The organism is Bacteroidota bacterium (assembly GCA_016722375.1).
Taxonomy (GTDB): domain Bacteria; phylum Bacteroidota; class Bacteroidia; order Chitinophagales; family LD1; genus Bog-950.
The window spans coordinates 1-57671 of sequence record JADKJG010000005.1 but is presented as its reverse complement, the minus strand read 5'-3'; the positions used below and the strand labels follow the sequence as shown (position 1 = coordinate 57671).

The following is a 57671-nucleotide window of genomic DNA, read 5'->3' as shown; positions in this document are numbered from 1 at the left end:
TTAAAATCCAAACTTCACTACTTGCATTTACCAATATAGCTTCCTTTTCATTGTAATTTTCAAAGAAGAATTTATCAATATTTGCCATAGAGCCTGCCCTAAGTATTACTCTATATCTTGTAGGATAATACCCAATTTTTTCGTAAGATTTTATTTCGGAAAATGGTAACATATCTGTACAATGTGCTGAGTCATACCCTATAATTTAATCATGTTTACCTCGTCCACATAATCTTTTCTAAGCGGCCACCCTTCCCAATCATCGGAAAGTAACAATCTTCGTAAATCGGGATGATGTAGAAATTTGATGCCGAACAAATCGTAGGCTTCGCGCTCATGAAACTCTGCTGTTCGCCAGATTTGTGAAACGGTTTCTATTTCCGGATGGTTGCGGTCTACGATTTTCGTTTTCACCACGATGATGTGTTCTAGTTTAGTAGAACGCAAATGATATACCATACTGAGATAGGATTTCCAATCTACCGCCGTGACACAAAACAAATAGTCAAAATGCAATGGATGGTGCGAGCGCAACTGCCAGGCCAGCGGAAGCCATTCTCTGGAGTCAATCAAAACATTCAGCCATTCCCCCGCTTCATCAAAGGTAGCGGTTGGGAGGATTTCAGTAATTGTTGCTTTAAGTTCTTCTTTTGTCACGCCGACTTTTTCTTATTGAAATCTTCAATCGTTATTTTTTCACGCTTTCCTCCCGCTTTGATTTTTTCTTGTAGGGTAATCAGCGCGTGAATCAATGCTTCCGGGCGCGGGGGACAGCCAGCTATGTACACATCCACCGGAATAACGTGGTCAGCACCTTTCACTACACTGTAAGTATTATAAAAGAAGGGGCCACCCGACGTGGCACAAGCACCCATTGCTACTACATAGCGCGGTTCAGGCATTTGGTCATAAAGTCTTTTAAGCACCGGTGCCATTTTATTCACAATTGTTCCTGCAATGATAATCACATCGGCTTGCCGGGGGGTGGCTCTAGCTACTTCAAATCCAAACCGGCTCCAGTCATATTTGGCGGAAGCCGCACTCATCATTTCAATGGCACAACAACTGGTTCCAAAAACCAATGGCCATAAAGAATTGGAACGAGCCCAATTGAGTACATCTTCAATAGAAGAAACCAAAACCCCTCCACCGGGTGATTCTACCACGTTTCCGGGGAAAGGTTGTTGCGGATATGCTTTTACATCCATTTGAGCGCTCCTTTTTTATGAGCATAGAGAAAACCAACAAAAAGAATAAAGAGGAAAATGACAATTTCAAAAAGTGCCACTAATCCTACTTGCTTCACTACCACGGCCCAAGGATATAAAAATACCAACTCTACATCGAATATTAGAAAGAGCAAGGCAAAGAGATAATAGCCCACATTCATTTGATTCCACGTGCGCCCCTGTGTAGGCACCCCACATTCATACGCCTCTCCCTTCTGAGGATTATGCGATGTTTTTGCAAGCAACTTTGAAACCAGAAGTCCGCCACCGGCAAAAGCAATTCCACAAATAATTAAAAGGATGAGAGAAGCCGAGCCCATTTTATATTTTTGACCTTTGGATAATTAAAACAATAATCGTGAATAGCAGTGATGAATTATAGCAAATGGTCATTTTTTATTAGCAAATTTGCAATTATCATTTGAACTATTCAATGTAAAGTACTTATTTCGATACCGGTATTATAAATTCAAAAAACAAAACAAAAACAAATTATTATGGCAATCAAAATCACAGATGTATGTATTAACTGCGGCGCTTGCGAACCAGAGTGTCCGAACGGAGCTATTTATGCGAATGGCGATAGTTGGAAGATTTCGGATAAAACGAGTGTGAGTAGCACTTATACATTATTGGATGGAAGCACTACAGAACCGGGTGCTGTTCATACACCCATCTCGGATGATTATTTCTATATCGTCACTGATAAGTGTACCGAGTGCAAGGGATTCCATGATGAACCTCAATGTGCTTCGGTTTGCCCGGTTGATTGTTGTCTGCCCGATTTAGATCATCAGGAAACCGAAGATGTATTGCTGGCGAGAAAGTCAAGACTACATACCGCTTAAGAGCCTTCTAATTATTGATAACAGATTAAAACTAATGGATACAACTTTGGAACCTAAACCATCACGCAGCACAGAAGTCAAGGTGATGGAAAGTATTGTCATTCGCTTTTCAGGCGATTCGGGCGATGGAATGCAATTGACTGGAATGCAGTTTACAGATACTGCAGCCTTGCTTGGACAAGACCTCTCAACCTTTCCCGAATTTCCTGCAGAAATTCGTGCACCGGCTGGAACGCTGGCTGGTGTATCCGGCTTTCAGGTTCATTTTGGAAGTAAAGAAATTTTTACGCCCGGCGACCAGTATGATGTTTTAGTCGCTATGAATTCGGCAGCCTTAAAGAATGATTTGCCTCGGTTGAAGACCGGTGGTATTATTATTGTAAACACCGCCGGTTTCGATTCTAAGAATTTGAAACTAGCGGGTTATCCCGAAGGTGCACCAAGCCCATTAGAGGATGGCACGTTGGAGAATTATGACCTGTATAAAATTGATGTTACGAAGCATACCAAAGAAGCGCTGAAAGATTCGCCACTGGGTGTGAAGGAAATAGAGCGTAGCAAAAATATGTTTGTGTTGGGTGTGCTGTTTTGGATGTTCGATAAGAGCATGGAATACACCATCAAAAACCTACAGGAAAAATTTGCCAAGAAGCCGGAAATTCTGGAGGCAAACCTAACCGCTTTGAATAGTGGCTGGAACTTTGGAGACAATACAGAAATTTTTAGAACTCGCTATCGCACCACTGCTGCCAAACTTCCGGTAGGTACCTACCGGAACATTTCAGGTAATCAGGCTTTGGCCATCGGTATTATTGCCGCGGGAGAGAAATCAGGCTTGGAGATTTTTCTAGGCTCCTATCCTATTACTCCGGCGTCTGACATTTTGCATGAGTTGGCAAAGTATAAAGCCAACGGTGTAAAAACTTTTCAGGCAGAAGATGAAATTGCAGCGATATGTTCTGCTATTGGTGCGGCTTACGCCGGTTCACTAGGAGTAACTACTACTTCCGGTCCCGGCGTGGCTCTGAAGTCAGAGGCTATAAGTCTGGCGATGATTTTGGAAATACCCTTATTGATTTGTGATGTTCAACGCGGAGGGCCTTCCACCGGTCTGCCCACAAAAACCGAACAGGCCGATTTATTGATGGCGATGTATGGGCGACATGGCGAAGCTCCTCTTCCGGTGATTGCGGCGGCTACACCGTCTGATTGCTTTGATGCGGCGTATGAAGCAGTGAGAATTTCGGTGGAACACATGGTTCCGGTTATTTTACTGAGTGATGGCTATATCGCTAATGGTTCGGAGCCTTGGAGGTTTCCAACAGAAGATAAATTAAAACCCATTCACGTAAAATTCTTGACTGAGAACAATAATCCGAATGGAAAGTTTCTTCCTTATAAGAGAGATAATCGCGGCGTTCGTCCTTGGGTGAAGCCCGGAACCAAAGGATTAGAACATCGCATCGGCGGACTGGAAAAACAAAATGAAACCGGTAATGTTTCTTACGATTCAAAGAACCACGAGTTGATGGTAAAACTACGTGCGGAAAAGGTGGAGAAGATTGCCGACGACATTCCACTCCAAAAAACAGATAGCGGACCGGAAAAAGGAAAGTTGTGTGTATTAGGTTGGGGATCCACCTATGGCACCATCAAAACCGTGATGAATGAGCTGCATGCCGAAGGCTATAAGGACTTGTCCCATATCCAACTTCGACATCTGAATCCCTTTCCAAAAAATCTGGGCGAGTTACTCCACGGCTTTGATAAAGTATTAATTCCGGAAATAAATACGGGGCAACTACTTCAACTCATTCGTGCCAAATATCTCCTTCCGGCCATTGGGTTCAACAAGGTGCAAGGCTTGCCCTTTGATACGGAGGAAGTGAAGGCGAAAGTTTTAGAAATCTATAATCAGAAATAAGTGATGGAAACAGTAACAGAAAATACTCCACCGGTTAAACAGACCGCAAAAGATTTTATTTCCGATCAGGAAGTGAAATGGTGTCCCGGCTGCGGCGATTATTCTATTTTGAAACAAGTGCAAACGGTTCTTCCAACCTTTGATATTGGCTTGGAAAAATATGTTTTTGTATCCGGCATCGGTTGTTCGTCGCGCTTTCCATATTATATGGCTACCTATGGAATGCATAGTATTCACGGCAGGGCAACCGCGATTGCCAGTGGGGTGAAAGTGGCCAATCCTGAATTGAATGTTTGGGTAGTGGGTGGCGATGGGGATATGCTTTCTATCGGAGGCAATCACTTCATCCACATTCTGCGACGCAATCCGAATATCAAACTGATGTTGTTCAACAATGAAATTTATGGTTTGACCAAAGGACAATACTCGCCTACCTCGCCCAAAGGAACTACTGCCAAAAGTACACCTTATGGTTCAGTAGATGAGCCTTTTAATCCGGCTGAACTGGCACTGGGAGCCAAGTCCACTTTTTTTGCCCGCACCTTAGACCGCGACCCTAAACACATGCAGACGATGATTCAGCGTGCCAATGGCCACCACGGAACAGCTATGGTCGAAATATATCAGAATTGCCCGGTGTTTAACGTCGGAGCTTTTTTCATGTTCACCGATAAGGAAACCAAAAAGGAAGAGGCTTTTTTCCTAGAGCAAGGGAAGCCGCTGGTGTTTGGAGAGAACGAAAGCAAGGGAATTAAATTAGATGGATTGAAGCCGGTTATTGTAGAACTGGGCAATGGGGTGTCTAAAGATGACCTTTGGATTCATGACGAAAAAGACAAGAGCAAAGCCTTTATTCTTGCTGGCTTTGCCGATAACCGGGAAACTCATTTCCCGCGCGCTTTTGGTGTTTATTATCAAGAGAACCGCTCTTGTATAGAAGATGATATTGCTAATCAAATCACCGTTGCTAAGGAAAAGAAGGGCAAGACTCCTTTGAACAAAATACTGAGTGGCGATAAGACTTGGATTATCTCATAATCGCCAATCGAAGTACACTTTTGCTGGCTACCTGTCTGAAAAGAAAAGTCTTTTTGGGCAAAACTGTTCTATGGTGAAGGCTCCTTCAGCTAAGCCGGTAGCGAAATATATAGATACATCTGGAACAATAACCTGCGCAACAGCAAGGGCAAATTCGTCATGGGATCAAGCCATGAACACGAAGAGCTTTATACGAATGGGCAAGAAGCTGTAGGTCTTTGGGTCCCTCTGTTTAGCCGTTTCGTTGCAAACGCCTTCGATTCGCTCTAAAACCGCAAGTGCTCGCATTCAAATTCTCTCGATTCGACCCAAAACACATCCTATTTGTGCCAAAACATGAATTATTCGATCCAAAACGCCATCTGTTTTGACCAAAATAGATGGCGTTTTGGTGTGATCATCCCGCGTTCGCATCAAAACAGCTCGCGTTTTGTGCAAAACGCGAAGCGTTTGCAACGAAACGGGGGAAAGGAGGTGCCTATAGATATAAAAGGCTGCCTAATAGCTCTTTAGATAAGATTAGACCTTGTTTGGAGGAAGGGAAATACGTCAAAAAGCAAGCCCGAAAGCTCGTTTCTGACCCTATGGAAGAATACAGATACTTCTGAAAGTTTACCTTGAGGGTAAGAGAAGAGATGATTTGAAATTAGGTAATTCAAGACGCAACAGAGCATTACAAATACCCAACCGTAAACATCCTCGATGCTTCGCATTGACTTCCCTTCAGAGAAAGACGAGTTGAGAATCTAAGCTGAAAGAGTTACAGAGCGGAACAATTCATTATCTCTTTACAAATTTAGCTCTCTGAACACTCGAGTTGTTTTGCAATTCTATAATATACATACCCGATGGAAGGTCTTCGACTGAAAGTGAAATGCTGCTTGCCAATATCGTCTGCTTCTTGACTAGTACACCTTGCGCATTGAATAAGTGCAGTACAGAGAAAGGCGAGACATTCTTGATAGTAATTGCGTCCGTAGTTGGGTTTGGATAAATCAGGAAGGACAATGAATTATTATCCTGCGGGATACCCGTTGGGAAACAAAAGTTATCCGATACGTTTCCGCTAAAAGTGGATTATTGGCATTCAGCAAATCTGATCCATAGGTAACTCCATCAAAAGCTGAGTTTCCTGAGCATTTTTATAGTCGCCATTAAATTTGTAATAAGCAAGCAAACCCGGTTGTGATGTTGGGTTAGGAAGGTCATACATGTTATTAGAAATATCAGCTTGTGAACGAGCGGTTCCCCAAATGCGCACTTCATCAATATATCCGGTGAATTGCTCGTTAAAGCCCAAGGTGTAAGTTAAATTACCGATACCGACTACATAATTATTCTGAAATAAGGTTCCGGTCCAATGTTGCGCAGCAACCTGTTTTCCGTTAACAAAAAACTTTATACTATCTCCATCATAGGTACCGGCAACATGATAGGTTGAATCCATACAAAGTGGTAATGGATTGGCGATTCCGACAAACCCATCCGTTATAGTCTTAATGGCAAAATTGTCCGGACGGAATAGATAGCTACAATCATAAGCATTAGAGTGTTTAGAAACAATATCATAAGCATCCGGTATGTAGGTAGTGCTTTGCATGGTGACGAGTGCTTCAACCGTAATTGAATCACCGATAACAGACAGGTCACCAATATCAATTCTGTTATTGGTTGTTCCCGAAGGAAAATTAAGCCACTTTTGACTGAATGCAGCGAAGTTTAGCGCAAGCACAATAGTTGTAAGGAGTAATTGTTTTTTCATTTGATTTGGGGTTTAGATTTGATTTAATATTGTTAAGTGGACTTATTAAAAATAATGGCGCAGGACATTCATTTTCTCTATGTTTCGTGTAGCTTTTTAAGTGGTCATTTGAGTGATTGATAACTCCCTATGCGAGATTAGCTCATCAATTTTGATATGGCAATATTCTTTTTTGAATTTGAAACCTTTATAAATGAGGCGTTATATATGGCGAAGCTAATTGGTATTCTAAGCTGAAAGAGTTACAGAGCGGAACAATTCATTATCTCTTTACAAATTTAGCTCTCTGAACACTCGAGTTGTTTTGCAATTCTATAATATACATACCCGATGGAAGGTCTTCGACTGAAAGTGAAATGCTGCTTGCCAATATCGTCTGCTTCTTGACTAGTACACCTTGCGCATTGAATAAGTGCAGTACAGAGAAAGGCGAGACATTCTCGATAGTAATTGCGTCCGTAGTTGGGTTTGGATAAATCAGGAAGGACAATGAATTATTATCCTGCGGGATACCCGTTGGGAAACAAAAGTTATCCGATACGTTTCCGCTAAAAAGTGGATTATTGGCATTCAGCAAATCTGATCCATAGGTAACTCCATCAAAAGCTGAGTTTCCCTGAGCATTTTTATAGTCGCCATTAAATTTGTAATAAGCAAGCAAACCCGGTTGTGATGTTGGGTTAGGAAGGTCATACATGTTATTAGAAATATCAGCTTGTGAACGAGCGGTTCCCCAAATGCGAACTTCATCAATGTATCCGGTGAATTGCTCGTTAGCGGTCAAGTTAGGAGTTAAATTGCCAATACCGACTACAAAACTATTCTGAAATAAGGTTCCGGTCCAATGTTGCGCAGCAACCTGTTTCCCGTTAACAAAAAACTTTATGCTATCTCCATCATAGGTTCCGGCAACATGATAGGTTGAATCCATACAAAGTGGAATAGGGCTGGCAAGTCCTACAAACCCATCCGTTATAGTTTTAATGGCAAAATTGTCCGGACGGAATAGATAACTGCAATCATAAGGACTCAAGTGTTTAGAAACAATATCATAAGCATCCGGTATGTAGGTAGTGCTTTGCATGGTGACGAGTGCTTCAACCGTAATTGAATCACCGATAACAGACAGGTCACCAATATCAATTCTGTTATTGGTTGTTCCCGAAGGAAAATTAAGCCACTTTTGACTGAATGCAGCGAAGTTTAGCGCAAGCACAATAGTTGTAAGGAGTAATTGTTTTTTCATTTGATTTGGGGTTTAGATTTGATTAAAGAATGTTTGATGGTTTGTAAAAAGTACAGGAGTGAAATTAGTTATCCAACTTCGCTTTGTTAATAATACCTTGAATTTGAAATCTTGTTAGCATACAGGATTTGTCTTGTTTGGCAAAGCTATTAGATATTTTGATAGAACATGCTTCAGTCTTTATTTAAGTAAAGCAATTTTTGCCCTTTCCCGTTCCTCTGGTTCCTCACTTTCGTGGAGGATAATATCAAGAGTATCTTCCAGTTCTCCCAAAAATTTGTGGCTGGATTTCAATTATTTCAGTCGTTCCAAATCAATCACCAGAGCGGTCTTTTTGCCCACTTCATCGGTTATATATCTGCCTCCGCATACCGTCTCATCTTCTGAATCATAGCACTCAAGCCATTGGCGCGTTGGGATGATAAGTGAGAACGAAGGTTGATGCGGTCAATAAATACAAGTGGGTTGGTAGCAATGTCCTCGGCTTTTTGACCGGAAAGCACGCGAACCAACAGAGCAATCAACCCTTTGGTGATAGCCGAGTTGGAATCTGCTTCAAAAAAGATTCGGTCGTCTTTGGTAAAAGCATGAAGCCATACCTTGCTTTGGCAGCCTTTCACGATGAAATCATCGGTCATGTACTTAGCATCCAAGGGGGCTAACTTATTTCCGATGTCAATCAGGTGTTCATATTTGTCCATTGGGTCATCGAACAAATCAAACTCCTCTACTACTTCCTCTTCAATATTCTGAATGGATTGTTCCATGTGGCAAAGTTAAATAAGTGCAATGGTTTCGCCAGAGATGCTAAAGAAAAAGCGAGAAAAGAAATCAGGAGAGCATTTTCACCGCCTTCTTCAGCGCTTCCGTAAATCGGTCAATTTCTTCAAAGGTATTATAGAAGGCAAATGAAGCGCGGCAGGTTCCCTCTATACCAAACTGATCCATCAGCGGTTGACAGCAGTGGTGGCCCGTTCGGATGGCGATGCCCTGTTCGTTGAGCAACACACCTAGATCGTAAGGATGAATGTCTTTGACCAGAAAGGAAAGGACAGAAGATTTTTGTTTGGCAGTGCCGATAATGCGCAGCCCGTTTATCTCCTGAAGTTTGCCGGTGCCGTATTCTAATAAGTCATTTTCGTAGGCAGCAATTTTATCCAGTCCTATTTGGTTCAAATAATTCAATGCCGCACCAAGCGATATTCCACCCTCAATGTTTGGCGTACCAGCTTCAAACTTATAAGGCAGTTCGTTGTAAGTCGTTTTGGTAAAACTCACGCTCTTAATCATTTCGCCACCGCCCATGTAGGGAGGCATGGCATTGAGCAGTTTTTCTTTGCCGTAAAGAACACCGATGCCGGTAGCAGCAAAAACTTTATGACCACTAAAAGCCAAGAAATCGCAATCTAGGTCTTGCACATCTACTTTCATGTGAGGCAGCGCTTGCGCTGCATCAACGAAAACGATGGCTCCTACCTGATGTGCTTGCTCGATAATTTTTTTTACCGGATGAATAGTACCCAGTGCATTGGAGATATATTGAATCGAAACGATTTTGGTTTTGGGCCCGAGGAGCTTTTCATACTCTTCAAAAATTATTTCCCCGGAATCGCTAATAGGAATCACTTTCAGAACAGCACCCTTCTCTTCACACAACATCTGCCAGGGAACGATGTTAGAATGATGTTCGATGCCACTGATAATGATTTCGTCGCCCGCTTTCAAAAATTTCCTGCCATAAGTGGAAGCCACCAGATTTATCGCCTCGGTGGTGCCGCGCACAAAATTGATTTCCTTTTCTGAAGCGTTCAGATGATGAGCAACTGTCTTGCGCGAATTTTCATAGGCTTCCGTAGCCAAATGTGCCAAATGATGAGCCCCTCGGTGAATGTTGCTATTATATTTTTCGTAATAGTCGCGAATGGCATCAATAACTGCCTGGGGTTTTTGTGACGTGGCGGCATTGTCAAAATAGATGAGAGGCCGACCATTTATGTGTTGGTGAAGAATAGGGAAGTCTTTCCTGATTTGCTCCACCGTTGCGGCTTGAAGTTTCATGGTTTCGGCGGCCATCATCTTATAATTCCAGTTTCAGTCTGGCTTTGAGTACCCTATCTAGATATTCACGCAGTTCTTTAATCGTAATTCGCTGGATAATCTGGTTGGCGAATGCATAAGTCAAAATAGCTTTAGCATCATTTTCTTCAATGCCTCTGGCTTTGAGATAGAAAATTTCGTTTCCGTCCAACTGGCCGATGGCTGCGCCATGTGAACACTTCACATCATCAGCGAAAATTTCTAACTGAGGTTTGGAATTCATCGTTGCTTCCTTGGAGAGCAAAACGGTTTTTGACGATTGGAAGGCATTGGTTTTCTGCGCATCCTGCTTCACAAAAATCTTTCCATTGAACACTCCGGTTCCTTCCTCATCTATAATTCCTTTATAGAGTTGATTGCTCTGGCAGTTGGGCACTATATGGTCAATGCAAAGATGGTTATCTATTAAAGAAGTTCCGGTTGCATAATACAAGCCATTCAAATGCACTTCGGCGTTCTCACCTATCAAACTGACATTGGTGTTGTTGCGAATCAGTTTTCCTTCAAACGAAATAGTGTTGCAGGTGAACTTGCCATCGCGTTTCACTTCTGCTTCGATGGTATGAACCGCGGTGGTGTTTGCCGTGGTTGTTTGAAACTTAGAAACGTTCAAGGCTGCATTTTTACCAACAAAAACTTCAGATACGTGATTATAGAAAGAGGTGTTTCCGATGTTTTGAAAATCCACTACGATTTGCGCGCTGCTGCTTTCCTCCGCTATGATGAGATTCCGGCTTTGAATAAAATTTTCAACAGCATCGTAGACATGAATAATGAAAATGGGAAGATTCAGCCTTGCTCCTTTGGCGATATGTATAAAGGCGCCATCGGTGACAAAGGCGGTATTGAGCGCCGCGAAGTGCTCTTCTTTATTTCTAATCAGCCGCCCAAAATGATTTTCAACCAAATCCTTGCTGGTAACAAAATGTTCTTTCAGGCTTCCGATTGTCAGCCCCTTTTCATCTTGAATGGAAGAAAGATTTTGTTGAAAAATTCCATTGACAAATACTAGTCTGTTAGCCCGAATGTTTTCAAACAAGTTGACTTTATCATTTGAGACAGAAGGCGCCGTATTTTTAATAGTCAGCGTTTCGGGCAACTTGGTTTTGATGTGGGTATATTTCCATTCTTCATCGCGCACTGAAGGAATGCCGAGTTTGCGAAAAGCAGACCAAGCTGCTTTTTTCACCTCCGACACCGAGCCGGAAGGATGCTCTAGTAAGTCAAATTGTTCTGTTATGTTTTCTGTCAGTCCCATATCAATCAAATCTTTCTGTTAACCGTTGATCATGGCTACTTCTTCCTTAATCCAGTCATAGCCCTTTTCTTCCAATTGAATGGCTAATTCCTTTCCTCCGCTCTTGACAATTCTTCCATCGAGAATTACATGCACCACATCGGGAACAATATAGTTCAAGAGTCGTTGGTAGTGAGTAATGACCAGAAAGCTTCGGTCTTTGTCGCGAAGTTTATTCACTCCTTTGGACACAATGCGCAGGGCATCAATATCCAGACCGGAGTCGGTTTCGTCTAAAACACAGAGGGAAGGTTCCAACATGGCCATTTGAAAAATCTCACCGCGCTTCTTCTCTCCTCCGCTGAATCCCTCGTTCAAAGAGCGACCCATGAAATCCTTGCTCATTTCTACCAACTCCATTTTTTCTTTCATGGTTTTGAGAAAGTCTTTGGCGCTCAACGAAGGCAAGCCCTGATATCTTCTTTTAGAATTGACCGCCGCCTTCATAAAGTTGGTGACGCTTACTCCAGGAATTTCTATCGGATATTGAAATGCCAGAAACACTCCTTCATTAGCCCTTTGATCGGGGCTCATGTCGAAAAGGTCTTTGCCTTTGAAAATTACTTCGCCAGAAAGCACTTCATATTCTTCTCTTCCTGCCAGCGTGGCGGCGAGGGTTGATTTGCCGGTCCCGTTCGGGCCCATGATGGCGTGTACTTCGCCGGGAGCAACCTCCAGATTGAAATCCTTAAGGATTTGTTTTCCGTTGATGGCTACGTTTAGATTCTTGATGGATAACATGTTTCTTACTTGTGTTTTTGTTCTGCTCTTTTCCTTTTTGCTCTAATTCTTCCGCATCTTTTTTCAATTCAGCGTAAACCGGCCCAAGCACCTTAGAAAAAAGGAGTCTGCTGGTTTTAAACGCTCTATACCAACTCAGTATCATTTTGTATCCGGTTTGTCAATCTGCTTTTAATCTGAAACCTAACTTCTAAATTCTATCCCACACTTCCCTCCAAACTAATGCTCAATAGCTTCTGTGCTTCTACCGCAAACTCCATAGGCAGATGCTGGAACACTTCTTTACAATAGCCATTCACAATCATGCTGACCGCTTCTTCGTCGCTCAATCCTCTTTGATTGCAATAGAAAAGCAAGTCTTCGCCGATTTTAGAGGTGGTCGCTTCATGTTCTACCTTGCCCGTGTTGTTTTTGATCTCCAGATAGGGGAACGTATGTGCCCCGCACTTGTCACCTATCAGCAAGCTATCGCACTGTGAAAAATTATGTGCCTTGTCGGCTGTCTTATGAATCTGCACTAACCCACGATAAGAGTTATTGCTTTTGCCCGCTGAAATCCCTTTGCTCACAATGCGGCTTTTCGTGTTCTTGCCGATGTGTATCATCTTGGTTCCGGTGTCGGCCTGCTGGTAATTGTTGGTCACCGCCACCGAATAAAACTCACCAATAGAATTATCGCCTTTCAAAATACAGCTTGGATATTTCCAAGTAATGGCACTGCCGGTTTCCACCTGCGTCCAACTAATTTTTGAATTGACACCTTTACACATGCCTCGTTTGGTCACGAAGTTGTAGATGCCTCCTTTGCCTTCCTTATCGCCGGGATACCAATTCTGAACCGTTGAATATTTTATCTCTGCCCGATCATGCGTCACTAATTCGACCACTGCGGCATGTAATTGATTTTCATCTCGCATCGGTGCGGTACAGCCTTCTAAGTACGAAACATAACTATCATCATCTGCAATGATGAGCGTTCTTTCAAACTGCCCCGTGTTCTCTGCGTTGATTCGGAAGTAAGTAGAAAGCTCCATCGGGCAACGAACGCCTTTAGGTATATAAACAAAACTTCCGTCGCTGAACACCGCGCTGTTGAGTGCAGCAAAATAATTGTCGCGGGTAGGAACCACGCTTCCCAAATACTTCTTCACCAGTTCAGGATATTCCCGGATGGCTTCCGAAATAGAACAAAAGATAATACCCTTCTCTTTCAACGATTCGCGGAAAGTAGTGATCACGCTTTCCGAATCCATGACATAGTCCACCGCCACCACTCCTGCCAGGAGTTTCTGCTCTTGAATAGGAATGCCCAACTTATCGTAGGTCGCCCGAATCTCTGGATCCACATCGTCCAAGCTTTCTATCTTCTTTTTCTTCTTGGTGGAAGCATAGAAATAAATATCCTGAAAGTTAATGGGCGGATAGCTTACATTTTGCCAATGAGGCAATTCCATTTTCAACCATCCGCGATAGGCTTTCAGCCGCCACTCCAACATCCATTCTGGCTCGCCTTTTTTGTCGGAAATATAGCGTACGGTGTCTTCACTCAAACCCTTCGGAGCAAATTCCTGCTCAATATCGGTCACGAACCCGTACTTGTAGTCGTTCGTGGTTATTTCCTCTATTATCTTATCGCTGTCTGCCATGATAAATTACCCCCTTTCCACAAAATTACGTGGGTCTTGTTTATCTTTGGGAGCGTAAATGTAAGCCAATTCAGGTATTATCTGGATATTGTCTAAAGAAAAAATTGCCTTGAGGTGTCAAAGCCAACTAAAACAACTTCTCCGGAAGAAATTCAGATGCTGCTTCATCTGCGGATAAAGTACCATCCGGTGCGGATGTTTACCTATCTTTTGCTCATAGGTATCACTTCCTCCTTCCTGTTTCTTTCTCTGGCCTACATCATGACCACGCTTAGAACGGGCTATCCTCACTTCCAACTGCCGCTTATTTTTCATGCCAACACCGTGATTATTTTGGTGTCCAGCTATACCCTTTCGCAAACCCGCAAAGCCAACCTCGCCGGCGATGAAAAAGGATATTTCAATGGGCTGCTCGTTACCTTCGGGCTGGCGCTGGCTTTTGCCCTATTTCAAATTATTGGCTGGAAGGAACTTTCCGCCAACGGCATCGGCCTGACCAACCAGATTGCGGGCACCTATATATATGTCATGAGCGGATTCCACCTCGTCCACCTGCTGTTTGGTTTGCTGGCCTTGGGCTATTTTCTTTTCAAGGCCTTTAAGCAAAACCGCGATCCGGTAAAGGCACTTTTGTTTGAAACCGACCCTTTCAGCAAGGTGAAAGTTCAAATGCTCTGCCTCTACTGGCATTTTCTCGACGGCCTTTGGGTCTATCTCTACCTCTTCTTTCTGTTCAATATGTATGTACTAAGCTAAAAGGCTATCAGTCCTTGATTCCTGTCATCTGCGTTCTATTGTCTTTTTGCCATCGCCGCCATTCATTTATACATTAATATACATTTTTCAAGCCCTTCCTTTTCTCGCCAAACATCAAAACGGTCTGTCTTTATCACTTCCGCAAATGAGGATGTTATAAAATGAAGCCATTTTAACACTTCGGTAAATGCGGATGTTATGAAATGATATCTTTTTAGTGCTTCGGTAAATGTGGAAGTAGTAAATAGAAGTATTTTGCCTACTTCGGCAAATACCGAAGTACTAAAAATACTCAACTTATTAATGTCGGTAAATGCGGATGTAATAAAATGAAGCCATTTTATTACTTCGGTAAATGCGGATGCTATAAAATTGAATCTATTCATTACTTCGGTAAATACGGAAGTATGTAAAATAGACGCGGAGCCACCTTCGGGTAAAGGATAATACCTTGAATTTGGAAGAATGCTTGAATTATAAACTGGATGATGGGATAAACAAATAGCCTAAGTAGTTCGCAAAAGAACCGAACGCTGATGAGACTCATCGGATGGGCTAGCGCGGATTAAAAACCCCTATCGCCATTTGAAATCATAACCTACCATTTCAAATCAGCGGCTTTGGCGCTCTATGGCCTTTGATCTATTAAATAATACACGGGTCTTCTGTCAAATTTTGTAAGCGCAATATTCCTTACTCCTCTTATTCGTTCATAACCTGCCTCCCACCGATTTTTCAATTTTCTATTTTTACCCCGATGGGGAAAACAGCATTATTGATAGGCGCGACCGGTATGGTAGGCGAAGAGTGTTTGAAAGAATTATTGGCTTCGCCGGCTTATGATAAAGTCATCACCTTGACGCGAAGAGCTTTGGAAACGCAGCATCTCAAACTCAAAAATGTGGTCGTTGATTTCAATCAATTAGAAAAGGATCAGCAAGAAATAGGAGCGGATGATATTTTTTGCGCCACCGGGACCACCATTGCCAAAGCGGGTTCGCAGGAAGCCTTTCGCAAAGTGGATTTTGACTTGCCGTTTCAGGTGGCCCAGATTGCCAAGCGCAACGGCGCGAAGCAGTTCATATTGGTTTCTTCTATCGGCGCCGATTCCGGTTCGTCTATATTTTATAGCCGCGTGAAAGGTGAATTGGAAGGGGCTTTAGCAAAATTGAATTTTGATGCCCTCATCATTTTTCGCCCTTCGATGTTGCTCGGCCACCGAAAGGAAAAGCGAACCGGCGAAGCCATCGGGATTTTTATTGCAGAGAAACTTTCTTTTTTGTTTGTAGGTCCTTTGAAAAAATATCGCGGAACACCGGCAGGCCTGCTGGCAAAAGCGATGGTAGAAGCGGCACAACAAAACAAGAAGGGGCTTAGCGTGATTGAAAATGACCAGATTATTTAAGCAGCGCCACAAAACAATCATGATTAAGAAGGAAGGAATTATTTTTTTGTTGCTCGGCATTTGGGGTAGCCTCTTGGCGCAAGACCCGCTGAGTCCTGCTATCCGTTTTCGGCAGAAGTTTTTACATCCGGTGAAATCAGATCTGGCGATGGAGCAGATAGATTCTATGCGCACAGTGCATCTAATGATTGTGGGAAATATTTACCAAACCGAGAAGCAGGTGCAAAATGCCTACAACTTCACTACCGGTAAATATGAGTTCCGCGATGAGTTTCGGTATGTGCAGCCTATTTTAGGACTGGGCGATATTGTGATGGCCAATTTGAAAACATCTTTTTCGGGGGATATAAAAAACATGTTTTCATCACCCGATGAATTTGCGCTGGCACTCAAATACGCTTCCTTCAACGGCATGATGCACGCGAACGTGCATACCGCACATATTGATAAGGCTACACTGAAACGCACGCGCAGCCTGCTGAACGACCTCGACATGTTCCACACCGGCGCTTTCAGCAATATTGTAGAGCGAGCCGGTAACCAGCCTTTGATTATCACCAAGAAAGGCTTTCGCATCGCTATCCTGAATTACACGCTGCCCATGACGCGCCCCGAAGTCTCGCAGGATTTCGTGATTAATGAAGCCAATAAAAATTATCTCTCTGCCGAACTCCGCTTGGCGCGTTCCAACAAACCGGATTTCATCATCGTTTATTTTGATTGGGGTTCCATCACGGAGGATATTCCGAATACACAGCAACAAGATTTGGCGCGCTATGCTTTTGAGCATGGAGCAAATCTGGTGGTGGGCACCGCACCCAACATACCCATGCGCATAGATTATATGAGCTACTATTTTGAAGGGGCGATGAAAGAAGGAATCGTGGCCTACTCGCTCGGCAATCTGGTGGGCAGCAACGAAGAGATGAAGCACCGGAACGGTTATATTCTCGATATGGAAATAAAGAAGAACAATTTTACGAGTGAAACTTCGCTGGGCGATTGGGGCGTGGTGCCGGTTTATACTTATTACGATACGCTTTCTATTCCGGGGCGCACCAAAATGGTTACGGTTCCCTGCTCGGCAATTGAGCGGGGCGACATCTACCCGAATCTTCCCTACATAGAAAAACGTCGGGTGATTAATAGCGCTTATGAAGTGCGCAAACTGTTAGGCTCTACTGCCGATGAACTGCAATATAATATGAACGAAATGGTGGCGGACAATGTGATGCAGACCATTGACATCATCGGCGCCCCGCTGAACAACCGGCAGGGAAGAAAGTTGGAAGCCGAAATGCCGGTAAGCCCGGCACCGGCGCTTCCGGTGGTGTCCGACAGCGGAGTGTATATTACTCCTTCGCTGGCCTTGCTTTATGGCGCACCGGTGGTACCCAAAGAAGTGGTGGAATACCACCCGAAGAAAAAAGGAAAGATGCCGCCTAAAGAAACGCCTTTCACCAAACAAAAGGCCGCTGCCGAAAGTGTATTTGTTGAGCCGGTTCGCAAAACAGAAACCGCCATAGAAATTGCGGCACATGATCAAGCAGTAGTAGAAACCGCCTCCAAACCTTCGCCGAGCGGCAACATGAAACAGGTGAAGGGCCAAACCCTAGAGGTGAGGCTCGATACGTTTTACCGCATTCAGATTTATGCTCTGGAAAAGTTAGTACCGGTAGACACGAATTATTACACACACCTGAAAGGCTGCGATATTTATGAAGAAGACGGGGTGTTTAAATATGTGTTGGGCATGTATAAAGATTATGAGGAGTGCTACCGATATTGGAAGAGCCAGATGTTGCCGCGCTATAAGAACAGCTTTATCATTACCTATGTGGATGGAAAACGAATCCTGAAATGAACCTCACCATAGATATTGGAAATACTTCGATCAAACTCGGCGTATTTGACGGGACGGAACCGACAGAAGTTCTGATCGGTGCAGCATCCTTGGAGCCTCTTCTTTCAAAATATTCGATAGCTCATGCGATTATTTCAAGAACCGGAGCTGAAAATGAAATAGAAAAGAGATTGGGTGAAAAGAAGATTCCCTTCATCGTTCTTTCTTCCCAATTAAAATTGCCCATAGAGATTTTATATCAAAGCCCCGAAACACTCGGTAGCGACCGCATAGCGGGGAGTGTAGCAGCTACCTATCTTTTTCCAGAATATCCAATTTTGAAAATTGACTTCGGCACCTGCATTACTTACGATTTTGTGAATGAGCAAAGGCAATATATCGGCGGGGCGATTTCTCCCGGAATGATGATGCGGTTCAAAGCGCTGAACCAGTTCACCGCTAAACTTCCGCTCGTTCCGTTGGAAAAGACCAGCGAAATTGATTTAATAGGAACTGATACCAGCGCCTCTATTCGGAGTGGAGTGGTTCACGGAATCCGGCAGGAGGTGGAGGGAATTATTCGGGAATATCAAGAGCGGTATAAGAAACTAAAAGTGGTGAGTACGGGCGGAGATGCCCCTTGGTTTGACGCTCTGCTCAAAAGTGAGATATTTGCCCGACCTCATTTAGTCCTAGAGGGCTTGAACAGGATTCTTAATTACCATTTGTGAACTATATTTTCCAGAGACGGTTTCTTACTTTTATTTTTTCACTCTCCTTATTTGTTCTGTCCTCTGAGAAGAGTTGGGCACAGGCAGCTTCTCCTTATTCGCGCTATGGTTTAGGCTATGTGCGTTCCTCTGTTTTCTCTGCCAATAAAGGTATGGGGGGAATAGCGGCACCCTACGCCAGCGCGCTCAACATCAACTTTACCAATCCGGCCTCTTATGCTTCATTGACCAGAACTACGCTGGAAATTGGTATGAACATAGACGGAGTGAGCATCGCTACTAACGATTCTGTATATAGAACCGGAAACGGCTCAATCAGTCATCTGGCCATTGCTTTTGTTCCCAACCCGCGCCGAAATAATTGGGCCATCAGCGCCGGGTTGTTGCCCTACAGCAATATCAACTATAATTTTATTCAGAATTTTAATGACACCGCCTCGGTAGGTTCTTATCGTGAAATATTTACCGGTTCGGGATCTTTATATCAGGCTTATGTGGGAGGTGCTTATAAAGTGAAAGGCTTCTCGGTGGGTGCTAATGCAGGCTATCTTTTTGGGAAACTGGATTATCAAAAGCTCATCACTTTTGCAGATAGCGCCGACTCTTATGCTACAAGAAATAACAGTAGCATGAATGTCAAGAGCTTTGTTTACAGCGTCGGGGTGCAGTATCAAAAACAAATTTATACCAACCCTGAGAATCCCGATGAACGTCATAAGATTTTTATGACTCTAGGCGTTTATGGATCAAGCGGAATGAAAATGAATGCCAAGCTCTCTAACTACTGGGAGCGGCTCAACATTATTTCTGACGTGGGCGTAGTAATGGTAGATACGATAGCCGCTACTTTCAATAAGAAAGACAAAGTGAATCTGCCTTTTAATCTGGGTGTCGGTGCCATGTTCGGCAACGAGCGCTACTGGATGATTGGTGCTGACTTCAAATTCATGAATTGGCAAAACTTCAGTTCGCCGCTTAGCAACAGTACGTTGAATAGCAGTTGGAGGGTTTCATTGGGCATGCAAATCACGCCCAAGTTGGATGACCGTAAATATTTGAACCGTGTTCAATATCGTTTAGGCGGTTACTACGGCAAAAGCGAGATTGCCTATCAGGGAAACCAGTTGAGCGAAGCCGCAGGCACCTTTGGACTGGGCATTCCTTTCAAAGCTGCCGGACGCTTGAATATTTCGGGTGAAATAGGTACACGTGGTGGAAGCGACAAGTCTATTATCCGCGAAAATTTCTATCGCTTCACCTTTGGCCTGGTTATCAACGACATTTGGTTTATCAAGCGGAAATTTGATTAAGCCATGAACTCGTATTCCAGATACGACCGGTTCTATATCCTTCTATTCTTCCTTTCTCTTTTGCTTGGCTCCTGTAGTAATAATCAAGAGGCGGTTAAACGTCTTGCCAATCGAGATTTTGTAAACTTGGAGCATGGGAAAGGTGTTGAAATCAATTATTCGCAAAACGGCATTGTGCGCATTCGCGCCATGGGGCCCACCGCCACCCGCCATAATAGCGAAGTGCCTTTCATGGAATTTAACGACGGCATCAAGATTCTGTTCTTCTCTACCAATCGCGAATTGGAAAGCACACTGACTGCCAAATATGCTTTGGCTTATGAGAACAGCAAATCAATGACTGCCCGCGACAGTGTGGTAGTGGTCAATAAGAAAGGCGAAATTCTGAATACCGATGAACTGATTTGGGATGAAGACAAAAAAATCATTTACTCCAATTCTTTTGTCAAGATTCAAACCACCGATGAAATTATTTATGGCAAAGGCATGACGGCCAATGAAAACTTTACCGACTACGTGATTAAAAATATCACGGGGAAAATCAAGGTGAAGACTAGCGAGTTGGAGTGAGAAGCCTTTATCAATCAGCCCTTGATTTTAGAAGCTGTTTTGGCCGAGGTACCCAAAGAGAATAAGGCCGTTTCAAAAATCAGCTTGTTTTTAAAATAATAAATATTTTTGCGCGTCTAAAAAACCAGCAGCGTCCCGATGATCATTTATAAAATATTAGAAGCACAAGCCGTTGTGATTCATTTTATGAGAATATGGAGACTTTTTATTCTTAAGGGTACGATTGTGCCTGCTGACGCACATTCTATTCAAAACAGCTATTTCAAGCCATACTTCCTCAGAACTTGAGGTCGGTTCATCTTTCTTTATTGCATTGAGGTTTCTCGTGTGAAAAACGGGGTAGGGTCCAGCCTTACCATTTAGATGTTTTTTTATTCAATGAATTAAGTTTTCAAAATAGATGAGCCAGAATATAGTGATTGAAATAGCCGGTGAAAAACATTTCCGGTTTGCCGAAATAATTTGTGAGGAGATGGCAATCTCTGCCAAGGCCCGAGGGACGGGGATTGCCAAACGAAGTCCAGAATACATTCAGAAAAAAATGGAGGAAGGCAAGGCGGTTATCGCCCTAGCCTCCGAAGGTCAATGGGTGGGTTTTTGTTATATCGAGGCCTGGGGGCATAATAAGTTTGTAGCCAATAGCGGCTTGATAGTAAACCCGGAATTTAGGAAGACCGGCGTGGCGCGGCTGATTAAGAAGAGAATTTTTGAACTATCAAGACAGAAGTATCCGGATGCCAAAATTTTCGGATTAACAACCGGCCTTGCTGTGATGAAAATCAATAGTGAATTGGGTTATGAACCGGTCACTTATTCAGAGTTGACTAACGATGAGGAGTTTTGGGCCGGATGCAAAAATTGCGTGAACTACGACATCCTGATGAGCAAGGAACGCAAGAATTGTTTGTGTACCGCGATGCTGTATCATCCGGTCAATCATCCCAAGCCGGAACAGGCAGCTTCTGAATTCAAAAAGAAATCAAAACTGTTTGAACGCTTTATGCACTTCAAGCAAATCACTTTGAGGAAATTTTTAAAAAAACAAAAGGTTTAGAAAACATGAGCAAGAAAATTGTATTGGGTTTTAGCGGTGGACTGGACACTTCTTATTGTGTCAAATACCTAACGGAAGAGAAAGGATATGAAGTGCATAGTATAACAGTCAATACCGGTGGCTTCGATGAGGAGGAATTGAAATCAATTGAGGCGCATGCCTATAGGTTGGGAGTAAAGTCGCATGCCGTAGCGGAGGCAACCAGAGATTATTATCAGCAAATTATCCGATACCTTGTTTACGGAAACGTTTTGAAGAACCAAACGTATCCATTGAGCGTAAGTGCGGAACGGTTGAGTCAAGCGCTCCATATTGCAAAGCACGTGAAAGAAGTAGGTGTCGATGCTGTAGCGCATGGAAGCACCGGTGCCGGCAACGACCAAGTGCGCTTTGATATGGTTTTCAATATTCTGATTCCAGGTATTGAAGTAATTACTCCGATACGTGATTTGAAATTGAGCCGCGAAGCCGAAATTACTTACTTGAAAGAGAAAGGAGTGCAGATGAGCTTTGAGAAATCTCTTTATTCAATCAATAAAGGATTGTGGGGAACAAGTGTCGGGGGTAAAGAAACACTACAATCTAAAGGGATGTTGCCTGAAGATGCCTGGCCTACACCGGTCAACAGAACCGGTACTGAAGAAGTGAAACTGTCTTTTTTGAATGGTGAATTAAAGGCCGTTAACGACCAGACCTTCAATCATCCGGTGGAAGCAATTCAACATTTGCAGCAGATTGCCGGGCCTTATGGTATAGGCAGAGATATTCATGTGGGCGATACGATTATTGGAATTAAGGGAAGAGTCGGTTTTGAGGCGGCCGCACCTATGCTCATTATAAAAGCGCATCATGCTCTGGAAAAGCACGTGTTGACCAAATGGCAGCTTAGCTGGAAAGATCAAGTGGCACAATTTTATGGTAATTGGCTGCATGAAGGGCATATCCTCGACCCGGTGATGCGGGATATGGAAGCCTTTCTTGAAAGCTCGCAACAACAGGTAACCGGGGATGTATTCGTACAGTTGTTTCCCTACCGATTTCAGATAACTGGTATCGAATCGCCATTTGATTTGATGAATAGTAAATTCGGAAAGTATGGCGAGATGAATACCGGATGGAGTGGAGAAGATGTGAGGGGCTTCACTAAAATTTATGGAAATCAAACAGCTATTTTTCATCGCGTAAAGGAAGATGCAAATGCAAAAGATTAGGGTAGGGATAGCCGGAAGTGCGGGCTATACAGGAGGGGAACTGATAAGGATACTCCTAAATCATCCGCAGGCTGAAATAGTGTTTGCGCAAAGCAAAAGTCAGGCAGGACAATTACTCAGCAGTATTCATGGTGATTTATTAGGAGAGACTACATTGAAGTTTTTGGAGAAGATCAGCAATGAAATTGATCTATTGTTTCTTTGCGTCGGTCATCTTGAAGCAGGAAAATTTCTAGATGAGCATGCGATTGATTCCCGAATAAAGATCATAGATCTTTCAAATGATTTCAGATTGGCTGCTAAATCGCAGCATGGCAAACGAACTTTTGTTTATGGCTTGCCAGAGTTGAACCGCGAACAAATAAAGGCGGCAGAAAACATAGCGAACCCCGGATGTTTTGCAACGGCCATTGAATTGGGTTTGCTTCCTTTGGCTAAGGCCGGATTATTAAAGGAGGTTTATACTACAGGCATTACCGGTTCTACTGGTGCTGGTCAAAGCTTGTCTGCCACCTCACATTTTAGTTGGCGGACAAATAACATTCAGGCATATAAAACACTGACTCATCAGCACCTAGATGAGATACAGGAATCGCTTAGGCAATTGCAATCTGCACGAGAAATGCGAGTAAACTTCATTCCATGGAGAGGCGATTTCGCAAGAGGGATTTTTGTGAGTTCACAATTAGAGTGCCATAATACAATGGAAGAACTTGAGTCGCTGTATAGTGATTTTTATGCTTCTCATCCTTTTGTGACACTCTCCAAAGATTCAATATTCCTGAAGCAAGTAGTGAATACGAATAAATGCTTTATCCAGCTGGAGAAGCAGGGAGATAAATTGGTCATTCATTCCGCCGTTGATAATTTGTTGAAAGGCGCTTCGGGTCAGGCAGTTCAAAACATGAATTTGATGTTTGGATTGAAAGAGAATACCGGACTTCATTTTAAAGCCAACTATTTTTAGCATGAAACTATTTGATGTTTACCCACTGCAAGATGTAACGATAGTTAGAGCCAAAGATTCTTATCTATGGGATGATCGAGATCAAAAATACCTGGATATGTACGGAGGACATGCAGTGATCAGTGTGGGTCATTCGCATGAGCATTGGATAGAGTGTATCGAGAAACAATTGAGACAGATAGCCTTCTATTCGAACTCGGTTAAGATTCCTATTCAGGAGGAATTGGCAGAGAAGTTAGGAGAGATTTCTGGCAAAAAGGATTACCAGCTTTTTCTTTGCAATAGTGGCGCAGAGGCAAACGAGAATGCGCTGAAACTTGCTTCTTTTCATAATGGAAGAAAGAAGATCGTTGCTTTTTCAAAAGGCTTTCATGGTAGGACGTCGCTTGCAGTTGCTGCAACCGACAATCCTTCGATTATTGCTCCCGTCAACCAGACGGAGCATGTTATTTTCCTTCCCTTCAACGATGCAGAAGCGCTCGAAAAATGTTTTCGTGAAAACGGAGATAGTATTTCATCGGTCATTATAGAAGGGATTCAAGGAGTAGGAGGCATTAATGTTGCAGAAAATTCTTTTCTGCAACTTCTCCGGAAACTCTGTGATGCGTCTGGAGCCTTGTATATTGCAGACAGTGTTCAATGCGGATATGGCCGGACCGGAAAGTTTTTCTCTCATGATTTCGCAGGAGTAAATGCCGACATTTATACGATGGCAAAAGGGATGGGCAACGGCTTTCCAATAGGCGGGTTGCTAATAGCTCCGAAGATCAAAGCACGGCATGGTATGCTGGGAACTACTTTTGGAGGGAACCATCTTGCCTGCGCCGCGGCTTTAGCCGTACTTGAAATTATAGAAAAGGAAAATCTGCTATTAGCAGCCACGCTGGAAGGCGAATATTTGATGAGCCAGCTACGGCAAACAAAGGGTATAAAAAATATTCGTGGAAGGGGATTAATGATTGGTTTCGATGTGTCGGATGAACTTAAGGGCCTTAGGAAAAATCTTTTGACGAAACATCACGTGTTTACCGGTGAGGCAAAACCAAATGTAGTGCGTCTCTTGCCTTCTCTGGCTATAGGTCGGACTCAAACAAATGAATTCCTTCATGCATTGAATGAAGTAACAGAAACATTAAATAACGCTGAAGCAAATAGGCCGTGAACAATTTTATATCTGTTAACGATGTGAGCAATATAAATGCTCTGATAGAAAATGCTTTGGATTATAAACGAAATCCGTTTAAGGATAAACAACTTGGTTCGAACAAGAAGCTCGGATTGCTGTTCCTAAATCCAAGTATGAGAACCCGCATCAGTACGCAGTTGGCCGCCCAAAATCTGGGAATGGAAGCGATTATTCTTAACCTAGATAAGGACGGATGGTCCATGGAGTTTATGGAGGAGTCTGTTATGAATGGCACGACGGTAGAGCATATAAAGGATGCAGCACCTGTATTGGGCTCTTACTTCGACATTCTGTGTATCCGAACTTTCCCCGCTCTTCAAGACAAGAAAGAAGATTATAGTGAAAGAATCATCCAACAGTTTGTCCGTTATTGCGGGGTACCGGTTCTGAGTTTAGAAAGCGCGACGTTACACCCGCTGCAAAGTCTGACAGACATCGTTACAATAAAGGAAACGTTCTCTGAAAAGCGTAAGCCAAAAATAGTACTGACCTGGGCTCCACATATCAAACCGCTGCCTCAGTGTGTTGCCAATTCATTTTCGGAGTGGATGAATAGGTGGGGGGAATCTGAATTTATCATTACTCATCCGGAGGGGTATGAATTGTCAGAACAGTTTACAAGTGGTGCGGCAATCAACTATCATCAGGATGAAGCGCTGAAAGATGCCGACTATGTTTACGTAAAGAACTGGAGTTCCTATCAAGACTATGGCAAAATTTTGTGTACTGATTCGTCTTGGATGTTGACATTAGAAAAACTAAAACACACCCGCAACGCTAAAGTCATGCATTGTCTCCCGGTAAGAAGAAATCTGGAATTAAGCGATGAAGTATTAGATAGTTCACACAGCATTGTTACTCAACAGGCATCCAACAGGGTTTGGGCGGCACAGGCCGTAATGGCGGAACTTCTTAAACAAACATAGAGCATGCAAAAGTTGTTTGTCATAAAGGTGGGAGGAACTGTTATTGATGATGAAGTTCGGCTTTTAAAGTTTTTAAAAGATTTTGCCTTGATTCAGGAGCCCAAAATTCTGATACATGGAGGAGGCAAACTTGCTACGAGCATGGCGGAGCAATTGAATATTCCTCAACAGATTATTGATGGCCGAAGAATTACGGATGCAGAAACGTTGAAGGTTATCATAATGGTTTATGGCGGCTATATAAATAAGAGTATCGTAGCAACCTTGCAGGCTTATGGATGCAATGCCATTGGACTTTCAGGGTCAGATGGTAACCTGATCAAAGCACACAAAAGAATTCATCCAACGATAGACTATGGTTTTGTTGGAGATATAGATGAGGTGAATAATCAATTGATTGACCAGCTGCTTAAAGAAAAAATGACCATCGTGGCTGCCCCAATTACCCATGACGGCAATGGACAGCTATTAAATACAAACGCCGATACCATTGCCTCTTCCATAGCGGTAGCGATGTCAAGGCAGTATGAAGTTCGACTGGTTTATTGTTTTGAAAAGAAGGGGGTTTTAGATGACATTCAAAATGAAAATTCTGTTGTCCCTTTGATTACCAGAGAAATTCATCTGGAACTATTAAACAGTAAAAAGATATCCGAAGGTATCTTACCTAAAATTGATAATGCCTTTTCCGCTATTGCGTCTGGTGTTCGAGAAGTAATAATCGGCGATGCGGAAGACTTGTTGCGCAATATTTCCCAATCACCTTCAGGAACTTTAATTAAGGAATGATGCCGGTAGAAGAAAAGCTACATGATGAGGCCATCGCCTTGCTAAAGCAACTTATAGCTATTCCGTCTTTTTCAAAAGAAGAAAATAGAACGGCGGATATGCTCCTTGCTTTCTTTGAACAAAAAGGATTGAAAGCACATCGCCATCTGAATAACTTCTGGGTTTTGAATAAGTATTTTGATTCTTCCAAGCCCAGTATTTTACTGAACTCTCATCATGATACGGTGAAGCCAAATGCTCAGTACACCCGTAACCCATTTGAGGCTGTTGTTGAAGAGGGAAAACTATATGGCCTGGGAAGCAATGATGCCGGTGGATGTGTAGTGAGCTTGATGGCTGCTTTCCTTCATTACTATTCGCTACAAAATCTAAAATACAATCTGGTCATAGCTATAACTGCAGAAGAAGAAATTAGCGGCAAGAATGGAGTAGAGGCCACGCTGCCTTTGTTGCCTGCTATAGATGTTGCTATTGTTGGCGAACCGACTCAAATGAACTTAGCCGTAGCTGAAAAAGGATTGCTGGTTCTTGATGCCGTGGCGAAAGGCAGGTCCGGACATGCAGCAAGAGAGGAGGGAGATAGTGCGATACTCAAAGCGATGCGCGATATTCACTGGATAAGCACCTATCGGTTTCCCAGAGTTTCGGAATGGCTGGGAGATGTGAAAATGTCGGTCACCGTAATCAATACAGAGAACAAGGCGCATAACATAGTTCCTTCTGAATGTAGATTTGTAATAGACGTAAGAGTGCCGGATGGCTATACGCACGAAGAGATTTTTCAAACAATACAAGAGCATCTGCAGAGCGAAATCACCCCCCGCAGTCTCCGCCTGAGGGCAAGCAGTATTGACATAAATCATCCTCTTGTAAAGGCCGGTGTCGCTATGGGCAAAAGCTGTTACGGGTCACCGACGACTAGTGATAGCGCATTGATGAATTTCCCAACATTGAAATGCGGCCCCGGTGATAGCGCCAGAAGTCATACGGCCAACGAATTCATTTTTGTAGAAGAAATTAAAACCGGAATACGGGATTATATCCGGTTGCTGGATGGTGTAATTTTTTAAAACAGATACTCATGAAACTATGGTCTAAAAAGAACACTTCCACTTCACAAATGGTGGAATCATTTACCGTTGGACGGGATAGGGATTTTGATTCCCTGTTGGCTTCCTATGATATTCTTGGTTCCATTGCTCATGTTATGATGCTAGGCTCTGTTGGAATCATTAGTAAAGAAGCTGAAGCTGCAATAGTCAAAGAATTGAAAAATATCTATCCCACTACAACCGGTGGCTCTTTCATAATTGATGAAGGAGTAGAAGACGTTCATTCGCAGGTAGAATTTCTGCTTACAAAAGAACTGGGAGATTCGGGGAAGATGATCCATGCTGCCCGAAGTCGCAATGACCAGGTATTGCTCGACATCAAACTTTATCTGCGGCATGAAATGGAAGAAATCACTGCCGAGGTATTTCATTTGTTTCAATTGCTGATAGAAGAAAGCAATAAGTATAAAGACATCCTGTTGCCGGGCTACACACATTTGCAACTGGCTATGCCTTCCTCTTTCGGTTTATGGTTTGGGGCTTATGCCGAAAGCCTGGTGGACGATATCACCCTCCTGCGAGCGGCTTATCAGGTCATCAATAAAAACCCACTGGGCTCTGCTGCCGGATACGGTTCTTCCTTTCCTATCAATCGTTCACTGACAACTCGTTTGCTGGGCTTTGAAGATTTGAATCACAATGTAGTATATGCTCAAATGGGGCGAGGGAAAGCGGAACGGGTGACCGCTATGGCTATGGCGAATATCGCTGACACCTTATCCAGAATGGCGATGGATGCCTGTCTGTATGTCAATCAGAATTTTGATTTCATTTCATTTAACAGCGAACTCACTACCGGTTCCAGCATCATGCCACATAAGAAGAATCCGGATGTGTTGGAGCTGATTCGTGCTCACTGCAACCGCATCAAAGCCCTGCCTAATGAAATTATGATGATGACCACCAACCTCCCTTCTGGATATCATCGCGATTTACAATTGCTCAAAGAGCATCTCTTTCCGGCCATTCAACATTTAAAAGACTGCCTGCGGATGATGTATCTGATGGTTTCTAACATATCAGTGCGGCCTGATATTCTGAAAGATGAAAAGTATCAATACCTCTTCAGCGTAGAAGCTGTCAATGAATTAGTGAATAAAGGAATGCCCTTTCGCGATGCCTATAAGCAGGTGGGCGAGAAAATCGAATCGGGCGAATTCTCTTTTAATTCAAAATTGAACCATACCCATGAAGGAAGTCTCGGCAATTTATGCAACGATAAGATTGAAGCGAAGATGAAAGCCGAACTGGATGCTTTCCACTTTGAAAATGTTCGATTGGCAATAGATGAGTTGCTGCGCTCCTGAACGGGAAGTGCATTTTATCATAAACCAATAATTTCGCACAACCCAAAATTTCAAATACCTTAGTTCCAAAAAAGAGGATGGAAAATAGATTGAGTCGTCGTTCCTTTATAAAGAATCTGGGCATTAGCGGTGCTGCCTTGTCCTTGATTCCTTCCGTTGTTTTGGCTGAAACACCTCAGGAAAACAGGGTTACCTCCCAAAAGCCCACCAAAGAAATCAAATCCGGTAAACGGAAATACAATGGTGTCTATAGCGGTGAATATCTAAACCGTGTTGCTTTCCCTATTGGCGGACTGGGTGCTGGTATGTTCTGCATGGAAGGGACGGGTGCGTATTCTCATGTATCCATTCAAAACCGGCCCGACATATTTAATGAACCGGGCATGTTCGCGGCTATTTCTTTGAAGGGAATCACCAACGGCGCTAAACTACTCGAAGGCCCGGTACCGGATTGGAAGAAATTTGGACAGAAAGATGCTGGCAATGGTGCCGCCGGTTCTATAACCGGGCTGCCGCGTTTTCATTCTGCTTCTTTTCATGCACGATTTCCATTCGGCCATCTGGATTTGAGCGATGAAGATTTGCCTTTGAAAGTGCAGGTGACGGGATGGAGTCCTTTTATTCCGGCGGATGATGATAACTCTAGCCTACCGGTGGGCGGTATGGAATATAAGTTTGTCAATAACGGAACAAAAACGGTGAAGGCAGTTTTCTCTTTCAATTCAAGAAACTTTCTGAGTACAGATAAAGGAAGCGATTCCATCCGGTCTTATCCCAACGGTTTTATTTTGACCGAAGCCGGTGTTAAAGAAAAACCTTTACGGTCTGACCTCGCGGTTTTTACCGATGACGCTGCTACGGTGGTTGACCACTGTTGGTTTCGAGGCGGTTGGTGGGACCCCTTGACTATGGCCTGGAACGCTATCAAAAACGGGGAGGTGAAATCCGTTGCACCGACAGAGAAAGAGGCACCCGGTGCTTCGCTCTATGTTCCTTTTCAACTGGCACCCGGTGGAGAAAAGATTGTTCGCATGATGTTTGCCTGGTACACACCCGACTCTGAAATGTCGTTTGGAAAGATGGGGACGCGGAAAGAAAACTGCAATCCCGAAAGCGGCTGTTGCAATTCGCCGGGCGATATGGACTTAGATAAATACGACAAAGATTTCGAGGGCAAGTATTACAAGCCTTGGTACAGCAGCAAGTTTGCATCGGTGGAAGAAGTAGCTTCCTACTGGAAACAACAATATGCAGAGTTGAGAAAAAAATCTTCCTTGTTTAAAGATGCTTTTTATGCCAGTTCCTTACCACCCGAAGTGTTGGAAGTAGTCGCTGCGAACCTTACTATATTAAAATCGCCCACGGTGATGCGCCAGTATGATGGCCGTCTGTGGAGCTTTGAAGGCTGCGGAGATTCTGAGGGTTGCTGTCATGGTTCCTGCACGCACGTGTGGAACTATGCACAGGCTATTCCACATTTATTTCCGGCACTCGAAAGAAGTTTGCGCGCCACAGAGTTTTGCGAAAGTCAAAGCGAAGAAGGCCACCAGACCTTCCGTGCGCGCTTGCCGATACAGCCCTCCAATCATGAATTTCATTCCGCTGCCGACGGACAACTCGGCGGCATCATGAAAGTCTATCGCGAATGGCGCATCAGCGGCGACAACGAATGGATGAAAAAAATGTATCCGCTGGTGAAGAAGAGCATGGACTATTGCATCCGCACCTGGGACCCGCGCAAAAAAGGGGTGATTGAAGAACCGCATCACAACACTTATGATATTGAATTCTGGGGACCGGATGGCATGCACACTAGTTTCTATGTGGGCGCCTTGAACGCGATTGCTGCTATGAGCAAACATCTGGGCAAAGATGTTTCGGAATATGAATCGCTTTCCGCGAACGGAAAGAAGAGGATGGAAACAGATTTGTTCGACGGAGAATATTTCATACAGAAAATTCAATGGACCGGTTTGAACGCCGAAGATCCCACCAAGGTGCAATCCTTTGGGGGAAAGTATTCTGACGAAGCCGTTGATTTATTAAAGAAGGAAGGGCCGAAATATCAATACGGTACCGGTTGCCTGTCCGATGGGGTGTTGGGCTCTTGGATAGCCGGCATGAGCGGATTGCAAGACACGATTGATGCTTCCAAAATCAGTAGCCATCTGCGCGCCATTCATAAATACAATCTGAAAGAAAACCTGAGCGAACATGCCAATCCGCAGCGCCCCGCTTATGCACTCGGCGATGAAGGCGGACTGCTTTTGTGCTCCTGGCCCAAGGGAGGAAAACTCTCCCTTCCTTTTGTTTATAGCGATGAAGTATGGACCGGTATCGAACACCAAGTAGCTTCGCACCTGATGATGATGAGCCATGTGCAAGAAGGCATGGACATTCTCCGTGCCTCGCGCAACCGGTATGATGGGAAAATCCGTAACCCCTTCAATGAATATGAATGTGGACATTGGTATGCCCGTGCTTTGTCCAGCTACGGATATTTACAGGCACTTACTGGTGTGCGCTACGATGCCGTAGAAAAGACTTTGTATGTAGATTCTAAGGTGGGCGACTTTACCAGCTTCCTTTCTTCCGAATCCGGCTTCGGCACCGTGAGCCTCAAAGCTGGCCAACCTTCTATGAAGGTTTATGAGGGGGATATTAAAGTGGAGAAAGTTTTTGTATCCGGCAAAGCGGCGAGCTTAAAATCCTGAACAATGAAAATAGCTGCCAACACCATCGTCTCCCTGCGCTATGTGATGAAGAACGGCCGGGGCGACATCCTCGAAGACAACCGCAACAACCAACCTGTTCGCTACCTCCACGGCTCCTCGCGTATTTTGCCCGCTTTGCAAAACTGCCTCGAAGGACTGGAATGTGGAGCCGCCCAATCCATTTCGCTCCACCCCGATAGCCACAACGGTTTGTCGGACTCCCTTCATTTTGATGTGATGATTGATAACATTCGCGCCGCCACCGAATTCGAAATAGAACTTGGCGAACCCTCCCTCGAAGGCAAGGAATGTGGGCCCGATTGTTGTTGTTGAAACATCTTCGACAGACAAAATTTCCGAAACCCTGCCGAAATTTCCTACGGCCCTCTATTTTTTTCCAACGTACTTGACTGTTTTCGGGACAGACTTACCTATTCCTGCGGCAGACTTACCTATTTCCGTGTTGAGTTTAGGTATTTCTGTCGCAAACTTCCCTATTCTTATGACAGACTTACCTATTTCTGCGAGGGACTTAGGTATTTCCGCCGCAGACTTCCCTAATTTCGTGGCGACTTGTCCTAATTCCGTCACGGACTTCCCTCATTCTGTGACAGAATGAGTCTGGATATTTGCGGAAAATAAGCTAATTAACAGAAAAATAGGAAAAAATGACATGTTATAGCTATTTATATTAATGTTCGAGGAGAATAATTGAAAGAGGCGAAATACGACAGAAGGGATGGGACAATTCACTATATTTACCAGATAGCCTAAAGCTATCTTCTTAAAAGACGTAAGCACAGTCTGTCCCCAGTAGAGATGATGACCAAATTTTTCTTTTCCGTAGCAGTTGTAGTAATTACAACCCTCCATATTTCTTGTGAATCAAAAAGCAAGACGAAAATCCAAACAACTCGAAGGGACTATTTACCAGTTACAAAAATTGTTGATGGTGACACATTTTGGGCTGACAACGGAACCAAGGAAGGAATAAAAGTTCGTCTTATTGGGGTAGATGCACCCGAATCAAGAAAAACATTGAAGAAAGAAATTGGCTATTACGGCAAGGAAGCGAAAGATTACCTGACAAAAATGCTAGCTGGAAAGAGTGTAAAACTTGTTCGCGATGTAGATTCATTAGACCGTTTTGGCAGAACTCTTTCTTATGTGTATCTGGAGGACGGAACCTTCGTTAATGCCGATCTTATGAAAAATGGGTATGCTATGATTCTGACCATTCCTCCCAATGTAAAATTTGCAAAGGAGTTTGTAAAACTTCAACGGGAAGCCAGAGAAAACCACAGAGGGCTTTGGGGAGCAGAAAAATAAAAGCTAACCCACAAAAAAAATTGAATTCCGTATTTCTACCTTTTCGTTGTCTGCAACAATACCCGTTTTGCAAACCTGACAGAACACCGCTATTTAATGTAATTTCCTCCTCAGACTTTGCAGTGTCTCAAATCTGAAGACACAACTTCATGAGAAGAAAAGACATCAGGCAACATGGGTGCTTGTTGCGATCGAAGTGGAGGTGTCATTCTATCCTTTGTATTTTCTACTTACATTTATATCTAGTGAAAGGAGAGGCATTTTAAAACCGTATTTCAACAAACGAAAGAAGGAGGAACTGAGTTTGCTTTTTTTTGTGAAGTAATGACGAAAACAACACCTGACATTATAAATGCGCCGTTTAATAAAATGAATCCATAAGCCTATATGAAAAATGAACGACGGACCGCTAATTTAGCGGTGTTTCTAAAAGAGAAATTCAATTCAAGCGGGTATAATTTATATTCGGCCTTTATTTCTTTTACATTAGCCGAAGAACGGAATACTGAAAGTGTTTATAGTTGATTATATAAAGACAGTTTATAATGGAGTGAAATCTTTGCTCATCGGCATGAAGCGGACGGGATACTATTTTACACATCACAGTGAAATTATCACACAACTATATCCGGAGGTAAAGCAAACATTGCCGGAGCGCTTCAGGGGAGAAGTAGTGCTGATTCACAATGAAAATAATGAACACCGTTGCACCGGATGCACCGCCTGCGAATTAGCTTGCCCGAATGGGACAATTAAAATTGTCACCAAATTTGAACTAACCCCAGAAGGGAAAAAGAAAAAGGCTCTGGACACGTTTGTTTATCATCTGGAGTTGTGTACAATGTGTAATCTTTGTATTGTCGCCTGCCCAACAGATGCTATCAAGATGGCGCAGAATTTTGAGCATAGTGTTTATGATCGGAGCTCGCTGACTAAAATTTTAAATCAACCGGGTTCTAAATTGATGGAGGGAGTGGAATAACAGCCCCCAAACCCCCAAAGGGGCTTAAAGATAAAATGCAAATTGAGCTTGACATTGTTACAAATAAATGAGCCACTAAAAGTTCTCCCTTTCGGGGAGGGTTGGGGAGGGGCTGTTTTTTATCTTCTATCTGCATTGATATTGATTAGCGCTGGGCTGGCAGTCACTTCGCGCCAGCTTTTCCGTTCCGCCATTTATCTTTTATTTTCCATGATGGGCATCGCCGGTTTATTTTTCTGGCTATCCTTTGAATTCATTGCGGCAGTACAAATTGTCGTTTATGTCGGAGGTATCGTGGTGCTGATTATATTTTCTATTTTCTTGACACACAAAATAGGAAGCGACCTGCCAGAACCAACTTATAAAAGGACTCTGTTCGCCGGCTTGGCGAGTTTGTTTGCCTTTGCCTTATTCTGGTCGGTTATTAAGCAAAATGAGTTTTTCAGTGACCAAGCATTGCCTGAATTGAGCGTAAAACAGATTGGCACCGAAATGCTGAACTATGGAAAAGGCGGATTTATCCTACCGTTTGAAGTAGTCAGTATCTTGCTTTTGGCTGCCATGATTGGATGTATTGTAATTGCAATTGCCCCCTCTAAATCTCCTCCGAAGGGGGAGACTATAAATCTATAAGAATGAAGGTTGAAATTTTGATTAAAATAACTAGAACAATTCCTCTCTTTCGGAGAGGTTAGGAGGGCTTATGGAAATCGGATTACCGCATTTACTTTTTATATCAACCGCTCTGTTTTTTATAGGGGTATATGGTTTCCTGACTCGCAGAAACATGATTACCATGCTAATGGCCATTGAACTGATGTTGAACGCCGTGAACATCAACTTCGTTGCTTTCAATAAATATTTGTGGGGTGGAAAATTAGATGGCGTGTTCTTTACCCTATTCATTATTGCCATAGCCGCTGCCGAAGCTGCTGTTGCCATAGCCATTATCATTAACCTTTATCGGAATTATGATTCTATTGATGCGGAAGATGCGGATTCGTTAAAGCTATAAAGTCGGCCCCCAACCCCCAAAGGGGGATTAGAGAAATCGAAAATTGAAATGACAATACTTCAAATAAATGACACACTTAATGTCCTTCCCTTCGGGCAGGATTTAGGATGGGCAGTTGTTCTCATTCCGGTTCTCCCTTTATTGAGTTTTCTTTTGCTCGGTTTGTTCGGCAAAAATATTTTGCGAAGAGCGGAGGAATTATCGGTACACTTTCGTTGACCGGTTCCGCATTGTTGTCGCTGTTCACTGCTTACAATTATTTTTTTGTCTCAGGAAAAGTAGCTGGGGTATATCAAAAATTTGAGCTACTCAAATTCACCTGGCTGTATTTTTCTCCTTCCCCTTCGGGGAAGGGAGGGATGGGGCTGGATATGGGTTTATTGCTCGACCCCATTTCAGTAATGATGATTGTGGTGGTCTCTTTCATTTCGTTGATGGTGCATATTTACTCACTCGGTTATATGAAAGGTGAAGAGCGATTCGCCACTTATTATTCATTCCTCTCCCTATTCACTTTTTCGATGTTGAGTTTGGTTCTGTCCACCAATATTTTTCAGATTTATTTTTTCTGGGAGCTGGTTGGCATCTCTTCCTTCATGCTCATCGGATTTTATTTCGACCGTCCATCTGCTTTGGCTGCTGCGAAAAAAGCATTCATCGTTACCCGCTTTGCCGATTTGGGTTTTCTAATTGGTATTCTCGTTCTTTCTTTTCATGCAGAAACGCTTGATTTCAAAACACTGATTGAAAGATTAACTACTGCAAGCCCACAATTGCAATCTGCGACTGCTGCTTCTTTTCTTGGCTTTTCTGCTTTGACGTGGGGATTACTGCTCGTGTTTATGGGCGGTGCGGGAAAGAGTGCCATGTTTCCGCTGCACATTTGGCTGCCCGATGCGATGGAAGGTCCTACTCCGGTTTCAGCATTGATACATGCGGCAACAATGGTAGTGGCGGGAGTTTATTTGGTGGCCCGTTTGTTTCCTGTGTTTGCACTCTCCTGTCCCGGTGCATTGGAAATAGTCGGATATGTAGGGGTGGTATCAGCTTTGTTTGCTGCCGTGATTGCCTGCACACAAACGGATATTAAGCGAATACTGGCTTATTCTACCATGAGCCAGATTGGATTCATGATGTTTGCTTTAGGCGTTTCCGGTTATGGAGGAGAAAATGGTTTGGGCTTTACTGCTTCCATGTTTCACCTATTTACTCATGCTATTTTTAAGGCACTGTTGTTTTTGGGTGCTGGCACAGTCATTCATTATGTCCATTCAAATGAGATGAGGGATATGGGCGGACTACGAAAAAAAATGCCCGTAACACACCTTACGTTTTTGATTGCATGTTTGGCAATTGCCGGTGTGCCACCGTTCAGCGGTTTCTTTGGCAAAGGAGAAATCCTCACTGCTGCTTTTCATTCCAATAAGTTAATTTATGGCGTAGCGCTGCTGACTGCGGGGCTGACTGCTTTCTATATGTTCCGGCTTTATTTTTCTGTTTTTTGGAAGGTCCCCTCTCCTTCGGAGAGGACGGAGGGCGAGGTGCACGACGAAGCGCCGTTTACGATGAAGTTGCCGTTGATGATTTTTTAGGTGTCTTGGCAATTATTGCGGGCTTTGTTCCGTTTGGTGAATTTGTAAGCAGTAATGGCGAGGCATTGCACAGCGAGTTTCACTTATCATTGGCGATTGCACCGGTTGCGTTTGGCTTGATTGGAATATTAATTGCGCTAGCGATGTATAAAAATGAGAGTACTTTACCGACGCGTATGGCCGGGGCAATGCGACGTTTGTATGAGGGAGCCTACCATAAATTCTATATTGATGAGGTATATTTGTTTGTAACCAAGCGTATCATCTTTAACTTGATTGGCAGACCCGCTGCGTGGATAGATAGGAATGTAGTGAACGGTCTGGTAGATGCGGGTAGTATGTTTGCACAGGATGGGTCCGAGGAGTTGAGTATGTGGCAAAGCGGAAAGGTACAAGCCTATGCCATTTGGTTTTTGGTGGGGGTGATTGCAATGGTAGTGGTGTTTGTGTTTTTGAATTGAAATCGAATTATCTTTGAACGAAAAAATGTAATTATGAAAACGCAAGACTATATAACCAGCGACCCAAAGGTAATGTTGGGTAAACCAGTGATTAAAGGAACAAGAATTACAGTTGAATTGATTCTTGAAAAGTTGAGTGAAGGTGAAACCATAGAAGACATTTTAGAAGCACACCCGCATATAAGTGAAGCTGCAATACGCGCATCGCTGGCGTTTGCAGCACAAAATTTGAAGGCGGATACTATTTACCCTATTGCTGCCTGATATGAGGTTTGTAGCCGATGAAGGTTTGGATGCGCCTATTGTTGAACTATTGAGGAACAGTGGATACGATGTGTTTTACATTAAAGAAGAACACCCCGGCCTTGCCGATGAAGAGGTTTTGAAAATTTCCAATGAGCGAAACGACGTACTAATTGCTTATGATAAAGATTTCGGAGAGTTGGTTTACCGCCTCAAACAATTACATAGCGGAATAATTTTAGTGCGCTTGAGCGGAATGAAACCAAAAGAAAAAGCAAGAATTGTAGTTCAGACAATAAGAGAACACGAAGTTGAATTGCAAGGAGCCTTTACCGTTATAAGTAAAAATCATGTGAAAATTAGGAAGTGAAACGCAAGGTGCTTCTCGTAATGACATCCGTGTTGTTTTTATGTGTGGCAAAGCGGAAAGGTATATGCCTATGCCATTTGGTTTTTGGTGTGGGTGATTGCAATGGTAGTGGTGTTTGTGGTTATATAAAATGATAATTGAGTTTACGCGAAATAATTATTGATCTCTTAAATCAATCTTATGCAATGGAGGGGAAGACGTGAAAGTGACAATGTAGAAGATGTTCGCGGAAGTGGCGGCAAAAAAGGTATTGCCTTTGGCGGTATAGGAGCTGTCGTGATTATTGTAATTGGGCTATTGTTGGGCAAAAACCCAATGGAACTTCTACAGGCGTTTAATGCCGGCCAGGCACCTCAGGAGCAAACGGCCTCTCCTAATAGTCCTGCAGACGATGAAGCTACAGCCTTTGTAAAAGTGGTATTGGCTGATAACGAGGATGTTTGGCACCAACTCTTTGAAGCACAAGGCAAGAAATATGAAGAGCCTAAATTGGTTTTGTTTCGCGATGCGGTTGAGTCTGGCTGTGGCAATGCTTCATCTTCTATGGGGCCTTTTTATTGTCCCGCCGATCATAAAATGTATATTGATCTCAGTTTTTATGATGAATTGAAAAACCGCTTCAATGCGCCCGGTGATTTTGCTATGGCATACGTGGTGGCTCATGAGAATGGACACCATATTCAGAATCTGTTAGGCATTTCGGATGAGGTAAACCAAGCGCGGGGGCGAATGAGTGAGGAAGAATTCAATAAACTTTCGGTGAGGCTTGAGTTACAAGCTGATTTTTTTGCCGGAGTTTGGGCACATCATGCACAACAGATGAAAAATATTTTGGAGGAAGGTGATATTGAAGAGGCACTAAATGCAGCCAATGCTATCGGCGACGATAGGTTGCAAAAGCAGGCACAGGGATATGTGGTGCCGGATGCTTTTACACATGGCACCTCTGAGCAGCGGATGAGGTGGTTTAAAAAAGGATTTGATACAGGAGATATGAGTCAGGGTGATACCTTTGGAGCAAGGGCATTATAAATCTTGAGGCCGCAATTTGCGGCCTCAAATACAAAACTTGAAGTCACAATTTGTGATTTCAAGATGAGAAAGAAAATAGCAAAAAGACAAGTTTATGATATTTAGTTTTTGTCAGGAGCGATTGCGATGGTGGTAGTGTTTGTGTTTATAAAATGGAGTAGTTGCCCTATGTCAGAAATTCATCCAGCAGTAAGAACGGTTTTCTTCCACGAACTTGGACATTTTATTGCTCGTGAACTAAACCTCGAACATTTTAAAGTTATGGGGACGACTAAGGAAATTAATATTTATCCATCTAGTCATTCTTGGAGAGAGTATGATGGTGAAACCGTTCCTTTGATACCAGTAGGAGAAGACCCAAACAAACCAATTGTCAGTATAGCAGAGCAGTTAGCCGTTCTACCATATGGCTGCTTAATGGAGGCGATTTTTATAAAAAAGGAATTTAAAACTTGCTTTGCCCATAATGACAGTGGGGGTAAAGACGTAAACGATTGGTCCGGACTAAAAGACAAAACAAAAGACTCAAAAGCTTTAAATCAAATTGTGGAAGAGCATTTTACTTATTTAAGCGAGAACAAAATTTTCAGTGAGATTTTGAATCTTGATGTGGGATCATTTCTAGTTCAAACTGTAGAAAGAAGGTATTCGGTTGATTTAGATAAATTAAAAAAAGCAATTAAACCATTTTTGAATAAGCACGAGGAGTTGTATTTGTCATTTGTTAGGCGCATTAGAGACTTGTTGCCGGAATGAATGGTAGCGATTGTAGTGGAAATCCTTTTTGTGCGTGGATGTTTAGTAAATACAAAGTGGAAAGTTGCTTCAAACGACACTGGCATAATATTTAGCAGAATCGTTTTCGCAATGACTTCTAGTTGATAAAAATAATTTGAAATGAACTTATCTCTCTTAATCCTTCTTCCTATCCTAACCTCGCTGGTAATCCTTACCTGCCGCGATGCAAAGCAAGTGCGCGTTGTAGCCCTGCTCGGTTCGCTGTTGCAGTTGGCCTTGGTAGGCTGGCTGACTTTGGCGTATGTGAATGCACGCAACGCAGGAGCAGATTCTCAGTTCTTGTTTGAGCAGCGCGCGGTGTGGTTTTCGGCTTTTAATATCCAATACTATGTGGGTGTGGATGGCATTTCCGTAGCAATGATTGCCTTAACTTCTTTAGTTGTGTTGGCAGGAGTGCTGGTGAGTTGGAAGGTGGAAAAGATGACGAAGGAGTATTTCTTTCTACTGATGTTTCTTGCCGCAGGAGCTTATGGTTTTTTTGTTTCGCTCGATTTGTTTTTGATGTTTTTCTTCTTGGAGGTAGCCGTGATACCGAAGTTTTTGTTGATAGCGATTTGGGGCAGTGGGCGCAAGGAATACAGTGCAAATAAGTTGGCGTTGATGCTGATGGGTGGTAGTGCGCTGGTGTTTGTGGGTCTGCTTGCAATATTCTTCTACAATGGTTCTCCTTCTTTTGATTTAGTTGCGCTATCCAAATCGCACATTCCTGTAGAAGTGCAACACAAATTTTTCCCCTTGCTATTTCTCGGCTTTGGCGTATTCGGAGCACTGTTTCCGTTCCATACCTGGGTGCCGGACGGACACAGCAGTGCACCTACGGCAGCCTCAATGTTCCTCGCGGGCATTTCGATGAAGTTGGGCGGCTATGGTTGTTTGCGCGTAGCAACATACCTGATGCCCGAAGCAGCACACGAGTATCAAGGCGTGATTATCTTGCTCGCTTCCATTGCTATTTTGTATGGTGCCTTTGCTACGATGATGCAGAAGGATTTGAAGTATATCAATGCATATTCCTCCGTGAGTCATTGCGGGTTTGTGTTGCTGGGTATCGGTATGCTGACCAAAACCGCTATCATCGGTGCAGTGATGCAGATGGTGAGTCACGGTTTAATGACGGCTCTATTCTTCGCTGCCATAGGCATGTTGTATGAGCGCACACACACACGCATGGTGGCACAGATGGGCGGTTTGCTGAAGGTTACACCTTTTATAGGCACCGTATTTTTTATCGCAGGTTTGTGTTCGCTGGGTTTGCCGGGCTTTAGCGCTTTCCCGGCAGAGATGACGGTGTTTATAGGAAGTTGGCAAAATACAGATATGTGGTATCGCTTGGCAACCATTGCGGCATGTGCGAGTATTGTGGTGACGGCAGTTTATATTTTGAGGGCAATAGGTAAAGTATTTTGGGGACAGCCCCTCCTAAATCCCCCCCGAGGGGGAGGACTTGAACAGCCGAGCGACCCATTCTCCCTCCCCTTGGGGGAGGGTTGGGGAGGGGCCTGGAATGAAAAATTAGCAGCAATTATTCTGATTGCTGGGATTGTGGTGATTGGCGTGGCTCCGTTTTTATTGCAACAATTGGTGGACGGTGGGTCACAGCAGATTATGGAACAATTAAGCAGAGTAGGTTTTTAATATGGAAGCATTACAGATGATACTCGCCATGAAATTTGAGCTATCGCTCGCGCTCATTCTTTTCCTTTTGTTGTTTTTGAAAATTGACGGAAGGGCAGGCAATGTATTCGTTATCCGGCTCACCAACTTGCTACTCTTACTGAATCTTGCCTTAGGCTTTTTTGGAAACGAGTCTATAGAAATATTCGGGGGGATGTTCCGCACTTCGCCTCTGTTGGCTATAGAGAAGAATATTTTGAATCTAGCGGTGTTGCTAATTTCTCTTTTTAGCTATGACTGGCTGAAAAATCACAAACACCTACCGGAGTTTTTTATGTTGTTGGTTTCTAGCCTGATGGGCTTCTTCTTTATGTTGAGTAGTAACAACTTGCTCATGTTCTATCTGGGACTGGAGCTTTCTACCATTCCCTTAGCAGCGCTCTGCAATTTTGATTTAGAAAAGAAAGTTTCAGGCGAGGCGGCGATGAAGATGATTATGAGCAGCGCCTTCTCATCGGCGATACTTCTGTTTGGCATTTCCATGCTTTACGGAACTACTGGTAGCCTTCAATTTTCTGAAATATCAGCGATGCTGCACGGGAGCCAATTGCAGGCACTGGGATTCATACTTTTTTTTACCGGCTTCGCGTTTAAACTTTCTATAGTTCCCTTCCACCTCTGGACTGCAGATGTATATGAAGGTTCACCGATAGCGGTAACGGCTTATTTATCCGTAGTATCTAAAGGGGCTATGGCATTTGCATTGATTTCAGTTTTATATACGGCGTTTGCGCCTATGGCGCTCACCTGGTTTTACGTGCTGGCTGTTTCATCAGCCATCACCATCACTATCGGAAATTTGGCGGCCATTCGCCAGCAGAACCTCAAACGTTTCTTTGCTTTTTCTTCAATCGCTCAAGTGGGGTATTTGCTGATTGCTATTTCCTCCGCATCACAAATTGGTGTGGCGAGTGTCATCTACTTCGTTCTAATCTATGTGTTTACCAATCTGGCAGCTTTTGCCATCATCTCCATTATTTCGTCCAAAACAGGAAAGGAAACCGTGAATGATTACAAAGGATTATACGCTTCCAATCCCACGCTGGCGCTCATCATGTCGCTCGCGCTTTTCTCGCTCGCTGGCATTCCACCCACGGCAGGATTCTTTGGAAAATTATTTCTGCTCACTACCGGTGCGCAAACTGGTATGTGGTGGCTCATTATCATCGCTTCACTCAACCTCATCGTTTCTCTTTATTACTATTTGCGAATTATACGCGCCATGTTTGTAGATGAAAACAGTGAGCCATTGGGGAAAATCAATCTGTCCACAACCGCTTTAGCCGCGGTCTGTATTTGTGTCGGGGGGATATTAATACTCGGCTTTGTGAGCCGAACATTTGATGTCATCTTTCAATATGCGGCGAAATTCTAAAAACGATCAACTCACAACCAACAACTGATATATGGCAATCAATCAAAATCATCTGTTTGAGGATATTGACGGAGTTCGGTGTGCAGTGGTAGAAAAAAACTGCCAGCCGGAGCGTGTAGAATTTTTAAAATTGCTATTGGAAGGCAACGGATATGCAGTGATTACTGCCCCTACACCTCCGCCCAAAGCACCTGCACCGGTGGTAAAACCTGTAGTGGAAGGAGAAGTCGCACCGGTTGTGGAAACCCCTCCACCGCCTTCTACTTTTAGCGTTTATGTCACCAACCCTGCCTTCAATGTTATGAATGCTATTTATGGAAGGCTGCTACGTACAAGCGATGGCCATGTGGTAACAATGGCTTATTGGCAACAGAAGGAAGCCGTTTCACATGATGAGGTGCCTTACTTCAATTAACCAATTCATAATCCGCACTTTAAAATAACACCCTATAAAAAAGACACGTTCAACCAAGGCGAAGAGTTGATACGAAAAGTGTAGAAAACCGTCTTTGTCCTGCTAATCTGACAGAAGATTGTACAATTCGACGTTGTTGGAACTGAGAAAACGACTTTTTTCTAAAGTAGCGCACATCGTCAGCAAATCAGCACACATTGCAAGCGAATCAGTACTGCTTTTGCGAAAAGCTGTGCTGATTCGGGCAAGAAGTGTCGTGATTCTGTGAGAATCAGTACGCCTTTAGACAAGAAGTGTTCTGATTTAGTGAAAAGCTGTCCAGTATAGCACTAAATGTGTGCTGATTAGCGCTAAATGTGTACAGCTTAGCACAAGAAGTGTGCTGCTTCGCTAAAGAGTCGCTTCTAAGCTCTTTTACCCAAATTAATGCTGAAAAACCATAATCAAAGTATGGAAAGGTCGAAACCCGATGGTCACCGATAGAGACCATACCATTTTAAGCATTCTGAAAAGCGAATGGGAGAATGAGATTAAGCGAAAACTTAATCTAAACTTCCTCCAACTTAAATGACCGATTGCATCACCGGCTGATGTAGATAGTCTGAAGACAATAGCTTTTCGATGGTCTTCGGATACCAAGCATGTTCCAGCTTGTGGATTTTCTCAGCTAATGTTTTCGGAGTATCGCTCTTTGCAATGTCAACAGTTTTCTGAAGAATAATCTCTCCTTCATCATATCGGTCGTTCACATAATGAATCGTAATACCTGATTCTTTCTCCTCGTTGGCAATCACCAGGTCATGTACCTTCATCCCATACATTCCCTTGCCGCCATAAGCGGGCAGTAAGGCAGGATGGATATTTACCATCCGTCCGCGAAACACTTCTAAAAGATAGTCGGGGATCATTTTCAAGAAGCCGGCAAGGACCACAAATTCAATCTGCTGGGCGGTAAACATACCCCGCATTAGTTTTTCGTTTTGCAAACCTTTTATGCTCACAATGCTAGAAATAATTTTGTGCTTAGCCGCTACCTTCAATACTCCGGCTGAGGCGTTATTGGTTACAATCAGTGCTACGCGGATGTCTTTATGATTGCTAAAATGTTGAATAATGGCTTCGGCATTGGAGCCGGCACCACTGGCGAAAATTGCTATGTTTTTCATGGCTTACTATTTAATGATTTGATATGGTCGGTAATTACGACGTCCCTTCCGTAATACAGACGCAAAATTAAGTCACATAGTTTAGGATATTAACAGCGGATGCACACCATTGGGGTGTGCATTGTACTAAAGAAGTATCATCCCCCAAGGTAGGCTATATTAGTCTGGTTTATTTTAGCAACAAAAGTTAACAAAACGAACCTACTACAGCGAAGGAGAAATAAATGAGGCACAACGGATTTCTAACATGACTGGGGATGAAATTCAACAACTGCAAAAAATTGGAAAAAACGTTTTGGAAACAATACGAAGCTGAATTCATTATCCATCTAGCCCTTCGTAAGCCAATTTTGTCATCGCTGATAAACCAACTATACTTTCGTTGTTGGAATAAATAGTTTCCATTTCAGAAAGAATGTCAAGAATCTCTTTCATATCTTCGGAAGTAACCAAGCGAGAACGGAATGTTTTTACGTTCGGAAGTCCGGCAAAGTAGGGGGCGTAGTGACGGCGCATTTCGAGGATACCCAGTTTTTGCCCCTTCCATTCTATGCTTCTTAGCAAGTGGGTTTTGCAGGCATCCATTCTCTCTTCCAGAGAAGGCGGAGAGCGATATTCACCGGTGGCGAAATAATGTTTGATTTCACGGAAGATGAACGGATAGCCTATGGCGGCCCGACCTATCATCACTCCGTCTGCTCCATAGGTGTTCATCATCTCCAGCGCCTTTTCAGGAGTATTTACATCTCCATTGCCAAACACAGGAATATGTAAGCGTGAATTTTCTTTCACTTTCGCAATCCAACTCCAGTCAGCCTTGCCTTTGTATAGCTGATGGCGAGTGCGACAGTGAATAGACAGCGCCTGAACACCCACATCTTGTAACCTTTCTGCTACTTCCACTATACGAATTGAATTGTCGTCCCAACCTAAACGTGTTTTCACCGTGACCGGCAACTTCGTGGCTTTCACCACAGCGGCGGTCAAGGTGATCATTTTATCAATGTCCCTTAAAATCCCGGCACCTGCATTGCGGCAAACTACATTCTTGACCGGACAGCCATAATTGATGTCTAGCAATTCAGGACGGGCAGCTTCCACAATTTCAGCACTGCGCATCATGGGGCCTTCTTCGCCGCCAAAGATTTGTATGCCTACCGGTCGTTCATCATCGAAGATGTCGAGCTTCTTGACGCTCTTGTGCGCATCACGAATGAGTCCATCAGAGGAAATAAATTCAGTATAAAGCATGTCGGCTCCATACTTTTTGCAAAGATGACGGAAAGGCGGATCGCTCACATCTTCCATCGGTGCTAAAAGCAAGGGCCGATCTGGCAACTCTATATGACCAATTTTAACCACAGCCTGCAAAGATAAGGAAAGTGGCAGTCTTTAAACACCGATGCCATCGCTTCAAGCGATGGCATCGGGTAATACGTCAAAATGAACAATTATCTGGTAATCACTAATTGCTTTATCATAATGACATCAGCCTGTTTGATTTCAATAAAGTAAACGCCTGTACTAAAAGTAGATAAGTCATATCTCTTTCGAGTACCAGCCACCTTTTCTTCAAACAATATCTGGCCCAAAATATCTTTAATCATCATGGAGGTATTTGGTTCAAAATGGCTGAGCATTATTGTTACTTCGTTTCCTACAGGGTTTGGATAAATGCTGAATGAAAATTCTTTCTGTGAAATATCTGAGGTGCTTGTAGTCAAAGTAATAGTAACAGATACCGTTTTTTCACAACCATTTTGATCGGTGATCGTTACTCCATAAACTCCGGGTACCAGTCCGGAAATGGTAGCACCGGTAGCGCCATTACTCCAGAGATAGTAATAGTCCTGCGGGTTTCCATTCAAAACAGTAACCGTAATGGCACCATCTGACGAGTTGGTTGCATTCGTGATGGCAATATTTAATTGTAATTCCACTGGTTCGGTGATGGCAACAATAGCAGAAGCGGTGCAATGGTTACCATCTGTTATAGTAACAGAATAGTTTCCGGCTTTCACAAATTCAAGATTTGGCGAAGTGACATTAGTGCTCCACAAGTAAGTATACTCCGGTGTGCCTCCGGTTGGGTTCAAATTAATCGTACCGTCTTGGTTCCCAAAGCAGGAAACATTCTGCACTACCGGATTTGCCGCTATAGGATTTGGTGCAATGATCTGAAAAGTGGTAGTGGCCTGACACTGATGGCTATCTGTCACGGTCACTTCATAGCCTCCTTCAGAAAGTTGATTTGCTATAGTACTGTTGCCACCATTCGACCAAAGAATTGTGTAATTGGGCGTACCCCCGGTTACTTGAATGTTGGTATGTCCATCATTGACACCGTTGCAGGAGGGCTGGGTAATATTCAGGGCGATATTCAGTAGGTCCGGTTGATCTATAACGATAGTGTCTTTTTTATCACAGCGAACCGCATCAGTAATGGTCAGATAATAGGTGCCGGCAGAAAGATTGGTCAACGCAGAATCGGTTTCGCCGTTACTCCAGAAATAAGTGAAAGGTGCATTGCCATTTGTCACCTGAATACGGACACTTCCATTCGTGTCCCCGAAACATGTTACCGGAGCAAAATGATGCGTGAATGTAAGGTTGGCGTTATTATTAATAACCGTTGATGCGGAGGCCGTACAGCTATTTCTATCCGTAACAATTACAGAATAGTTTCCAGCTGCCAGACTTGCAATCCTCGCTGTAGTCTGGTTGTTGCTCCATAAATAAGTGTGCGTACCGGTTCCACCGGAACTGCTGACCGTTGCACTTCCCACAAGTTGATTACAGCTGGCATCAGTTTTTATAATAGTTGCTGTAATCGGCGATGGTTGGGCAATTGTACTTGAGGCGGTACCGCTACATCCTCCGCCATCAGTAACTGTTACTTCATAGGTCCCCGGAGCAAGCCCCGTTCTGTTTTGCGTGGTGATTCCTCCGCTCCAACTATAATTGTATTGAGGTGTGCCGCCAGTTATGATCAAAGCAATCGTTCCGTTAGAAGCTCCAAAACAAGTAGCGTCTGTGCCAGTGGCGGAAGCAAGCAGAGCAGAAGAGGGTGTCAGTATTTGTGAAGCACTCGCCGAACAACTTTTAGAGTCTGTGACCGTTACCGTCACCGTACCTGCACCTAAGCTGCTAGCGCTCAATCCGGTTTGTCCATTGCTCCAATGATAAGTAAATGAAGGCGTGCCACCTCCCACTTGGACAGTTGCGGTACCGTTGTTTGCTGCACATGTAGGATTGCTGGAAGAACTGATAGAGGCAGAAACCGCCGGATTAATACTCACCGTAACCGGTTTGCGTTCAGAGATACAATCTGCCTCTTTCACTTCCCAGTCATAGAAGAAATAATAATAGGTAGGGGCCGAAGAGCCAGCATTATTTCCTGTTATCTTAACCATACCGTTAGCATCTGTATAGGGAAAGACTGCCCCGGAACTGTTCCGGTACAAGTTCAGTGTATCGCGGATGCCGAGTTCATAATTGCTGCCCGGAATCAAATCTATATCTACGGTCACCCGGTTCCCTCCATCCGGAAAATAAACCGTTCTTTCTGCAATGACTCCACCCGCCGGATCTCTATATTGTACGGTGCGATATCCTCCACCTAGTGCATAAGCAAAAACGCTGACTAATCTGCAATTCTTCATTACGTTGAAAGTCAAAGCACGTGCCGCTGTATTGAAGTTGCCTCCACTTCCGATACTATTATTGACTGCTCCCACTTTATAAATGGGCTGCGATAAGGTGTCTTCCACCCAATATGTTCGGGTATTATTCAATACCGGAGTACTAAAGGGATTGCTCTGTGAAACAACCGTTCCGGTTGAATCATACCAGGTAACCGGCGCTGTTACATTGGCAGTTAAAGAAGCGGAACCCGGTCCGCAACGGGAAATATTATTTGCAACCGGTGCCGCCGGTTTAGTAATGGCAACGTAAGAAGTTTTGGTTGCCGTATTATTGCCAAATGAATTAGTGGCTTTTAAGGAAACAGTAAAGGTTCCATTGCTGATATACTGATGTGTTGGGTTCTTTAAAGTGGAGGTGGTTCCATCACCAAAATTCCAAAGCCAGGAAGATACACCACCGGAAGTAAGGTCAGTAAAATTGATAATGCCCGAACAACTGGAGGTTACATCCGAAGTAAAGTTGGCAACAGGGGGGGTGTTGGGGAGAATACAAGTCCAATTTAGAGTAAAACCGGCATCATTCACATACAAATCAGAGTACTGGCGAATTGTGATTGAAGGGCCGGTTGAAGTAATGGTTGGAGGCAAAGTGGTTCCCGAATAACTGCCAATAATAGGGCTGTTGGTGTTTGGTCCGTTATAAACGTAGATAAAATCATAACCAGATTCAGTACGGAACTGAGTGAATTGAATTCTTACCTGCGATGCACCGGTGGGAGAGATAGTGATGGTGCTGCTGGTCTGGTCTGAATAGTTTCCTGCAGGGCCTCCGTTATCATAGATGGTTCCATTGCAGGCCGTCTGAGTTTGATATGTCCCTGATGCAGGCATAATTACAACGCACGGATTGGTACTGCTTATGTTTACAGCATTCGCTCGAATCAAACTGTCCACACCACAATTTCCTCCGTCGGCACGAAGTTTGACAGTGAAGGATCCCTGAGTAGCATATACTTTGGTAGGATTGGTAGCTGTACTGGTCGTGCCATCGCCAAAATCCCAAATATACGTGACGGAATTCGTACTGGTATTGGTAAACTTAACTGTCATTGGAGCGATACAACCGGTGGTGGGAGAAGCAGTAAATGCGGCCTGTACTCCCGTCACGTAATTATTTCCTACGCCCACCGCATACCATGCTTTTGTGGTGGCTTCGACTTCGGGTGAGCAAGGACCATATAAATCCACAGCGGCCTGAATGGCATAGAAGCGGGCATCGGTATAGTTGGAAGAACTGGTCAAATAATTCACCAGATTGCGCCAAGCAATCCGGTTGGCTTTTTTCATCCCGACGCCGATTACATTGTATGCATTTCCTTTATCGTTCGTTCCTGACTTGCCCATAGAAAGAATATAATACCAATGGTTTTGCACTCCGCTATTGGTATGCACGCCTCCATTGTCACCGGTTCCGGTGTACCAATAAGTACCTGTATAGGTATTGGGGTCTGAATATGCCTTTGGATTCGACATGCTTCGGAAGGAAGTTCCAATATCTTCTCCGATGGTCCAGTTGGCCTTGGCAGAATCGGCAAACCATTCAACCGCCGTGCCGAAAATATCACTGAAGGATTCATTTAAGGCGCCAGATTCGTTTTGATATTCAAGCCCTGCCGTATATTGTGTCAGCCCGTGAGAAATCTCATGACCGGTAATGTCTAAGGATGTGAGTGGTTTATAAGTAGCATCTCCATCTCCAAACGTCATTCGTTGTCCATCCCAAAATGCATTAACATAATTGGCGCTGTAATGCACATATAAATTAATGAAAAGGCCACTGCCATTAATCGAGTTTCTACCCATAGTAGAATAGAAATCATAAGTCATCTCGCCACCCCAATGTGCATCTCCAGCATATTGATCGAGACTAGTGTTGATATTATTCCAGTAGTTATCGGCATCCAAAAACTCAACAGCAGTTCCATAATTAGTTCCCTTCTTCATGTTTCGCGTACGAATACCTTGGCCTCTGGTAGTTTCATACAAACGGTATTGGCCGCTGTAGCTGTCCGCGACGATACCTTTTGCACCTCGATAGACCGTTAATGCAGTGCCCGCTGTATTGGCATGATGAATGCGAGTAATTGTATTCAAAACTTCCCCATTCTGAGCGTCTATATAAACATAGTCGCGGCTCATGGGCTCGTGCGCATATATGTCAAACTTCCAAGCCAGGCGGAAGTCATTGGATTCATTGCCCCCCAATTGAATAATTTCTAAGGCTCCTTTCGGAAAATAAGTAGCCTGTGAATCACCGGATTCCATTTTCAGCATAGATTCTTCTTCCGACACCTGCCATTTGTAAATGGTGGCGTGAATATGGGTGAGTGCGGCACTCAGAGCACCGGCTTCTGAAACAGAAGGATTTGTGGCGGTGTTAATGTTTTTGAAAAGGTAGCCATTATATTTTTTTACCCTGCCATTGACCAGATGCAAAATAAATATCCCATTGTCCACCGGTACGTTATTCAACTCTAATTGAAATCGCTTATGTATCCAGCCCAGTTCATCAGTCTCTGTTCCGATTAATTCAAAATGATAAGAGTCTGGTAGCTGATAGAGTTTTCTAAGGATGATAAAAAATGCTTCTTGGGTTGGTTCGCTGCCGGAACGAAACCCGATATAGGCAGGCACCGTGTTTTCCTGCTTCACCCAAACCAGTTCGGCTCCGGGCCAGATTGCATTTGCTTCCGCGCCGGTTAATTCACCCGGTTGGAATTTAGTCTGTGAGAATGAGACCGTGGTGAATAACAACAGCGCAAAAAGCGCGTAAAATCTTTTCATACCCTATGGCTTGAACTATCAAAGTAAATAAATCTTTTCTGCAAGTAGAAAAGATAATTTAGAGGTGCTCTAAACCCCTTTCAGACAGGAGCACTATATCCTTAAAAATAATAGCGCAGACAAAGAAGCATTCGAAATTAGCAGCAAGATTCAAAGATTTATTTGAGGTGGATTCGAGGGGCAACAGTTGGACCGTCTAATTTAAGGCCTCGTCCCCCTCGTCTTCATCCTCTCCTGCATCGTCCATATTGCCCGGGAAGCCCATACTCTCCCAGAATTTGGTTTTATAGGTATCTGCCAAATCATATTCCGAAATTTGGCGGTAGAGTTTGGAAATATTGAGATAAACCATTGAAAGAATTTTCTCATCGCGTTCTCCGATAATTTCTAGTGCCTTTAACATATTGTCCAAAGCAGTTTTCAAATCACCTTCGTGGTTATAATACAAGGAACCGATATTATTATACACTTCGGCGAAATCCGGTTTTCTTTTCAAAGCTTCGGTATAGAAATGCATCGCCCGATAAAAATCATCTCTCAGCGACCAGGTATGAGCTATATAATAGAATATATAGGCATCTTCCGGTTGCAATTTCAAGGCTTGTTCAAAATAATTCATAGCACCGTCATAATCATCCACGGTGGCAGCCACTCTACCCAGACCACAAAGTGCCTCGGTATTCTCGGGTTCCAAATCCAACGCCTTCTGAAAATACTTTTTAGCATTTTCATTTTCTCCCTTTTTGAAATAAACCTCTGCCATTTCTACATATACCCAATCAGATTCGTTTTCTTCCTCCAAAGAAATTTTCTCCACCTCATGATAGCATTTCAGCGCCTCATCCAGCTTTCCTACTTTTTCCAAGCAAGAAGCAAAGTTTAACAGAATGGTGTCGGCATCGGGTTCCAGTTCCACTGCTTTCCGATAGTAAGGAATCGCCTCGTGGAATTTTTGGTCCACGCTTGCCAGTACTTCGGCTTTTAAATAATTACCGGAACACAACTGGTTTTTATCCTTGGCATGTTCTATCAAGTAATCACAGGCCTTTTTGCATACTTCATGATCTATCCCGGCAAAACTGGCATACGCTAACTCATGATAAAGTTTAAGTGCGTCTTCGGGATGTAGCGGAATCTGCTCCAGTATTTTATCTACTCTTTCTCTTCCACCCAATGGTTTGGTCGGAGCCAAATATGGAAAATTGACGGGCTGCATGAAACTCATTTTTTTACTGTTATTTACTCAACGTAAGATACGGATAATAATTGTAAAAGTTACAGCCGAACACAAAATTTTTTTGACAAAAAATAGAGAGAAGCAATTAGAATTAGAATGACCGAAAGACCAAAAATCATACTACAACTTACAACGGCGGATAAGATTTTCGAAATCATTGGATGGCTTTCGGTATTGGCAATTTGGGTATTGACGATTGCAGCCTATTCCAAGTTGCCGGACACAATACCCAGTCACTATAACGCTGCGGGAACGGTAGATGGTTTCGGCGGGAAAGGAACCATTTTGATTTTACCTTTGATTGCGACGGTGCTATTTATTGCGATGACCATGTTAAATCGGTTTCCACATATTTTCAATTATCCGAGCGCCATCACCCAAGACAATGCCCTACAACAATACACGAATGCAACAAGGATGCTTCGCTATTTGAAACTAAGCTTAGTGCTGATTTTTGGATTTATCTTATTCAGGACCATTCAAACCGCGAATGGACAGGCCGAGGGACTTCCCCTTTGGTTTCTGCCTCTGGCATTATTATTGATTTTTATTCCGCTGATATATTTTATCGCGGCCTCCATTAAGGTCAAAGTATAAAATCGTCGTTTTTCTCTATGGCCGGTAAACTCCTCCGCCCATCGAATCTTTGGTGGCACCGGTAACACTTTTTAAAATGTTGTTTTGGTATCTCATTCTCAATGCCCCCATGAAGGCTATGACCAGGGCTTCTTTGTATTTCACCAGTTCATCATTCGGCACTTCTACTTCCATTTTGCTCACATCACGGATGCGCTCAATCAGGAATTTGTTGAAGGCTCCACCACCGGTGGCTAGTATCTTCCCGGCCTTGCCGAACTTTGCCTTTTCCTTTCGGGCAATCAATGCCACATGCGCGGCTACTTGCTGGGCCACATGCTCTGAAAAGGTATTCAGTTTATCCTCGGTAGAAATATCAAAGTCTTCAATCAATGGGAAAATCATTTCACGACTGAAACTGTTGTCCAAAGATTTAGGATAGGCTTGCTTGTAATACTCCAACCCATTCAGTCTTTCAAGCAGGGCCTCATTCAAGTTGCCGGAAGCCGCTGCTTGTCCGTTCTCGTCAAAATCCTTGCCTAAGCGATTGGCCAGCGAATTCATCACCTGATTGGCTGAGCAAACATCAAAGGCTACGATTGAATCGTTCACCTTGCAACTCATGTTGGCAATGCCTCCGATATTTAGACAAAAGGGATAGTTCTTAAACAGAAGCAGATCACCAATTGGTACAATCGGAGTCCCCTGTCCGCCGTCGGCAATATCTGCCGAACGGAAATCGCAAACCACAGGTAGGTTTGTACGGGCGGCAATAGCTGCTCCGTCGCCTATCTGTGTGGTGAATCTCTTTTCGGGAAAATGAAAAATAGTATGACCATGGGAGGCCACAAAATCCACCTTGCCCTTTAAAGCATATTTTTTGATGAAGACATTTACCTGTTCGCCGAAATAGTTACCCAATCCGGCATGGGTTTGCCAAAGGGTTTTAGCACTGGCCACCGGCAGGTGTTTAATCTCCTGAATCCATTCGTCGGGATAAACGATAACGTCCGTTTTCAGAATTTTGAAATTCCAGTTGCCGTCCTCCTGATGAAATTCACAATAGGCAATATCCAACCCGTCTAATGAACTTCCGCTCATCAATCCGATTACGCGGTCCTTCTCCATCATAATTTATTTATGCCAACTTAAAATCAATTCTGCCGTGGCAGCAATCTCGGCGGCACTCAATTTGTCTTCAAACGAAGGCATTTTGTTTTTGCCATTGGTAATCACCTTAATCAAACCGGCTTTGTCCATCGCGATAGTTTGAAGGTTGGGTGTGCGCTCATCTTTCACGCCTTCTGCCCCATGACAGCGGGCACAGTTTTTACTGAACACAGATGCTCCATCGGGAGCGCTGGCGGTTGGAGCGCCGGATTTCTTAGAACACGAAGCAATCGTCAGCAGTACCACTGCAGCAGCAAGGATTATTTTTTTCATAGGATTTAGTTTCATGCGAATCTAAACAGAGAAACAAGAATAAAAAACAATTTTTCAAGAAGACGCTAATCAAACTTCGCGAAGCAAAGTTCTGAAGGCGGTAAATTTTCCGGGAAACAGATCCAGCCCTTCTTTTTGCAAACGCATAGCATGCTTCTCTTTATAGTCGAAATAGTCTGTAATATTATTGGCGAAGTATTGCATGGCATAAGTGATGCCATCCGTCGTGTTTTCTTCCAATACCCGAAACATTTTTGCATCCGTAAAACAACCGGTCTCCATCACCCGCGCTAAATGCTCCTCTTTCATCCACTTCAGCCAGAGGTCATGAACACCTAAATCAATTTTTACGGTTACGTTGTAAATAATCATCGCTATTCTGCAATTTTATCTCCTCTCAATATCCGGTATCTTTTTCTGGCTTCTATCACCAACAGTGAACTATTGAAATCATTAATAATAGATAAATAAAGCTCCTCCGCTTTGGCTTTGTTGTTCAGGTGTTCTTCATTGATCTTTGCCAAGAGGAAAGTGGCATCATCTCCCTTTAAATCTTGTTTATAATTGGTAAGAATATCTTGTAGCAATGGAACAGCTTTTTCAAAATCTTTCCGCTTCACCATGATGCTGGCTTTGGTGAATTCTATGTCATCCAACAAAACATGACCGGGATATAAAAGCAAAATAGAATCCAAGGTCTTAATCGCCTCATCATCTTTATTTTGAAACATCAGCAATTCGGCGTGGGCATACATTTCCATAGGTGTTTCTATAGTGTCCAATCCTAGGTTATCAATGATAAACACCGAAAGATTAATCGCATCGTTAGAAATCAGTTCGGAGGTAGAGGCTTTGAGTACATCCAGTTGCGTCTGTGCCCATTCAAAATCTCCTTTGAAATATGCGAGTCTGGCATTTCGAAAGCGTGCTTCTTCTCCAAGGGGTGAATCTTTTTCATCCTTATCTACCTGTGAGTACAGCAGGGTAGATTCCCAGACATCCCCCTGAATCAAATAGAAATCACCGAGGGAGAGTTTGGTTTGATTACGCAACTGCGGCATAATGCCCGGCATGGAAACAATCTCCTGACACAAGGCCATCGCTGAATCTAAATCATGCAGATAAAAGCCTTCCAAGTCTGCCAGTTCTTTCATGGACTGTGCCGTACGGAAACTTCGCCTATTGTCGTTGATGAAGGATAAATAATCACTCTTCAAAGCCAACAAATCTTCCAGTGTGTAGTTAATGTTCTTGGCAATTTTCTCCTTCCGGCAATTAAGTAATTCCGAACGTGCAGAAAAGTAGAGGTCGTTTTCTTTTCCCTTGTTTACTACATATTCATAACCGGCAACAGCATTGGTATAATCTCCTTCGGTTTGCGCCATACGCGCTACGTTCAACACCCGAAAACCATTCTCATTCCTCCTTCGGTCAAGGGCTTTCATCTGAACCAGAGCGCCTTCAAAATCTTTGTTTTGAATATAAATCCAGGTCAACAAGTCAATATAAGTATCGTTATCAGGATTCTTTTGTACGCGGGCATACAACTGCGCTTCCATTTCGCTGAGCAGTTTGGTTTCGTCGCGTGAGGATTGAATAGCACTGCGCACCCGCTGATCACTTCCGGGAATAGCTTCTAAACTCAACAGAAGATATTTCACCGAATTGGGCACATCGCCCTTGTTTATGTAGGCTCCTGCTAGCTCAAAACTGAAATAGACTTCGTTGCGAATTAATTTACCTCCCCTTTCATAGGTAGCCGCCACATAATCATAGAGCCGGTAACTTTCAAAAGCTGTTGCCAGACTGCGAATGGCCATCTCGGTCGGCTTTAAATCTTTAAGCAATTTGTCATACTGCTCTTTAGATTTTGCCATGTCGGGAATCTGAGCATACATATAACCCAAATCCACCACAAACTGTGGCACTCCTTCATTTTTCTTGATTTCGCGCTTTATGATTTTCTCCAACGCATCGAACCTTTTCAATGTGAGCAGACATTTATTCAAAGGGCCATAAAACTTGAAATCGTAATTGCTTTTTTCCCAAAGCGATTGGTATAGCTCTGCGGCCTTGTCCCACTCGCCGTTTTGCATATAGCTGGCAGCCAGTGTTTCATCGCGGCCCGGCTGAGCATGGGCAGCTATGAATAGTGAACCGAGGAAAATAAATAGTAAGAAATGCTTTTTCATTCAGCGATGAAGATAGAAAGGATCGGGGAAAGCATTACAGAGTTGTGAAGATTTATATCCCCAAACAATCCCTGCTCGGCATCCCATTTTACAACCATGCCATCTTTTGCTTCGAGTGTAACGTTTTGCGGCTTGTCGCAGGCGGGGATTTTTACCGCTAAACTTCCTACGAAGCACCAATGTTCAAATTTACGAAAAACTTTCAATTGAAGCACTGAGCCCCCGCTTGCGCCACGCCGCTGTTATGGGCTGGTTTTATTCGTGTTACTTTTCTTTCACGATTTCATTGCGTTGCAATATTTGTCCTTTGTCTCCTATGAGTGTTATGCAAAGTGCAAAACGCCCGCAGGTTTTCTACTGGATGTCAAGTGTGCTTACGTTTTTCTTGTTGGCAACAATTTGTCCTGTTACGTTTGTGAGCTGCACGTTTGTTTGAACAGAAAAATTGATTGTGCTGTTAGTCGGGTTGGGGTAAACCGAGATGGTGTTACTTCTTTATAATGTTTCTATTACTGATACCGGAGAACACAACGAACTTAAACCTACTGTCAGAACAGGGTTACTATTTCTTTGAATGGTTGTTCCATCTCCTAATTCTCCGTAGAAGTTACTCCCACCCACACGCCCATACAGTACCGTTATTTTTGTGGAAAGAATACCACCCACCAGCAGCAATCATGGCACCATCTGCAAAGAGAACTTAACTGTACCCCGGAGAGGATTGACTAAAGTAGCTGTTCCTATACCCAATTCTCCAGAGCTATTTCGTCCACAAACCCAAACTGTGCTATCACTTTTTCAGAAATACAGAACGACTCCATCCTGTGGCAATAGAGGTAATGCCTGTAAGAGAATTAACTCCACGGGGATTGAAAATTGGTAGTTGACCCATTGCCCAACTGTCCGTAATCATTTTTTCCACATGCCCAAACGGTGCTGTCATTCTTAAGAAAAGAGAAAAACCATCCACCGCCTGTGGCAATAGAAGTGATTCTAAGGAGAGAGATTACCTGAACAGGAGAAGATTGACTGGTACTTGAACCATCCCCCAATTGACCATCTCCATTATTTCCACAAGCCCAAGCAGTGTCTGCCATCTTTTTCAGGAATAGAGAAACAGTCAGCTCCCTTTGCGGCAATGGCGGAGATGCCTGTAAGAGAACTTACCTGAACAGGAATGGATTGACTTGTGGTTGTTCCATTCCCTAACTCTCCTGAGCTATTATTTCCACAAGCCCAAACTGTACCATCATTTTTCTTCAGAAAGAGAGTGATACCTCCTGCTGCAATGGCAATAATGTTTGTAAGAGAGCTATCTGTACAGGAATAGCTATACTTGTAATTACGCTTATTGCCTGATTGCCCATAACAATTGATTACTCCTCACGCTTCCAAACTGTGCCATCATATTTACGAAGAGTGAATGGTCTCTTCCTCCGGCAACAGAAATGATACCTGTAAGAGAATTTACCTGAACGGGCATGTTTTGTTGAGTGAATGTTCCATTGCCTAATTGCCTATAAGGGTTGTATCCTCAAGCTGTTACTGTGCTGTCAGCGCAGATAAAGAAAGAG

At 43.4% G+C, this 57671-nt stretch carries 55 protein-coding genes and 2 pseudogenes (1 of these 57 running past the window's edge); 33 read left to right on the top strand and 24 right to left on the bottom strand.

Annotated elements, in window-relative coordinates; genetic code table 11:
• The 4 genes from IPP77_07585 to IPP77_07570 form a co-directional block, all read right to left on the bottom strand.
• A protein-coding gene (locus IPP77_07585) for a hypothetical protein (protein ID MBL0309525.1) crosses the window boundary here: on the bottom strand, nucleotides 1–88 show its 5' portion. It extends 470 nt beyond the left edge of the window; only the first 88 of its 558 coding nucleotides appear in the window; the start codon lies at nucleotides 86–88; the stop codon falls past the left edge of the window.
• Nucleotides 89–198: 110 nt separating this feature from the next.
• The gene (locus tag IPP77_07580) at nucleotides 199–657 is read right to left on the bottom strand and encodes an NADH-quinone oxidoreductase subunit C (protein MBL0309524.1); all 459 of its coding nucleotides are present in this window, start codon (nucleotides 655–657) and stop codon (nucleotides 199–201) included.
• The gene (gene nuoB, locus IPP77_07575; GenBank protein MBL0309523.1) at nucleotides 654–1208 is read right to left on the bottom strand and encodes an NADH-quinone oxidoreductase subunit NuoB; all 555 of its coding nucleotides are present in this window, start codon (nucleotides 1206–1208) and stop codon (nucleotides 654–656) included. Before nuoB ends, IPP77_07580 begins: the two co-directional genes overlap by 4 nt.
• Nucleotides 1199–1549: an NADH-quinone oxidoreductase subunit A gene (locus tag IPP77_07570; GenBank protein ID MBL0309522.1), complete on the bottom strand. Its 351-nt coding sequence runs from the start codon at nucleotides 1547–1549 to the stop codon at nucleotides 1199–1201. The genes nuoB and IPP77_07570 overlap by 10 nt, the downstream gene beginning before the upstream one ends.
• A 177-nt stretch (nucleotides 1550–1726) precedes the next feature.
• Here IPP77_07570 and IPP77_07565 point away from each other — a divergent pair, with 177 nt between their 5' ends.
• Genes IPP77_07565 through IPP77_07555 form a run of 3 tightly spaced genes read left to right on the top strand, consistent with a single transcriptional unit; the run spans nucleotide 1727 to nucleotide 5039 of the window.
• Entirely contained in the window at nucleotides 1727–2077 is a 351-nt protein-coding gene (locus IPP77_07565; GenBank protein ID MBL0309521.1) for a 4Fe-4S dicluster domain-containing protein, read from the top strand.
• A 34-nt stretch (nucleotides 2078–2111) separates the two neighbouring features.
• Nucleotides 2112–4001, top strand: a complete 1890-nt coding sequence (locus IPP77_07560; protein ID MBL0309520.1) for a 2-oxoacid:acceptor oxidoreductase subunit alpha — start codon at nucleotides 2112–2114, stop codon at nucleotides 3999–4001.
• A 3-nt stretch (nucleotides 4002–4004) separates the two neighbouring features.
• Nucleotides 4005–5039 (top strand): 2-oxoacid:ferredoxin oxidoreductase subunit beta, encoded by a 1035-nt coding sequence (locus tag IPP77_07555; protein MBL0309519.1) that lies wholly within the window; start codon nucleotides 4005–4007, stop codon nucleotides 5037–5039.
• Between the two features lie 780 nt (nucleotides 5040–5819).
• On the opposite strand, the gene IPP77_07550 is transcribed toward IPP77_07555, so the two are convergent.
• The 8 genes from IPP77_07550 to sufB all read right to left on the bottom strand — a co-directional run bounded on the left by IPP77_07550 (nucleotide 5820) and on the right by sufB (nucleotide 13828).
• A complete protein-coding gene (locus IPP77_07550) occupies nucleotides 5820–6047 on the bottom strand; it encodes a T9SS type A sorting domain-containing protein (protein MBL0309518.1) in 228 nt (75 codons plus the stop codon).
• Between the two features lie 79 nt (nucleotides 6048–6126).
• A complete protein-coding gene (locus IPP77_07545) occupies nucleotides 6127–6801 on the bottom strand; it encodes a LamG domain-containing protein (GenBank protein ID MBL0309517.1) in 675 nt (224 codons plus the stop codon).
• Nucleotides 6802–7063: 262 nt separating this feature from the next.
• On the bottom strand, nucleotides 7064–8047 hold the full coding sequence (locus IPP77_07540; protein MBL0309516.1) for a T9SS type A sorting domain-containing protein: 984 nt from the start codon (nucleotides 8045–8047) through the stop codon (nucleotides 7064–7066).
• Between the two features lie 350 nt (nucleotides 8048–8397).
• Nucleotides 8398–8814, bottom strand: coding sequence for a SufE family protein (locus IPP77_07535; protein ID MBL0309515.1), 417 nt, complete (start codon nucleotides 8812–8814; stop codon nucleotides 8398–8400).
• A gap of 64 nt (nucleotides 8815–8878) precedes the next feature.
• The gene (locus IPP77_07530; protein ID MBL0309514.1) at nucleotides 8879–10105 is read right to left on the bottom strand and encodes a cysteine desulfurase; all 1227 of its coding nucleotides are present in this window, start codon (nucleotides 10103–10105) and stop codon (nucleotides 8879–8881) included.
• A gap of 19 nt (nucleotides 10106–10124) precedes the next feature.
• Nucleotides 10125–11402 carry a Fe-S cluster assembly protein SufD gene (gene sufD, locus IPP77_07525; GenBank protein ID MBL0309513.1) on the bottom strand — a complete coding sequence of 426 codons (1278 nt, stop codon included), beginning with the start codon at nucleotides 11400–11402 and terminating at the stop codon, nucleotides 10125–10127.
• Nucleotides 11403–11420: 18 nt separating this feature from the next.
• Nucleotides 11421–12182: a Fe-S cluster assembly ATPase SufC gene (gene sufC, locus IPP77_07520; GenBank protein ID MBL0309512.1), complete on the bottom strand. Its 762-nt coding sequence runs from the start codon at nucleotides 12180–12182 to the stop codon at nucleotides 11421–11423.
• A gap of 197 nt (nucleotides 12183–12379) precedes the next feature.
• A complete protein-coding gene (gene sufB, locus IPP77_07515) occupies nucleotides 12380–13828 on the bottom strand; it encodes a Fe-S cluster assembly protein SufB (protein MBL0309511.1) in 1449 nt (482 codons plus the stop codon).
• Between the two features lie 114 nt (nucleotides 13829–13942).
• On the opposite strand from sufB, the gene IPP77_07510 reads away from it, so the two are divergent.
• From IPP77_07510 to IPP77_07370, 29 genes and pseudogenes are all read left to right on the top strand, one after another.
• Nucleotides 13943–14584 carry a heme-copper oxidase subunit III gene (locus IPP77_07510; GenBank protein ID MBL0309510.1) on the top strand — a complete coding sequence of 214 codons (642 nt, stop codon included), beginning with the start codon at nucleotides 13943–13945 and terminating at the stop codon, nucleotides 14582–14584.
• 757 nt (nucleotides 14585–15341) lie between these two features.
• Nucleotides 15342–15989, top strand: coding sequence for an oxidoreductase (locus tag IPP77_07505; GenBank protein MBL0309509.1), 648 nt, complete (start codon nucleotides 15342–15344; stop codon nucleotides 15987–15989).
• Between the two features lie 19 nt (nucleotides 15990–16008).
• Complete coding sequence (locus tag IPP77_07500) at nucleotides 16009–17853, top strand: CapA family protein (GenBank protein ID MBL0309508.1); 1845 nt, start codon at nucleotides 16009–16011, stop codon at nucleotides 17851–17853.
• On the top strand, nucleotides 17850–18563 hold the full coding sequence (locus IPP77_07495; protein ID MBL0309507.1) for a type III pantothenate kinase: 714 nt from the start codon (nucleotides 17850–17852) through the stop codon (nucleotides 18561–18563). Before IPP77_07500 ends, IPP77_07495 begins: the two co-directional genes overlap by 4 nt.
• Nucleotides 18560–19873: a hypothetical protein gene (locus IPP77_07490; GenBank protein ID MBL0309506.1), complete on the top strand. Its 1314-nt coding sequence runs from the start codon at nucleotides 18560–18562 to the stop codon at nucleotides 19871–19873. The genes IPP77_07495 and IPP77_07490 overlap by 4 nt, the downstream gene beginning before the upstream one ends.
• Before the next feature lie 3 nt (nucleotides 19874–19876).
• Nucleotides 19877–20443 (top strand): LPS export ABC transporter periplasmic protein LptC, encoded by a 567-nt coding sequence (lptC, locus tag IPP77_07485; protein MBL0309505.1) that lies wholly within the window; start codon nucleotides 19877–19879, stop codon nucleotides 20441–20443.
• 400 nt (nucleotides 20444–20843) lie between these two features.
• Nucleotides 20844–21497 (top strand): GNAT family N-acetyltransferase, encoded by a 654-nt coding sequence (locus IPP77_07480; protein MBL0309504.1) that lies wholly within the window; start codon nucleotides 20844–20846, stop codon nucleotides 21495–21497.
• A gap of 5 nt (nucleotides 21498–21502) precedes the next feature.
• Nucleotides 21503–22708, top strand: coding sequence for an argininosuccinate synthase (argG, locus tag IPP77_07475; protein ID MBL0309503.1), 1206 nt, complete (start codon nucleotides 21503–21505; stop codon nucleotides 22706–22708).
• Complete coding sequence (locus tag IPP77_07470; GenBank protein MBL0309502.1) at nucleotides 22695–23675, top strand: N-acetyl-gamma-glutamyl-phosphate reductase; 981 nt, start codon at nucleotides 22695–22697, stop codon at nucleotides 23673–23675. Before argG ends, IPP77_07470 begins: the two co-directional genes overlap by 14 nt.
• Before the next feature lies 1 nt (nucleotide 23676).
• Nucleotides 23677–24837, top strand: coding sequence for an aspartate aminotransferase family protein (locus tag IPP77_07465; protein MBL0309501.1), 1161 nt, complete (start codon nucleotides 23677–23679; stop codon nucleotides 24835–24837).
• Nucleotides 24834–25787, top strand: a complete 954-nt coding sequence (locus IPP77_07460) for an N-acetylornithine carbamoyltransferase (protein MBL0309500.1) — start codon at nucleotides 24834–24836, stop codon at nucleotides 25785–25787. Before IPP77_07465 ends, IPP77_07460 begins: the two co-directional genes overlap by 4 nt.
• A 3-nt stretch (nucleotides 25788–25790) precedes the next feature.
• Nucleotides 25791–26576 carry an acetylglutamate kinase gene (argB, locus tag IPP77_07455; protein ID MBL0309499.1) on the top strand — a complete coding sequence of 262 codons (786 nt, stop codon included), beginning with the start codon at nucleotides 25791–25793 and terminating at the stop codon, nucleotides 26574–26576.
• Nucleotides 26576–27646: a M20 family metallo-hydrolase gene (locus IPP77_07450; GenBank protein ID MBL0309498.1), complete on the top strand. Its 1071-nt coding sequence runs from the start codon at nucleotides 26576–26578 to the stop codon at nucleotides 27644–27646. Before argB ends, IPP77_07450 begins: the two co-directional genes overlap by 1 nt.
• Nucleotides 27647–27657: 11 nt before the next feature.
• Nucleotides 27658–28995, top strand: coding sequence for an argininosuccinate lyase (gene argH, locus IPP77_07445; GenBank protein MBL0309497.1), 1338 nt, complete (start codon nucleotides 27658–27660; stop codon nucleotides 28993–28995).
• Between the two features lie 77 nt (nucleotides 28996–29072).
• Nucleotides 29073–31709, top strand: coding sequence for a twin-arginine translocation signal domain-containing protein (locus tag IPP77_07440; GenBank protein MBL0309496.1), 2637 nt, complete (start codon nucleotides 29073–29075; stop codon nucleotides 31707–31709).
• Nucleotides 31710–31712: 3 nt separating this feature from the next.
• Complete coding sequence (locus IPP77_07435) at nucleotides 31713–32042, top strand: hypothetical protein (protein MBL0309495.1); 330 nt, start codon at nucleotides 31713–31715, stop codon at nucleotides 32040–32042.
• Nucleotides 32043–32115: 73 nt separating this feature from the next.
• Nucleotides 32116–32328 carry a hypothetical protein gene (locus IPP77_07430; GenBank protein MBL0309494.1) on the top strand — a complete coding sequence of 71 codons (213 nt, stop codon included), beginning with the start codon at nucleotides 32116–32118 and terminating at the stop codon, nucleotides 32326–32328.
• Nucleotides 32329–32531: 203 nt separating this feature from the next.
• A complete protein-coding gene (locus IPP77_07425; protein MBL0309493.1) occupies nucleotides 32532–33038 on the top strand; it encodes a thermonuclease family protein in 507 nt (168 codons plus the stop codon).
• A 571-nt stretch (nucleotides 33039–33609) separates the two neighbouring features.
• Nucleotides 33610–34020 (top strand): 4Fe-4S binding protein, encoded by a 411-nt coding sequence (locus IPP77_07420; GenBank protein MBL0309492.1) that lies wholly within the window; start codon nucleotides 33610–33612, stop codon nucleotides 34018–34020.
• Between the two features lie 42 nt (nucleotides 34021–34062).
• Entirely contained in the window at nucleotides 34063–34653 is a 591-nt protein-coding gene (locus tag IPP77_07415; GenBank protein MBL0309491.1) for an NADH-quinone oxidoreductase subunit J, read from the top strand.
• Between the two features lie 70 nt (nucleotides 34654–34723).
• Nucleotides 34724–35035, top strand: a complete 312-nt coding sequence (gene nuoK / locus IPP77_07410; protein ID MBL0309490.1) for an NADH-quinone oxidoreductase subunit NuoK — start codon at nucleotides 34724–34726, stop codon at nucleotides 35033–35035.
• Between the two features lie 48 nt (nucleotides 35036–35083).
• Nucleotides 35084–37088 (top strand): annotated as a pseudogene (gene nuoL / locus IPP77_07405) (NADH-quinone oxidoreductase subunit L).
• Nucleotides 37089–37121: 33 nt separating this feature from the next.
• Nucleotides 37122–37352 (top strand): DUF433 domain-containing protein, encoded by a 231-nt coding sequence (locus IPP77_07400; GenBank protein MBL0309489.1) that lies wholly within the window; start codon nucleotides 37122–37124, stop codon nucleotides 37350–37352.
• A 1-nt stretch (nucleotide 37353) separates the two neighbouring features.
• Nucleotides 37354–37701 (top strand): DUF5615 family PIN-like protein, encoded by a 348-nt coding sequence (locus tag IPP77_07395; GenBank protein ID MBL0309488.1) that lies wholly within the window; start codon nucleotides 37354–37356, stop codon nucleotides 37699–37701.
• 180 nt (nucleotides 37702–37881) lie between these two features.
• Complete coding sequence (locus tag IPP77_07390; GenBank protein MBL0309487.1) at nucleotides 37882–38733, top strand: zinc metallopeptidase; 852 nt, start codon at nucleotides 37882–37884, stop codon at nucleotides 38731–38733.
• Between the two features lie 168 nt (nucleotides 38734–38901).
• On the top strand, nucleotides 38902–39489 hold the full coding sequence (locus IPP77_07385; protein ID MBL0309486.1) for a hypothetical protein: 588 nt from the start codon (nucleotides 38902–38904) through the stop codon (nucleotides 39487–39489).
• Between the two features lie 141 nt (nucleotides 39490–39630).
• A complete protein-coding gene (locus IPP77_07380) occupies nucleotides 39631–41166 on the top strand; it encodes an NADH-quinone oxidoreductase subunit M (protein ID MBL0309485.1) in 1536 nt (511 codons plus the stop codon).
• A 16-nt stretch (nucleotides 41167–41182) separates the two neighbouring features.
• Entirely contained in the window at nucleotides 41183–42580 is a 1398-nt protein-coding gene (locus IPP77_07375) for an NADH-quinone oxidoreductase subunit N (GenBank protein MBL0309484.1), read from the top strand.
• A gap of 31 nt (nucleotides 42581–42611) precedes the next feature.
• The gene (locus tag IPP77_07370) at nucleotides 42612–42995 is read left to right on the top strand and encodes a hypothetical protein (protein MBL0309483.1); all 384 of its coding nucleotides are present in this window, start codon (nucleotides 42612–42614) and stop codon (nucleotides 42993–42995) included.
• A 563-nt stretch (nucleotides 42996–43558) separates the two neighbouring features.
• On the opposite strand, the gene purN is transcribed toward IPP77_07370, so the two are convergent.
• From purN to IPP77_07350, 4 genes are all read right to left on the bottom strand, one after another.
• A complete protein-coding gene (gene purN, locus IPP77_07365) occupies nucleotides 43559–44161 on the bottom strand; it encodes a phosphoribosylglycinamide formyltransferase (protein MBL0309482.1) in 603 nt (200 codons plus the stop codon).
• Between the two features lie 321 nt (nucleotides 44162–44482).
• Nucleotides 44483–45523 (bottom strand): tRNA dihydrouridine synthase DusB, encoded by a 1041-nt coding sequence (gene dusB, locus IPP77_07360; protein ID MBL0309481.1) that lies wholly within the window; start codon nucleotides 45521–45523, stop codon nucleotides 44483–44485.
• Nucleotides 45524–45612: 89 nt separating this feature from the next.
• Complete coding sequence (locus IPP77_07355; protein ID MBL0309480.1) at nucleotides 45613–50649, bottom strand: M4 family metallopeptidase; 5037 nt, start codon at nucleotides 50647–50649, stop codon at nucleotides 45613–45615.
• A gap of 196 nt (nucleotides 50650–50845) precedes the next feature.
• Nucleotides 50846–51865 carry a tetratricopeptide repeat protein gene (locus IPP77_07350; GenBank protein MBL0309479.1) on the bottom strand — a complete coding sequence of 340 codons (1020 nt, stop codon included), beginning with the start codon at nucleotides 51863–51865 and terminating at the stop codon, nucleotides 50846–50848.
• Between the two features lie 117 nt (nucleotides 51866–51982).
• On the opposite strand from IPP77_07350, the gene IPP77_07345 reads away from it, so the two are divergent.
• Nucleotides 51983–52483, top strand: a complete 501-nt coding sequence (locus tag IPP77_07345; protein MBL0309478.1) for a DUF1648 domain-containing protein — start codon at nucleotides 51983–51985, stop codon at nucleotides 52481–52483.
• 15 nt (nucleotides 52484–52498) lie between these two features.
• On the opposite strand, the gene IPP77_07340 is transcribed toward IPP77_07345, so the two are convergent.
• The 8 genes and pseudogenes from IPP77_07340 to IPP77_07305 all read right to left on the bottom strand — a co-directional run bounded on the left by IPP77_07340 (nucleotide 52499) and on the right by IPP77_07305 (nucleotide 57625).
• Entirely contained in the window at nucleotides 52499–53590 is a 1092-nt protein-coding gene (locus tag IPP77_07340) for an anhydro-N-acetylmuramic acid kinase (GenBank protein MBL0309477.1), read from the bottom strand.
• Between the two features lie 6 nt (nucleotides 53591–53596).
• Complete coding sequence (locus IPP77_07335; GenBank protein MBL0309476.1) at nucleotides 53597–53905, bottom strand: cytochrome c; 309 nt, start codon at nucleotides 53903–53905, stop codon at nucleotides 53597–53599.
• 69 nt (nucleotides 53906–53974) lie between these two features.
• Nucleotides 53975–54277, bottom strand: a complete 303-nt coding sequence (locus IPP77_07330) for a DUF4286 family protein (GenBank protein ID MBL0309475.1) — start codon at nucleotides 54275–54277, stop codon at nucleotides 53975–53977.
• A 2-nt stretch (nucleotides 54278–54279) separates the two neighbouring features.
• The gene (locus tag IPP77_07325) at nucleotides 54280–56097 is read right to left on the bottom strand and encodes a tetratricopeptide repeat protein (GenBank protein MBL0309474.1); all 1818 of its coding nucleotides are present in this window, start codon (nucleotides 56095–56097) and stop codon (nucleotides 54280–54282) included.
• Nucleotides 56098–56451: 354 nt separating this feature from the next.
• Nucleotides 56452–56580: a T9SS type A sorting domain-containing protein gene (locus tag IPP77_07320; protein MBL0309473.1), complete on the bottom strand. Its 129-nt coding sequence runs from the start codon at nucleotides 56578–56580 to the stop codon at nucleotides 56452–56454.
• A gap of 371 nt (nucleotides 56581–56951) precedes the next feature.
• Complete coding sequence (locus IPP77_07315) at nucleotides 56952–57194, bottom strand: hypothetical protein (protein ID MBL0309472.1); 243 nt, start codon at nucleotides 57192–57194, stop codon at nucleotides 56952–56954.
• Nucleotides 57163–57474, bottom strand: coding sequence for a hypothetical protein (locus IPP77_07310; GenBank protein MBL0309471.1), 312 nt, complete (start codon nucleotides 57472–57474; stop codon nucleotides 57163–57165). The genes IPP77_07315 and IPP77_07310 overlap by 32 nt, the downstream gene beginning before the upstream one ends.
• Nucleotides 57446–57625 (bottom strand): annotated as a pseudogene (locus tag IPP77_07305) (hypothetical protein). Before IPP77_07305 ends, IPP77_07310 begins: the two are co-directional and overlap by 29 nt.
• Nucleotides 57626–57671: the final 46 nt, after the last annotated feature.

Bases quoted from the DNA above. Each gene is read 5' to 3' on its own strand.
- IPP77_07370 (MBL0309483.1), top strand. From the start codon at position 42,612: ATGGCAATCAATCAAAATCATCTGTTTGAGGATATTGACGGAGTTCGG.
- sufB (MBL0309511.1), bottom strand. From the start codon at position 13,828: ATGGCAGACAGCGATAAGATAATAGAGGAAATAACCACGAACGACTAC.
- IPP77_07345 (MBL0309478.1), top strand. From the start codon at position 51,983: ATGACCGAAAGACCAAAAATCATACTACAACTTACAACGGCGGATAAG.
- IPP77_07540 (MBL0309516.1), bottom strand. From the start codon at position 8,047: ATGAAAAAACAATTACTCCTTACAACTATTGTGCTTGCGCTAAACTTC.
- IPP77_07340 (MBL0309477.1), bottom strand. From the start codon at position 53,590: ATGGAGAAGGACCGCGTAATCGGATTGATGAGCGGAAGTTCATTAGAC.
- argG (MBL0309503.1), top strand. From the start codon at position 21,503: ATGAGCAAGAAAATTGTATTGGGTTTTAGCGGTGGACTGGACACTTCT.
- IPP77_07385 (MBL0309486.1), top strand. From the start codon at position 38,902: ATGTCAGAAATTCATCCAGCAGTAAGAACGGTTTTCTTCCACGAACTT.
- IPP77_07500 (MBL0309508.1), top strand. From the start codon at position 16,009: ATGATTAAGAAGGAAGGAATTATTTTTTTGTTGCTCGGCATTTGGGGT.
- IPP77_07395 (MBL0309488.1), top strand. From the start codon at position 37,354: ATGAGGTTTGTAGCCGATGAAGGTTTGGATGCGCCTATTGTTGAACTA.
- IPP77_07390 (MBL0309487.1), top strand. From the start codon at position 37,882: ATGCAATGGAGGGGAAGACGTGAAAGTGACAATGTAGAAGATGTTCGC.
- argH (MBL0309497.1), top strand. From the start codon at position 27,658: ATGAAACTATGGTCTAAAAAGAACACTTCCACTTCACAAATGGTGGAA.
- IPP77_07330 (MBL0309475.1), bottom strand. From the start codon at position 54,277: ATGATTATTTACAACGTAACCGTAAAAATTGATTTAGGTGTTCATGAC.
- IPP77_07425 (MBL0309493.1), top strand. From the start codon at position 32,532: ATGACCAAATTTTTCTTTTCCGTAGCAGTTGTAGTAATTACAACCCTC.
- lptC (MBL0309505.1), top strand. From the start codon at position 19,877: ATGAACTCGTATTCCAGATACGACCGGTTCTATATCCTTCTATTCTTC.
- IPP77_07400 (MBL0309489.1), top strand. From the start codon at position 37,122: ATGAAAACGCAAGACTATATAACCAGCGACCCAAAGGTAATGTTGGGT.
- IPP77_07315 (MBL0309472.1), bottom strand. From the start codon at position 57,194: ATGGCAGACACTGCTTGGGCTTGTGGAAATAATGGAGATGGTCAATTG.
- IPP77_07530 (MBL0309514.1), bottom strand. From the start codon at position 10,105: ATGAAACTTCAAGCCGCAACGGTGGAGCAAATCAGGAAAGACTTCCCT.
- IPP77_07380 (MBL0309485.1), top strand. From the start codon at position 39,631: ATGAACTTATCTCTCTTAATCCTTCTTCCTATCCTAACCTCGCTGGTA.
- IPP77_07325 (MBL0309474.1), bottom strand. From the start codon at position 56,097: ATGAAAAAGCATTTCTTACTATTTATTTTCCTCGGTTCACTATTCATA.
- argB (MBL0309499.1), top strand. From the start codon at position 25,791: ATGCAAAAGTTGTTTGTCATAAAGGTGGGAGGAACTGTTATTGATGAT.
- IPP77_07560 (MBL0309520.1), top strand. From the start codon at position 2,112: ATGGATACAACTTTGGAACCTAAACCATCACGCAGCACAGAAGTCAAG.
- IPP77_07565 (MBL0309521.1), top strand. From the start codon at position 1,727: ATGGCAATCAAAATCACAGATGTATGTATTAACTGCGGCGCTTGCGAA.
- IPP77_07355 (MBL0309480.1), bottom strand. From the start codon at position 50,649: ATGAAAAGATTTTACGCGCTTTTTGCGCTGTTGTTATTCACCACGGTC.
- IPP77_07335 (MBL0309476.1), bottom strand. From the start codon at position 53,905: ATGAAAAAAATAATCCTTGCTGCTGCAGTGGTACTGCTGACGATTGCT.
- IPP77_07470 (MBL0309502.1), top strand. From the start codon at position 22,695: ATGCAAAAGATTAGGGTAGGGATAGCCGGAAGTGCGGGCTATACAGGA.
- IPP77_07420 (MBL0309492.1), top strand. From the start codon at position 33,610: ATGAAGCGGACGGGATACTATTTTACACATCACAGTGAAATTATCACA.
- nuoB (MBL0309523.1), bottom strand. From the start codon at position 1,208: ATGGATGTAAAAGCATATCCGCAACAACCTTTCCCCGGAAACGTGGTA.
- IPP77_07350 (MBL0309479.1), bottom strand. From the start codon at position 51,865: ATGCAGCCCGTCAATTTTCCATATTTGGCTCCGACCAAACCATTGGGT.
- IPP77_07440 (MBL0309496.1), top strand. From the start codon at position 29,073: ATGGAAAATAGATTGAGTCGTCGTTCCTTTATAAAGAATCTGGGCATT.
- IPP77_07555 (MBL0309519.1), top strand. From the start codon at position 4,005: ATGGAAACAGTAACAGAAAATACTCCACCGGTTAAACAGACCGCAAAA.
- IPP77_07570 (MBL0309522.1), bottom strand. From the start codon at position 1,549: ATGGGCTCGGCTTCTCTCATCCTTTTAATTATTTGTGGAATTGCTTTT.
- IPP77_07495 (MBL0309507.1), top strand. From the start codon at position 17,850: ATGAACCTCACCATAGATATTGGAAATACTTCGATCAAACTCGGCGTA.
- IPP77_07375 (MBL0309484.1), top strand. From the start codon at position 41,183: ATGATACTCGCCATGAAATTTGAGCTATCGCTCGCGCTCATTCTTTTC.
- IPP77_07535 (MBL0309515.1), bottom strand. From the start codon at position 8,814: ATGGAACAATCCATTCAGAATATTGAAGAGGAAGTAGTAGAGGAGTTT.
- IPP77_07450 (MBL0309498.1), top strand. From the start codon at position 26,576: ATGCCGGTAGAAGAAAAGCTACATGATGAGGCCATCGCCTTGCTAAAG.
- IPP77_07465 (MBL0309501.1), top strand. From the start codon at position 23,677: ATGAAACTATTTGATGTTTACCCACTGCAAGATGTAACGATAGTTAGA.
- IPP77_07480 (MBL0309504.1), top strand. From the start codon at position 20,844: ATGAGCCAGAATATAGTGATTGAAATAGCCGGTGAAAAACATTTCCGG.
- sufC (MBL0309512.1), bottom strand. From the start codon at position 12,182: ATGTTATCCATCAAGAATCTAAACGTAGCCATCAACGGAAAACAAATC.
- IPP77_07435 (MBL0309495.1), top strand. From the start codon at position 31,713: ATGAAAATAGCTGCCAACACCATCGTCTCCCTGCGCTATGTGATGAAG.
- nuoK (MBL0309490.1), top strand. From the start codon at position 34,724: ATGGAAATCGGATTACCGCATTTACTTTTTATATCAACCGCTCTGTTT.
- IPP77_07505 (MBL0309509.1), top strand. From the start codon at position 15,342: ATGGGGAAAACAGCATTATTGATAGGCGCGACCGGTATGGTAGGCGAA.
- sufD (MBL0309513.1), bottom strand. From the start codon at position 11,402: ATGGGACTGACAGAAAACATAACAGAACAATTTGACTTACTAGAGCAT.
- purN (MBL0309482.1), bottom strand. From the start codon at position 44,161: ATGAAAAACATAGCAATTTTCGCCAGTGGTGCCGGCTCCAATGCCGAA.
- IPP77_07545 (MBL0309517.1), bottom strand. From the start codon at position 6,801: ATGAAAAAACAATTACTCCTTACAACTATTGTGCTTGCGCTAAACTTC.